The sequence below is a fragment of the Corynebacterium sp. LK2590 genome (genome assembly GCF_040946105.1).
Taxonomy (GTDB): Bacteria; Actinomycetota; Actinomycetes; order Mycobacteriales; family Mycobacteriaceae; genus Corynebacterium.
On sequence record NZ_JAYWMH010000009.1, the window covers coordinates 1 to 55975 of the forward strand.

Consider the following 55975-nt stretch of genomic DNA (forward strand, 5'->3'; position numbering starts at 1 on the left):
ACGGCTTGAGGTTTACAAGTTTACTTCAGGGTTTGGTGAAGTCAACCGTGGGGCTTGAGGTTTTCTGGTTCGCTTGTAGGTTTCTATTCTTTTGGACTTCGGTTCTTCTGGCCCTCTTTCATGGAGCCGGGTTTAGAGCGGTGCCCGCACGCCTTTTGTCCGTCGGGATTGACTACAGTCGAGACCATGACTGAGCAAAGGAAATACAGCACGGACAACCCGTTCAAGGCGGAGATGTGGGCGCCGGTTGCCGGCTTCGAGGACTTGACGGATGTGACCTACCACCGGCTGCGCGGGGAGAGCCGGGCGGATGGGATTGTGCGCGTGGCGATTGACCGGCCGGAGGTGCGCAACGCTTTCCGGCCGCACACGGTGGATGAGCTGTACCGGGTGCTGGACCACGCGCGGCGCACGCCTGATGTGGGCACGGTGCTGCTGACCGGTAACGGGCCCAGCCAGAAGGACGGCGGCTGGGCGTTTTGCTCCGGCGGCGACCAGCGTATTCGTGGTCGCTCCGGGTACCGCTACGCCACGGAGCACGCGCACGATGACGCCACGGCGGACGAGTCCACGGTGGATACCGCGCGCGAGAAGGTCGAGGGCGGGCGCCTGCACATCCTGGAGGTCCAGCGCCTGATTCGGACCATGCCGAAGGTGGTTATCGCCGTGGTCAACGGCTGGGCGGCCGGCGGCGGGCACTCGCTGCACGTGGTCTGCGATATGACGGTCGCCAGCCGCCAGGAGGCGCGCTTCAAGCAGACCGACGCGGACGTCGGATCCTTTGACGCCGGCTTTGGTTCCGCCTACCTGGCCAAGATGGTGGGCCAGAAGTACGCGCGCGAGATCTTCTTCCTGGGCCGGACCTACGACGCCCAGCGGATGTACGAGATGGGCGCGGTCAACGAGGTCGCCGATCACGGCGAGCTCGAGGACACGGCTATCCAAATGGGCCGCGAAATCAACATGAAGTCCCCCACCGCGCAGCGCATGCTGAAGTTCGCGTTTAACTTGACCGATGACGGCCTGATGGGCCAGCAGGTCTTCGCCGGGGAGGCGACCCGCTTGGCCTACATGACCGATGAGGCGGTCGAGGGCAAGGAGGCTTTCCTCGAAAAGCGCGAGCCCAACTGGGACGACTTCCCCTATTACTACTAGCCGCTACTTCTGCGGCTGGCCGTTTTCCCAGCGGTAGAAGCCCTCGCCGGACTTCAGGCCGAGCTTGCCGTCGTCGACCATCTTGTCCAGCAGCTCCAGCGGGGGGTCGGGGGTCCAGGGCAGCTCGTCGTCGTAGTGGCGCTCGATGTTGCGCACCGTGTCCAGGCCGACGCGGTCCATCATCTCCACCGGGCCGACGGTGCCCTGGGTCAGTTCCTTGAAGGCGGCATCGATAGCCTCCGGATCGGAGACGCCCTCGCCCAGGACGGTGAGGACCTCACGCTTGATGGCGGCCCAGACGCGGTTGATGGCAAAGCCGGTGGATTCCTTGTACACCGGCACGACCTGCAGGCCGTAGGTGGCCATGTGCTCCAGCATGAAGTCGAAGAGCTCCTGGTCGGTCTGGCCGGAGCCCATGATCTCGATGAAGTTCTGCACCGGCGGCATGGCGAAGTGCAGGTTCAAAAAGCGGGTCGGATCCTTGACGTGGTCCACGAAGGTGCTCGACGCGTAGGACGAGGAGTTGGTAGCCAACACGGCATCGTCGTCGAGGGCGTCCTTAAGACCCTCGTAGGTGTCGTTCTTGATATCGACGACCTCGGGGACGGCCTCGATGACCAGCCAGGCGCCACGGGCGGCCTCGTTGTTGTCGTTGAAGTACTTGACCTCGCCGGCGGAAAAGCCGCCGCCCTTGGTCTCGTTGAAGTTGGCCACGTGCTCTTCCAGGTTGGCGTCGATATAGGCCTTGGCCCTATCGAGGGCCTCCGGGGAGACGGGGTCGGGCAAGTGCACTACTCCGCCGCGGACGGAAAGCATCAAAGAGGTGCGCTGGCCCAAACGCCAGCGCCGATGACTACAACGGGACGGTTGTCAGCATTCTTCGGAAGTGCCAAAAGCCCAACCGTACGCTTAATAAATTCTGATGTGTCTGCGATAATTTTTGCGGACTTTTCAACAAGTTTTCTCTCTGGAATGGACAGCACATTAGTTAAAATGTAAAGTGTTGGCCATGAGAATCAGCAGCTCTATTACCCTCCTTGTTTCCCGTATTGCCCTCGGCATTATCCTCATGGGCCACGGCTGGCAGAAGTTCAGCGAGTGGGGAATTGCCGGAACCACCGACTCCTTCGACGCCATGGGCGTGCCGGCCGCCAGCCTGGCCGCCGTCGTGGCAGCCGTCATCGAATTCGTGGGCGGCATCCTCATCATCGCCGGCCTGTTCACCCGCTGGGTCAGCGGCCTAGTCGTCCTGCAGATGATCGGCGCCGGCGTCTTCGCCAACCACTTCTCCTCCGGCCTGTTCATCGACGGTGGCGGCTGGGAGCTCGTCGGCGCAATCGCCGCGGCCGCCCTCACCTTCGTCGCCGTTGGCGCCGGCCAGATTTCCCTGGACCGCATCTTCTTCGGCAAACGCGCCGCCCGCGGCTAAACTATGTGACCGTGACTCATCTCCTCGCCCCGCTAGCCGTCCACCCCGACCGGCCCGCCGCCATCCTCCCCGACCTGGAGGCGGCGATAGCGGGGCATAAGTCTTTTCTGCCCGTGCCCGCCACGGACCGCGCCAAGACCACCGTGCTGACCAATTCCCAGCGCTGCGGCCAGCCCATCGACGCCGACATCGCCCTGGTGGTACCCACCTCCGGGTCCACGGGCACCCCGAAGGGCGCGCAGCTAACCGCGGTCAACCTGGTCGCCAGCGCGGACGCCACCCACCAGCGCCTGGGCGGGCCCGGCCAGTGGCTGCTGGCGATGCCCGCCCACCACATCGCCGGCCTCCAAGTCTTGGTCCGATCGCTCGTCGCCGGCGTGGATCCCTGGTGCCTGGATCTGACGGAAGGCTTCAACGTGGACGCCTTCGCCCACGCCGCCGCAGAACTTAACCGCACCGGGGATCGCCTCTACACCGGCCTGACCCCCATGCAGCTGGGCAAGGCGCTAGACTCCCTGGCCGGCATCGAGGCGCTGCGCGCCTTCGACGCCATCCTGGTCGGCGGCGCGGCCCTGCACCCGCAGCTCGCCGAGTCCGCGGCCAAGCTGGACATCGCCGTCGTGACCACCTACGGCTCCTCCGAGACCGCCGGCGGCTGCGTCTACGACGGCCAGGCCCTGCCCGGCACCCAGGTCGCCGTGGACAACGGCCGCATCTACCTGGGCGGGCCCACCATCGCCCAGGGCTACCGCAACGTGCCGGATCACCCGGCCTTCGCCCGGCCCGGCTGGTTCGCCACCTCCGACGGCGGTCTCCTCCACGGCCAGGGCGAGACCGCCCGGCTGGAGGTCACCGGCCGCCTGGACAACATCATCGACTCGGGCGGGCTGAAGCTGCACCCCGAGGTGCTCGAGCGCGCCATCCAGTCCGTGCCCGGCGTCAACGACGTCTGCGTGGTCGGTGTCCCCCACCCGCGGCTGGGCCAGGCCATCGTGGCCGCCTACACCGGCTGGGCCTCCCGCGGGGACATCATCGACGCGCTCGAGGAAACCGATACCCCACGCTGGCAGCTGCCCAAGGATCTGCGCCGGATGGACGAGCTTCCCACCACCGGCCCGGGCAAGGTCAACCGCCAAGCAATCATCCAGCTTTTCCAGGGCTAGTTAGCGGCATCTTCGGGGCCAGCGCGCATGCTAGCCCCAGTAACTTTCCACCCGTCGCGTTTAGAGTTTCTGCTCAGTCAATTCGAAGCAGAAAGAAGGCTCTACATGAATAAAGGACACGGGGCGTTGCCGGCGTCTCGCATTGTGGCTCTGGACGTCCTGCGCGGCGTCGCCATCCTGGGCACCTTGCTCACCAATATCTGGATCTTCGCCAACCTGGCGCGGGACTTCGACACCGTGCTCTCCACCTCCACCATGGCGCAGGAGGTCACGAATTGGTTCACCGGCACCGCCACCGGACCGAAAGACGAGCTGCTCGTCGACTTCCTCCTCTACCTGGTCAGCGACGGCAAATTCCTCGGCCTGCTGACCATCATGTTCGGCATCGGCATGGAGATCCAGCGCCAGTCCGCGCTGCGCCGCGGCCTCCCCTGGCCCGGCGGCTACCGCTGGCGGGCGGGCCTTCTGGTCCTCGAAGGCCTGCTGCACTACATCTTCATCTTCTCCTACGACGTGCTCATGGGCTACGGCCTCATCGCGCTGGTCGTAGCCGGGCTGCTCGCCCGCAGCGAGAAGGTCCAGAACTGGGCCATCGGCCTCTCGCTGAGCGTCCACCTGGTGGTCCTGGGACTTATCACCGTGAGCAACTGGCAGGGCAAGCACGCGGCCCAAATGGATCTCAACGCGATGGGCGATGACGCAAACATCTGGGAGGAGCTCTTCCCCGACACCTCGCACTACTGGCCGATGGTCCAGGACCGCCTCGCGGGCTTCTGGAGCGGGCGCTACGAGGTAGCCATCATGTTTGCCATGGGCATTGCCCTCTTCCTCATCGGCGCGCGCCTCTACCGCGCCGGCCTCTTCCTCCCCGCGCAATCTCGCCTGCGCCGCCGGGTGCTCCTGCTCGCCTTCGGCGTCGGCCTACCCCTGGACTGGGCCCTGCGCGCCTTTGCCACCATGGACGCCAGCGCGATTACCCGCTACCTGACCTCCTCGTTCGCGGCCTTCGGGATCCTGGCCGCCGTGGCGGAGTTCTACGTGCGCAAGAACAACCACGCCGGCGTTATCGGCCGCTGCCTCCAAGCCGTCGGCCGGATGGCCCTGAGCTGCTATATCCTGCAGAACATCCTGGCGTCCCTGATCTTCTATGACTTCGGCCTGGGGATGACCCAGCGCATCTCCGGGCGGGGGCAGACCTGGTGGGTGCTGGGCATCTACCTGGGCATCTGCGCCTTCCTGGTGGTCTTTAGCCGCCTGTGGCTGTCCAAGTTCTCCCGCGGGCCAATCGAGCTGGTCTTGGCCGCCGCGCTGCGGCGCCTCAGCCCGCCCAAGGCGACGCCCGTCCCAGTCCGCGAGCCGGCCGTCGCCGGCTAGGCCGATAGCGCCGGCTAGGGCTGTGCCGCCGGCCTAGTTTTCCAGGCCAGCATCCATAAACGACAGGTGCTTGTCCGTGTAGCGCGCGCCGGCCACGGGGTGGGCGGCCACGGCGGCATCGACGGCCTCGACCTGGGCCGGGTCCAGCGGCTGTGCCGCGGCGTTGGCGCGGATGCGCTCCAGGTTGGTGCTGCCGGCCACCGGGTAGATATCCGTGCCCTGGGCCAGCAGCCAGCCCAGCGCGAGCTGCGCCGGGGTCATCCCCCACTCCTCGGCCAGCGCGAAGAGGGCCTGAGCCAGCTGCCTATTCGCCGCGAAGTTCTCCGCGTGCAGGCGCGGCGACGAGGAGTCATCGTTCGGCTGGGCCGAGCCGGCCAAAAAGCCCTTGCCCAGCGGGGAATAGGCCATGAAATCCAGGCCCAGCTCGCGGGCGACCGGCAGGACGGTGGCCTCCGGGCCACGGGTCCACAGGGAATATTCGTGCTGGATAACGCTGAGCGGGCATTCCGCATGCGCGCGACGGATGGTATCCGGGGCGGCCTCGCACAGGCCGAAACGGGCGACCTTGCCCTCCTGGATGAGCTCGCCGACAGTACCCGCAAACTCCTCGATGGGCACCTGCGGGTCCACGCGGTGCTGGAGGTAGACGTCCAATTGGTCCCTCCCTAGGCGCCGCAGCGAGCCCTCAGCGCTGGCCCGGATAACCTCCGGGCGGGAGTTGAGCCGGCCGGTCGGGGTGCCGCCTTCTATCTCCCAGCCGAATTTGGTGACCACGGTGCCGCGACCGCCCAGGGCCTCGCCCAGCAGTTCCTCGCCGGTAAACGGGCCCTGGATCTCCGAGGTGTCAAAGGTATCCACCCCGGCCTCCAGCGCGCCGCGCAGGACGTCGACCATCTCCGCTCGGCGCGGGGAATCCGGGTAGGAGTGCGGGGTCATGGAGGTACAGCCTAAAACTACGCGGGAAGTCATACCTGCCCAGTCTAGCCGTCGTTACCTGCCGGCCGGACGACCATTTCCTGGGCCACGCCCTCGGCCACGGTGAAGGTGGCCCCAGCGGAGGTTGCCACCTCTAACAGCCCGGCCATGGGGGCGGCGACCACGCGCAAGGCCGATCCCGGGTGCACGGAAAAGCGGTCGAGGTAGCGCAGCAGCTCCGGGTCGGAGTCGTTGACCTGCTCGAGGAGCACCTCTGCCCCGGGTTCTGCCTGGGCGAGGCGTTGCGGCGACAGCGGCTCCGAACTGCCGTCCGCGCGCGGGATGGGATCGCCGTGCGGGTCGCGGACCGGGTGCCCCAGGTGGGCATCGATAGCGTCGACGAAGCGATCGGAGGTGGCGTGTTCCAGGGCGTCCGCTTCGGCGTGGACCTCGTCCCAGCTATAGCCGAGGGTGCACACCAGGAAGGTCTCTAGCAGGCGGTGGCGCCGCGCCATCACCACGGCCAGCTCGCGGCCGGTCGGGGTCAGACCCACGCCGAAGTAGCGCTCGTGGACCACGAGCTCCTGCTTAGCCAGGCGCTTGACCGCCTCGGAGGCCGTGGGCAGCTTCTGCTGCAGCGCGGTGGCGAGCTCACCTAGCGCCATGGGGGTGCCCTCGCCGTGGCGTTCCTCATAGTCCCACAGGACCTTCAGGTAGTCCTGCGTGCGTTCGGGCAGATCGCTGACATGCATGGGGGCTATTTTAGCTAGCTCGTTGCAGAGCGCGGGGTTCACTGTGTACGGTCTTAGTTATTCAACCCATTGAACTTCGACATTCATTTCCATATTCTTGAAAGGAGGTGGCACCCACGGTGAAACGTCGCACTTCCCTGGCCGCTACGGCCCTGACGTTGGCTACCCTGACTGCCACCCTGACCGCCTGCTCGTCCGACTCCGCGGAATCCACCGGATCGGCGGGCAGCGCGGGCACACCCCTGACCGTCTTCGCCACCACCGGCTACCTAGCCGACGCCGTACACAACATCGCCCCGGACGCCGAGGTCACCACCATGGTCGGCCCGGGCGGCGACCCGCACACCTACCAGCCCACCACCCAGGACATGGAGGCCATGCGCGACGCCGACCTGGTCCTGTGGAACGGCCTGCACCTCGAGGCCCAGATGATCGACCAGCTCGAGTCCCTGGGCGACAAACAGCTGGGCGTCGGCGAGAAGCTCGACAAGCGCGACCTGTTGCCCTGGCCGGAACAGGGCCCGGAGGGCGAAAAACTCTACGACCCGCACATCTGGAACAGCCCGCAGCTGTGGTCCCAAGTGGTCGACGAAATCGGCGACAAGCTCGGCGAGATCGATGCGGACAACGCCGCGGATTACGAAAAGGCCGCCGACTCTTACGAAGAAAAGATCGCCGACGCCCACTCGAAGGCCGAAAAGGCGCTAGAAGGCGCCGACCCGCGCGTGCTGATCACCGGCCACGACGCCTTCAACTACTTCGGCAAGACCTTCAACTTCGAGGTCCACGCCACGGACTTCGTCACCACCGAGGCCGCGCTGTCACCGACGCAGATCTCCGAGCTGGCCGACACCATCGCCAAGGAGAAGGTGCCGGTCATCTTCCAGGACAACCAGGCCAATCCGCAGGCCATTACCTCCCTGAAGGAGGCGGTCCACTCCCGCGGCTGGGACGTTCACGTCTCCGACCAGGAGCTTTTCGCCGATACCCTGGGCCCGACCGCGCCGACGGATACCTACCTGGGCGCCTTCCAGCACAACGCCGAGGCCGTTGCGGAGGCGCTGTCCTAGAATGTCCACGCTTCACCAGGTGCCACGGGCACGCAGCAACGGCGATTGCGAGCGGGCGATGCTCCGCGTCAGCCACCTGACCGCCGGCTACGGCAGGCACGCAATTCTTAAAGACGCCTCCTTCGCGCTGCGCCGCGGGGCGATTACGGGGCTGGTCGGCGCCAACGGCGCGGGCAAGTCCACGCTGGTCAAGACCCTCACCGGGCTGATCAAGCCGCTGGCGGCGGAGGAGCTGTCCTTCGACGGACAGTCCCTCGACCGCTTCCGCCAACGGCTGGGCTATATGCCCCAGCACACGGACGTCGACTGGCAGTTCCCCGCCACCGTGGCTGATGTCGTGCGCATGGGCCGGCTGCCGCGCTTGCGCTGGTGGCAGTGGCCCAGCCGCGCGGACCGCGCGGCCGTGACGAAGGCCCTGCACGAAACCGGGATGGATAGTCATGCGCGCATGCCCATCGGGCAGCTGTCCGGCGGGCAGCGCCAGCGCACGCTTCTGGCGCGCACCCTGGTGAATGAACCCGACCTGCTCATCCTGGACGAGCCCTTCGCCGGCGTGGACGCCGCCAGCCAGGACGCCATCATGGCCATCATCCGCGCCCGGCGCGACGACGGCGCCGCGGTCCTGCTGGTCCACCACAACCTCGCGGAGGTCACCCACTACTGCGACGACGTGGTAGCCCTCGGCCACGGCCGCGTGCTGGCCACCGGGCCGGTGGCTGAGGCTCTGCAGGATTCCGTGGTCAATGAGATGTTCGGGTTGCCTGCATGAACCCGCTCGATCTCTTAGACAACTACACCTACACGCAGGCCCTCGTTGGCACCGTGGGCCTGGGCGTGTGCGCCGGGGCGCTGGGGCCGCTGATTTACCTGCGGCGCCAGTCGCTGCTGGCGGATGCGATCTCGCACTCCGCCCTGCCCGGCCTGCTCGTCGCCTTCCTCGCCGCCACCATGCTGGGGCTAAACGGCCGTAACCCGCTGGCGCTCGTCGTCGGCTCGGTGCTTTCCGGGGTGCTCGCCGTGGCGATCATCAACGCCCTGGTACGCCACACCCCGCTGCGCCCGGACGCGGCCATGGCGGCCACCTTAACCACATTCTTCTCACTCGGCATGCTGTTGATGCAGTACATTTCCCGCCACCCCCTGCCCGGCAAGGCCGGCATCCAGGACTACCTGCTGGGGAATGCCTCCACCCTCACGCGCGCCGATGTGAGCCTCATACTCGTCATTGGCGTCGGCACATTGTTGATTCTTTCTTGGGTACACGATAAACAGTCTGCCGTCGTCTTTGACGTCTCCTTTGCACAGGTGGCCGGCCTGGCTGTCCGGGTGCTGGACTGGTTAAGCTTCCTCGCGCTCACGGTGGTCACGGTCTCCGGGGTCAAGGTCTCCGGCGTGGTGTTGATGGTGGCCGTGGTCATCGCCCCGGCTGCCGCCGCCCGGCAGTGGACCACCCGCCTGCTCCCCTTCATTGCCCTGTCTGCCGCCTTCGGCGGGCTGGCCGCCGCGGTCGGGTGCTATATCTCCATTGCCTACGGACCGCTGCCCACCGGCCCGGTCATCGTCCTCGTCCAGGCCGCCCTCGTGGCCGTATCCTTCGCCCGCACAGGCTTAAGCCGCCGCCAGGAGGTGCGCGCATGAGTCTCGCTTTTTCCGCCTGTTTGCTGGCCATCCTCACTTCGCTGGCCTGCGCTATCCCCGGCATTTTTGTCGTGCTGAAGGGCGAGTCCATGGTCATCGACGGCATCGGCCACGCGGTCCTGCCCGGCATCGCCGTGGGCTACCTGTTCACCGCGGATATCGGCTCACCCTGGCTCCTGCTGACCGCCGCGCTCGGCGGGCTGGCCGTCGCCCTGCTCACCGAGTGGCTCGGCCGCGCCAAGCTAGTCACCGGCGATGCCTCCTTGGGCCTGGTATTCCCCGCCCTCTTTGCCTTCGGCACCATCCTGATTTCGACCAAGATGTCCCACGTCCACTTGGACGTGCACACCGTGCTGGTCGGTGATCTCAACCTGGCGGTTTTCGCCAACCCGAACTACCTCTGGGTCATGCTGACCGTGCTTATCATCAACGCCGCCTTTGTCGCCGTGGCTTTCCCGCGGCTGACGGCCAGCTCCTTCGATGCCGAGTTCTGCCGCATCCAGGCAATAGGCGGCCGCGGCCTGCACACCGCGTTCATGGCCCTGGTGGCGTTCAGCGCCACCGCGGCCTTCCACGCCGCCGGCGCCATGCTGGTCATCGCGCTCATGGTCTTCCCCGCCATCACCGCCCGGCTGCTGGCCCACCGCGTGCTGCCCATGCTGGGGCTCGCCTGCCTGGTAGCAACCGGCACGGCGATCGCCGGCTTCTGGGCCGCCTACCACCTCCAGGCTGCCACCTCCGCCGCCATGACCGTAGCCAACGCCGTGGTTTTCGCCGCCGCCCTCGGTGTCTATGCGTGGCGCAGCCGCCAGAACACCCGACGCCACATCTGAGCACAATAGAACATGGCTACTACACCAGCTTCCCACTCAACTTCCCACTTAACATAACACTGTGGGAAGTTAAGTGGGAAGCTGAGTGGGAAGTAGTAAACCCGGCTAATCTCCGACTAACGGCGCACAAGCCGATAACGTTGACGCGGGCTCCTCGTCGGCTCGGTCCGCTCCACCTTGCCTTCAGCAATTAATTCATTTAGCGCCTTCTGGACTGCAGTTCTACTCAACCCCGTAGCATGTACAGTCTCAGTCGTTGAAGCCGATACATAGCTTTCCAGGTGTGCGAGAACCTGATCACGGGCGGTCCCGTAGCTTTCAGTAGAGGCCACTCGCCGCCGGTGGAAGGTGATCGTAAAACTGTCGATTCGGTTGAGATAAGTCGGCGGGGGCATCAGCGCATCCGCTAGCGAACGTTGAATAGTGGGGATTCCTGTCCCCCGGTTTTCCGCCACAGCCCCGCCTCCCGGCAGTGGGATGTCTTCGAGGAAGGTAGTAATACGCTGATTTCTTGTGGAGCTAACTCCTGGTGCACCGAGCGTGCGCACCGATACCCCGCCGTAGAGACCACCTGGACTGGTAATTTCCAGCCGGTCGACGAACATATTGATCTGGACCGGCGCGCCCAGGCTGGCCGGCGAGTAGTCGCGGTGCATCAACGCGTTGACGAGTGCCTCTCGTACCGCAACAGGCGGATAGTCCGGGACATCGGTGCGGAAGACATCTCCAATTAGCGCCCCTGTACGCATGTTCCGCTCTACAGCCGCCACGCCTGCCTGAACAATTTCTGGAATACTTCCCGTGATGGTCTGGCTGTCGAGCAGCCGGTGGCCAGTGGCCACTTCTGCCTTGTCTGTACCAGGAAAAAGAGCAAAGGTGGCCGTCAGCCGGGGGTAGAACTCCTGCGGGTATTCGCCCATGACAAGCAGCGCAGCCAAAGTAGGATTGCTGCCCTTCGTAATGCGCAACCTCTTCAGCGCTAGATCACGCCCCTCAGCGAAGGTTTTAGGGCGGCGTTTCTCCTGCAAGGCAAGGAAACTGGACAACTGGGCATCACCCAGATCATCTACGCCTGCCTCGACAACGGCTTCTTCATCCCACTTTGGCTGCGCATGCTCTTCCACAAGACGATCGATTTCGTAGTTCGTCAAGCGTAAGTCACCGTCGCCAGTGCGCACATAACTCCCGCCGTATTTGCCTTGGTCCGTTACGTAACAAGGCTTATCGCGGCTAGGAAGGGCCTCGATCTTAGCGGCCAGGATTACCTCTCCCTCGAAGGGAATCAGATCGATTGTGGGGCGCACAGGTGGAGTTAGCTGCTGGCAGCGCTGTTCAAGCTGGTCTTGAGCTCTTCGCGCATCGAACCCCTCAATCGGCTGGAAGGCCAAGTCTTCAGTAAGTCCGACAAGCAATAGCCCGCCGTCGCCGTTAGAAAACGCGCTTAAAGACTCGCGGACGCTCTTACCCACGCCAGATTTAACTTCAACCGATTGCTCATCAGTGCCTATGAGGCGCAGATTCGCGACTAAAGTCGCCAGCTCGTTCTCGTTCATCCTATCCCGCTTCCGCCAGCTTCCCACTTAGCTTCCCATTTAACATAACACTGTGGGAAGTTAAGTGGGAAGTTAAGTGGGGAAGTTGACTTCGCCGGGTCGGAACTAGTGCTTTCGGGTGGGTAAGTTGGGATTCCGGCTGGCTCTGGGACGGCAGTTAGTTAAAGCGCTAACCGAGCGCGTGGCACAATGGGCTGTATGTCAGCTGCTGGAAAGAAGTACTCCGCCACCCGCGCGGATTGGATTGAAGGGGCCCGGCCGCACACCTGGGCCAACGCTTTCGCCCCGGTCGTCGCCGGCACCGGCGCGGCCGCCTCGCTGGGCCAGGCCCACCTCGGGCGGGCCCTGCTCGCGCTCATCGTGGCCTGGGCGCTCATCATCGGCGTCAACTTTGCCAACGACTATTCCGACGGCATTCGCGGCACTGACGATGACCGCTCCGGCCCGCAGCGGCTCACCGGCGGCGGGCTCGCCAAGCCCGCCCACGTCAAGTACGCCGCCTTCGGCTGCTTCGCCGTGGCCGGCATCGCCGGCATCATCCTGTCCCTGTGGGCGGGTGCCTGGTGGTTCATCCTCGTCGGCGCGCTGTGCATCGCCGGCGCATGGTTTTATACCGGCGGCAAGAACCCCTACGGCTACCGCGGACTCGGCGAGGTCGCCGTCTTCATCTTCTTCGGGCTGGTGGCCGTGCTGGGCACCGAGTTCACCCAGGCCGGCCGCATCTCCTGGACCGGCCTCGCGCTGGCCGTGGGCGTGGGCGCGATGAGCTCCGCGGTCAACCTGGCCAACAACATCCGCGATATCCCCTCGGACGCCGCCACCGGCAAGATCACCTTGGCCGTCACCCTGGACAACGAGCGCGCCCGCCTGCTGTTTACCGTGCTCCTGCTGTTGCCGGTGCTGCTGACCATCGGCATCGCCTTCGACTCCTGGCTGGCGCTGCTGGGCCTGGTCTACTTCCCGTTCGCGCTCGGCGCGGTGCGCACCGTCAACCGCGGCGCCCAGGGCCGGGAGCTCATCCCGATCCTCGGCATGGCCGGCCGGGCCATGCTCATCTGGGCCGTGGTCGTAGCCATCGCGCTGATCATCGTCTAGGCAGGATCCACCGACTGCAGGAAAGGTGCGCTAGATGCTAGGGGTTATCACCGGGTTCGCCATCATCCTGGCCGTCATCTTCGTCGGCTGGCTGCTCGCCGTGCGCGGGGTCATCGGCTCCGACCGCGAGCGCCTGATGTTCAACCGGGTGGCCTTCTACGCCGCGACGCCGGCTTTGCTCTTCCACTCCGTGGCGCGCTCGGATCCCGGGGTGGTCTTCTCCCCGGTCATCCTGGTAGTCATCGGGGCGACCGTCGTGGTCGCTGCCGTCTACGCGGCCCTGCACTTCCGCCAGTCCCTGCCGGATATCGCCTCCGGCGCGGCCGCGGCCAGCTACTTCAACTCCGTCAACATCGGCCTGCCGGTGAGCACCTACGTGCTGGGCGATTCCACGTATGCCATCCCCGTCGTCTTCATCCAGATGGTTCTGTTCACCCCGCTCATCCTGGGCGCGCTGGGCGGCAAGTCCCTGCTGGGTGGGATCAAGACCGGGCTGCTCTCCCCCATGGTGGTGGCCAGCTTCCTGGGCTTTATCGTGGCCTGGCGCGGCTGGGAAATCCCGGCGCCCATCATGGAGCCCATCGGCCTGCTGGGCGGGGCGTCCATCCCCATGATCCTGATGAGCTTCGGCGCCTCCCTGAAGACCTCCGCGGTGCTTTCCGATCCCTCCGCGCGCCGCCCCACCGCGACGGCAACGCTGCTGAAACTGGTGGGCATGCCGCTGGCGGCCTTCGGCCTGGCGAGCATTTTCGGCCTGAGCGCCGACGCCACCTACGCCGCGGTTATCCTCTGCGCGCTGCCCACGGCCCAGCAGGTCTACAACTACGCGGCCACCTTCCAGCGCGGCCAGACCGTCGCCCGCGACGTGGTCTTCCTGACCACCTTCGCCGCGCTGCCGGTGATGCTGGTGGTAGCCTTCCTCTTCGGCCGCTAGTTACGGCCGGCCAGCTCGCGCTGGACCCAGGCCTTGTGGGCCTTGCGCTGGCGGGAGTACTCGGCCAGCGAATTCGTGGCCTCGAGCCGCCACTTGGTGAAGATGAGCATAGACAGCGGCAGCGCCAGGAACAGGGCCAACAGCGCGGAGAGGATCAGCGGCACCGGGGCGCCAATGAGCATGGCCAGGCCCTGGATGACCGCCGTCAGGACCAGGAAGAGAACCAGGCGGGCCAGGCCGTACTTGGCCATCGCCTTGCGCGAGGCAGAGCGCAGCTCCGGGTCGGGCTTGGGCGGCTCGTGCTCGCCCCGCTCCCCCGCGGCGGCAGTAGCCGCATCGGCAGCCTGCGCCGCACCCGCCTGGCCGGCCGGCCGGGCGGCGCCCGCCGGGGTTGCCGGGGCAGCCGGGGTGGCCGGGGTGGCATCGTGAGCCGGGGCCGACGTGGGAGTCGATTCCGGGGTCGCCGCGGGGCGGTTCTGGGCTTCGTTATCGTGGGCTGACACGTCAGACATTTTACCTTCGCCTAAGCTAGTCGGTTAATTTTTGGTTAAGTACTATGGAGGGCATGGGACGCCTCATCCTTCTCCTCCTCATCGTTGCCGCCGTCATCCTAGTCTGGAAGGCCTTCGGCCCCGGCACGTGGGGCAAGCGGACCGAAATCCAGGCGGATAACCGCGCCCCAAGCCCCAAGCAGATCAAGGGCCCGGATGATGACGAAGAGTTCCTGTGGAACATTGAGAAGCAGCGCTTCAAGGAGCGCCGCGCGCGGGAGGCGCGGGAGGCCGAGCAGCGCCGCCAGCAGGAACGCCAGCGCCGGCAGCAGCCCCCGCAGGACGAGACCTAAGCCCCGCGGGCATGTGGGTGCGGCCTACTCGGACGCGTCCTTAAACGTGAGCTCCAGGCCCAGCGCCTGGGCCACGGCCGCGACCTTTTCCCACCGCACGCCCGTGCCGCCGTGCTCGATGGTGTGCAGCGTCGAGCGGGACACGCCCGCGTCCTCGGCGAGCTTTTGCTGCAGGATGCCGCGCTCCCGGCGGCACCGGGCCAGGTACTCGCCCAAGTGCAGCAACTGCGGATTGTCCCCGGCCGGCTTGCCGGGCTTGTTACGAGTGCGGTTTTCCATTCGGTAGACCTCCCGCCACCAATCGCGGCAGTAATGAGCTAGTGGGAGTGAGCTAGTGGGAAGCTCGCGGCTAGTTCAGGCCCGCGTAGGAGTGCAGGCCGGAGACCACCATGTTAATGAAGAACAGGTTGAAGATCATGGTGGCCAGCGCCAGGATGTTGACCCAGGGGGCGTACTTGCGGGCCGAGGGGGTCGCGCGCATGTGCAGGTAGGCCGCGTAGAGGATCCAGGTGGCAAAGGAGACGGTCTCCTTCGGGTCCCAGCCCCAGAAACGGCCCCAGGCGGACTCCGCCCAGATAGCGCCCAGGACAATGCCTAAGCCAAGGGTGGGCAGGGTGATGACCGCCAAGCGGTAGGCCAGCTGGTCCAGCTTCTTCGCCGAGGGCAAAATCATCGTGATGGTGCCCAGGAAGCCATGCTCCTCGCCCTTGGGCTGCGCGCGGCGCAGCAGATACAGAATCGAGGCGATGCCGGAGACAATACCGATGGACGCGCCCACGGAGACCGTGGTGACGTGGATGGGCAGCCAGTGCGACTGCAGCGCCGGGACGACCGGGGCGGACTCCGCGTACAGCTTGGTGGAGCCGTAGAACAGGAGGGCCAACATCGGGGTCAGCAGCCACGGCCACAGCGGGCGCCACTGCTTGCGTTGCAGGGAGATCGCGGCGACGACCATGGTGCCGGCGGTGACCATCAGGACGTACTCGTAGAGGTTGCCGAACGGGAAACGGCCGGTGGCCAGGCCGCGCAGGACAATCGCCACCAGGTGCAGGACCACGGCCAGCCAGATGAGCGACTGGGTCATGTTGCCAATCTTGTCGGCGCGGCGCTCACGGTGTGCAACCTCGTCCGCGGTCGGGGCGGGCTCGGCGCCCGAGGCCCCGACGGGGGTGGCGGCGGCGTCGCTAGACCCGGCGCCCACCGCGGCGAGCTCCTTGTTTTCCTTGCGACCCTTCGCCTTTTCTTCCTGGGCCGCGCGGCGGGTCTCCAAGAGGCTCTTCATGCGCCCGTAGTACATCAGGGACATGAAAAGGGCGACGATATAGATGACAAACGCGGTCTGTACCGCGATGTCCGAAAAGTTCGACAGGTTCTGATCGACCGGCATACACACCTACTCTGACAGATTGCGTTCGCAGATTAGACTACCCCTGGCCAGCACGGGAATCCAACTTTAGATGGAGAGGATTATCTGTCTTCGTAATCGTAGAGCTCGTCCTCTTCCGTCTCCTCCGGATCGGGCAGCTCCAGCAGCTCACGGTAGAGCACGTGGAACTCTTCCGACCAGCCGGCCCGGTCCGTGCGCGACAGGCCCGCCATCTCAATGGCGGTGGTGCCGTCGGCGTTCGGGCGCAGGCGCACCCACACGCGGCGGCGCTTGATGACCAGCGAGCCGACCAGGGAGGCCAGCATGACCAGTGCGGAGACGAGCACCCAGAACTGCATCGGGTCGTAGGAGACCTGGTAGTTGGCGAACTCGTTGGCGCCGTCGAAGGTGACCTTGGTGCCGTCGTCGAGCGTGACCGACTCGCCCATCCCCAGGTTGACGCGCTCCAGCTTCTGCAGGGCGCCCGAGTGCATCAGCGTCGAGTCCAGGGAGAAGATGGACTGCGCCGTGCCGGTGTCCAGGCCCGCGTCGCCGCGGTAGATGTCGATGGCCAGCGCCGGGTCCATCATGGACGGGAAGGACGAGGACAGCAGCTCGCCGTTCTCGCCGGACCAGCTGGCCGTCGGCGCGAACAGGCCCTGGATGGCCAGCTGGTTCTGGCGGCGCTCGTAGAGGTCCGGGTACACGCCGGCCGGCGGGTCGAAGCGCATGGCGCCCGAGGACAGGAAGTTCGTCAGATCGTCCGGGCGGAACTGCATGGTCTGCGTGCGCTTCTCCCCGTCCGGCCACTCTACCGTCACGGTGGGCGCGAAGCCGTGGCCCTGCAGGTAGACGCGGTTATTGGCCAGGCGCAGCGGGTGGTTGACCTTGAGCTCGTAGTCGTCCCAGGCTTCTTCGCTGGCGTAGATGTCCTCGCCCTCGGCGTAGGAGACGTTCGAGGTAAACATCTCCGCCTGTCCGTTCGGCAGGTAGTCCGCGGTGAAATCGTGCGCGACCAGGCAGAAGGGGTGCAGCCCCGTGCCGTCGAAGAGCGGGCCGGCGCGGAAGGAGTCGTAGTTCGACGTCGAGGTGTTGCAGAACTCGGTGGATTGCTCGGCATCGGAGGCAGAAACGTGCTTGCCGGACTCGGTGACCACGATGACCTGGCCCTCGTAGTAGACCATGCGGCCCACGGCGATGGTGACCAGCATGGCCACGAGCGCGACGTGGAAAATCAGGTTGGCCAGCTCGCGGGAGTAGCCGCGCTCGGCCGAAAAGGCCAGCGCCCCGGCGCGATCCTCGCCCGGCTCGTAGCGGGCCACGCGCCAGCGCTTGAACATCGCCTGGGTCTTGTCGCTGAGCTCCTCGATGCCGCGCTCCGAGGTGCCCTCGGCGTGCAGCGGCATGCGGGTCAGGAACTTGGGCGGGCGGGTCGGCTGAGTCTTCCACGCCTTGTAGTGATTCCACGAGCGCGGCAGGATGCAGCCGATGAGCGAGATGGTCAGCAGCACGAAGATGGCGATGAACCACGTGGAGGAGAAGACGTCGAAAAGCTGCAGCTTGTCGTAGATCTCGGCGATGGTGCCGTTGGTCTCGATGAACTCGTTGACGTTGGCCTCGTTGAGGTCACGCTGCGGCAGCAGGGAGCCAGGGATCGCGGCGACCGCCAGCAAAAACAGCAGCGCCAAGGCGGTGCGCATACTGGTCAGCCAGTTCCAGCCCCGCTTGAGCCAGGTGCCGATCTGTTTCACGAATGCTCCTTAACTAAATGAGGGTCGCGCCGTATTCCACGGTCCACTGCCGGATCCAGTTGATGAATTCTCCCCAGAGGCCCGTCAGCAGTGCCAGGCCCACCAGGACCATGGCCACGCCACCGATTAACTGCACGGTACGCGAGTGCTTACCCAGCCAGGAAATCGTGCGCATGGCCCGGGCCGAGCCCAGCGCCACGAGCAGGAAGGGCAGGCCCAGGCCGAGGCAGTAGCCGATGATGAGGATGGTGCCGCGCAGCGCCGTCATCCCCTCGGTGCCCGCGGACACGGAGATGATGGCGGCCAGGGTCGGGCCCAGGCACGGGGTCCAGCCCAGGGCGAAAACGCCGCCCAACAGCGGCGCGCCCAGCCAGGTGGTCCAGCGCTTGGGCGACAAGCGGGTGTCTTTTTGCAGCGCGGGCACCAGGCCCATAAAGACCACGCCCATGAGGATGGTGACCACGCCGCCGATACGCATGAGCGTGTCAGCGTTTAAGGTCAGCACGGAGATCGCGCCGAAGACGGAGACCGTCGCCAGCACGAAGACCACGCTGAAGCCGAGGATAAACAGCAGCGCCGCGCCGACCACCGCCCACTGGCGGCGCTTGCCCACGCGGGCGCCGTACTCCGCGTCGTAAGTCACCTCCCCGCCGACCACGCTGGCCAGGTAGGAGATATACCCGGGCACCAGCGGGACCACGCACGGGGAGGCGAAAGAGACCAGGCCGGCGGCGGCCGCGGCGATGATTCCTAACAGGATGGGCCCGGCCGCGGCGGTGTCCGCGAAGGTCTGCCCCAGGCCCGACTGGGCCACGATTAGCTGTGTCTCCATACGCTAGGCGGACTCCTGCTCTAGTTCCTCGACGACCTCCAGCAGGTCTTGGTCCGTGATTTCGCGCAGGAAGACGGCGGCCGGGCGGTGCTGCTTGTCCAGCACGATGGTGGTGGGCACGACCGCGGTGGGCACGCCACCCAGCGCCGCCGCTGTCTTGAACGGCGGGTCATAGATGGACGGGTACTCCAGGCCGTTGTCTTCTTTGAAGTCGCGCGAAATCTGCGGGTTGTAGTCGCGCACGTTGATGCCGAAGACGGTACCGGCCTTGTCTTCCTGGAGCTTTTCGTGCACCCGCTGCAGGTCGTCCGACTCGGAGCGGCACGGCGCGCACCACTGGCCCCAGGAGTTGAGCACCACGATCTGGTCGTCGAAGTCCGACAGGGAGATGGTCTCCCCCTCGTTCATCAGGTCCTCGCCGCTGAACTCCTGCAGCGGCTTGCGCTCCTCGGGCGCGTAGCGGATCTCCGTCTGCCCGCCCGGGGTGATGAACTCGAAGGTCTCCCCCGTGGCGACGGCGTTCTTGGAGTTTTCCTCCGACTGCTGGCAGGCGGGCAGGGTCAGCGCCGCCGCGATCAGCGCGGCAGCGGCGGCAACAAACTTGGAAGACATATACACCTGAAAATCTAGGCCGGGAAAATAGACCGTTGAATTAATAATGGGCAGCTAAAGAACTTAAAGACGAGGCCAGAAGGCTAGATCTGGTGGGCCGGGGACGAGTAATAGATGTCAGTGATCTCCTCGTTCTGGAAAACCAGGGAGGTCACGGACGCCAGATCGCATTCCCGCGCCCACGGGGCGTGCGGCAGGCGCAGGCCCAGCACGGTGCGCTGGACCATCACGATGGGCAGCTGGTGGGAGACCAGCACCGCCTCGTGGCCGGCGGCCTTGTCGCGGGCGCGCTCGACCGCGTTAATCATCCGATCCGCGATCTGGGTATAAGGCTCGCCCCAGGACGGCTCGAGCGGGTTGCGCATCAGCGGCCAGCGGCGCGGGTTCCACAGCTGGGAGCGCAGGCCCTTGGTCCGCAGGCCCTCGAAGCGGTTGCCCGACTCGATGATGGTCTTGTCCAGCTCCACGTCCAGGCCGGTGACCTTGGAGATGGGCTGGGCGGTTTCCTGGGTGCGCTGCAGCGGCGAGGCCGCCAGGTACGTCACGTCATGGCCGCGGAAGACTTCGGCCGTGCGCGCCGCCATGGAGTGCCCGCGGGACGACAGGTGGTAGCCCGGGATCCGGCCGTAGAGGATCTTGCCCGGGTTGTAGACCTCGCCGTGGCGGACCAGGTGGACGATGGTGGCAGTCACTAGTTCTCCTTTGTTGCGGCGGCAGCGACCTTCGCTGCCGTGGCAAGTGCGTTTTCAATCCTCTCGAAATCATTGTCGCTAAGCGCGTCAGATACAAACCAGGTCTCGAAAGCGCTCGGCGGAACCATGACGCCGCCTTCCAGCAGGGCGTGGAAGAAGGGGGTGAAACGCCAGGTCTCGGCCGTCTGCATGTCGGCGAAGTTGCGGCCCTCGCCCTCGGCGAAGCGGATGGAGAGCATCGACTCGGCGCGCTGGACGTGGTGGGCCACGCCCTCGCGCTCCAAGGCGCGGTGGATGAGCTTTTCCAGGCGGTCGGCCTGCTGCTGCAGGCGCGGGTAGAGCTCTTCGTCCGCCAGCTCCAGCGAGGCCAGGCCCGCGGCCATGGCCACCGGGTTACCGGACAGCGTGCCGGCCTGGTAAACCGGCCCGACCGGGGCGAGGTAGTCCATCACGTCGGCGCGGCCACCAAAGGCTGCGGCGGGCAGCCCGCCGGAGACCACTTTGCCGAAGGTCACCAGGTCGCCGGCGACGTGGTCGACGCCGTACCAGCCCTGGTGGGAGGTGCGGAAGCCCGTCATGACCTCGTCCAGGATGAGCAGCGCGCCGTCGGCGTGCGCGATCTCCTTGAGCGCGGCGTTGTAGCCCTCGTCCGGGGCGACGGTGCCCATGTTGCCGGCCGCCGCCTCGGCGATGATGCAGGCGATCTGGCCGGGGTTCTCGGCAAAAGCCTGGCGGACGGCCTCCAGGTCGTTGTAGGGCACGACGATGGTGTCCTGGGCCTGCGCGCCGGTCACGCCCGGGCTATCGGGCAGCCCCAGCGTCGCCACGCCGGAGCCGGCCGCGGCCAACAGAGCGTCCACGTGGCCGTGGTAGCAGCCCTCGAACTTTAAGACCTTCGGGCGGCCGGTGAAACCGCGGGCCAGGCGCACCGCGGACATGGTGGCCTCCGTGCCGGAGTTGACCAGGCGCACCTTGTCGACGGCAGTGCGGCCCACGATGGTCTCGGCCAGCTGCACCTCGGCCTCAGCGGTCGCGCCGAAGCTCAGGCCCTTTTCCACCGCGTACTGCACGGCTTCGACGATCTTCGGGTGCGCGTTGCCGTGAATCATCGGCCCGTAGGAGCTGACCAGGTCCACATAGGTGTTGCCGTCCACGTCCCACAGCTGCGAGCCCTTGCCCTGCGCAATAGCGCGGGCCTGCCCGCCGACGGAACCGTACGCCCGAACCGGGGAATCCACCCCGCCGGGGATCACTTTCTCCGCTCGTGCGAAAAGCTCGGCGGACTTGGACGTTGTCATGGCGCTAGAAGTAGGCATAGCCCACATTCTACGGGTTTTCGCGCTATACAAAAGTTGTAGCCGCCCGCACCCGCCCTGCGTGCTCCGCCGCCCTGCGCTAGGGTGGCGGCTGGAGCGAACTGGGTGGCCCGGACCTGCCACCTGCTCGGGGAAAACACACGCACACAGCACGCTCAGCCAACGCACTGAATCACCGACTACGCACACAAAGTAATCGAGAAACATTCGGGGGAATCTTTCATGCTGCCGCGCTACCGCACAGCCGCCTTTGCCATCGCCGCTACCCTTTGCCTGTCCGCCTGCCAGACCGCCGAACCCGCGCGGGAGGAAACCCGCCCCACGTCGGCGGCGGACTCCAACCCGCGCCCCTGGTCGCCGGGCTCCGACTCCGCGCTCAGCGGCTCCAATTCCACCGCGCCCGACGCGACAACCCTCGATGGGGAAGTCTCCCCAGTGCGCGCGCCGCAGCTGCCCGGCGCTAACGATGCCGCCGCGGCCGACGATGCCGAGACCCCCACCGGCCCCACAGAGCCCGACCGCCCCGACGAGTCCTCCACTAAGCCGCACCCGGGCAACCCCGGCGCGCCGCACTCACGCCACCAGCGCGGGCCCGCCGGGCCGGCTGGCGCCCCGCCCCGGCCAGCACCGCGGCCCGGGATCAGCTTCTCCGAGCCGGGCCTGCCCAAAATCCCCAACATCCCGCCGGAAAAACTCCGCGCCCCCGACCTCCCGAAGCCGCGCGTGCCCGATCTCCCGGAACCGGATCTCCCCTCCCCCGATATCCCGGCTCCCGACGTCCCTTCGCCCGGGCAGGTAGAACGCGACGTCAAACGCTCCGTGGGCCTCTAGGCAGCAGCTAGCTGATGGCTTTCAGCCCGATGATGCCGCCGACGATCATCGCCAGGAACAGCAATTTCAGCATGGAGAAGGGCTCTTGCCCCGTCACGAGGGAATACACCACGGTCAGGCCGGCGCCCACGCCTACCCAGACCGCGTAGCCGGTGCCCACCGGCAGGGTCTTTAAGGCCCAAGCCAGCCCGCCCATGGAAATGGCGCAGGCGACAAAGAAGACCAGGGTGGGCACCAGTTTGCTAAACCCCTCCGAGCGGTCGAGCGCCACCGCCCACACCGCTTCAAAGGCACCGGAGACAACAAGGATTAACCAAGCCATGATTCTTTCTGGCCGTCTTGTCGCCTTCCCGGGTACGGCTCCCTCGTCCGGGGCCCGCAGTGAGCGAGCCTCCACCCAGTCCTAGCACAACTGCTGTGCAAAGGCCTACTGGCTTCTAATCCAACCTCTAACACCAGTCCGGGCTTCAGTTCCTAGCTCGGTGGACCGGAGAAAAAGAATCCAAACGAGATACTGATGACGACTGCCGGTGCCAGAACGGCCAGTAGCGCCGCCGCGTACAAGTCGTATTTCTTGGTTTTAAACGCCAAGTAACAATCAACCGCGAAGATGGCCAGCAAAACAATGCCGGCGACGATCACCGACGGCCACCACCACGTCCGGCCGACTATCCACATCAGATACCCAACAACAAAAGCAACCACGACCAGCCCCCAGCCGATAAGCCGGGGAGAACGCAACATCGCCGAATCTGAAGGTTTACTACTCTGCGCTTTCAAGGCCTTTTCCTCTACCGGAACGCTCTCTTAAGATGCCCACCTATGAAACCAACTTCGCTCTTGCTCAGCCCGCCCGCAACGAGTTTAGGGTGCGCCTGTTAGTCAGAACCACGCTCGATGAGTGTGTTCAGGGCCTTTAGTACTTTGACCCCAACACGATGAGGAACGCAAGCAGGGATATCACGATAAGCGCGAAAACTGAAATGATCAGCATCTGGATAGGTCCCAAAGTCATCTAATTCTTTCCCTCCGGCACGCTGTTTTTAAAGTGGATTGACAAGGGCAAATATCGGACGGATTCCTAGGGGGAACCCCTATTAAATTCATCCAATGCGAACAAAGTAACCCACTTTTAGAGGGTAGGCAACCCTTCGGATACTTTTTACACAGATAATTCGGCATCTCCCTCCCACCGGTGATTCCGTCCGCTGAGTGTTGACCTTCCAGTATTGGAATGCGCGCGCGGCAATCAGCGGTGTCCCACGCGGGAGCGCTAAAACTGGCATGCTGGAGGGCATGAAGATTGCATTTCTAGGAACTGGACGTATGGGCTCGGAGCTGGCCCGCCACCTGCTGAAGGACCACGAGGTCACGGTGTGGAACCGCACCGCTGAGAAGGCGCAGCCGCTCGTTGACGAGGGCGCGCAGCTGGCCGCCAGCCCGGAAGAGGCTGTGGCCGGCGCGGAGGTTGTCTTCACTTCCCTGTTCGGGCCGGACAATATTCGCGAGGTCGTCGTGGAGGCGGACCTCATCCCGGAGGGGATCACCTGGGTGGATACCACGACGGTCTCCCCGGACGCCGCACGGGAATTCGCCGCGGCGGTGGAGACCTACGTCGCCGCGCCGGTGGTGGGCACCCTGGGCCCGGCCCGCGAGGGCACGCTGGGCGTGTACGTGGGCACCCCGGACGACGAGCGCCGCGAGCTGGTCATGGACCTGGTCACCCCGTGGGCTGGCGAGAACAAGCTCATCGGCGTGGAGTCCGCCCCCATCGCCGCGGTCGGCAAGCTGCTGGCCAACCTGGCGCTGGCCGTGACCGCCGAGGGCGTGCTCGAGGCCCTGCACCTGGGCGAGTCCGAGGGGCTAAACCCCGAGGTCATTTTGGAGATGCTCGACATCACGGGCCTGGCGTTCATGAAGAACATGAAGGCCCCGTTCATCCTCGGCGAGCGCAACCCGGAGCCGGGCGACTTTACCGTCGACGCCCTGTGCAAGGACGCCAAGCTGATGGAGCAGACCTCCAACAAGCCGCTGCCGGCGGTCGCCGCGGCCATCGCCAACTTCGAGGAGCAGCAGGCCATGGGTCACGGCAACAAGGACTTCTCCTCGATTTTCGTCTTCCGCGACGTGAACTAAATCGTTGCCTAGGCCAACTTAAACCAAGCGGGCGGCGGCCGCGCGGGCATCCGCGATAACGGCCGGCACGCCTACGCCGCCGGCCCAAGCGCCGGTGACCTCTAGGCCCGCGACGTCGGCGAGTTCCTCGCGCACGGCTTCCACGGTGGCCAGGTGCGTGGCATCGAAGCGCGGCAGGCCGCCGAACCAGCGCTGGGTGAAGATCTCCCCCACGCCGGCCGCGCGCCCGTCGAAGCCCGTGATCGACTGCAAGTCATCGAGGGCGTAGTCCACCAGCTGGTCTTCCTCAGCGCGGACCAGGGAGTCGTCGCCGAAGCGGGCGAAGCTGGCGCGCACCAGGGCCCCGCCGTGCAGGCGCTCGGCCAGGTGCGGCCACTTGTTAGAAGACAGGGTAAACGCCTTGGCGTGCACGCCCGGCTGGTCCGCGGCGACCAGGATGCCGGAGTTGTCCGGCAGCGAGTTGCCCTCCGGGTCGGTGATGGAGTCGAACTTCAGGCCCACCACGACGGAGCTGGCCAGCTTGACGGGGCTTAGGGCCTCGGAAGCGGCCGGGGCGACCTTGGCAAGCAGGCGGGCCGTGGTCGGCGCCGGGGTGGCGATGACCACGCGGTCGTAAGGCTTCTGCGCCGGTTCCCCGCCGCCGGTGAGCCAAAAACCGTCGTCTTTCTTCTCCACGGCGCTGATGAAGGTGTCGACGTAGATGTCCGCGCCGGACTTTTCCGCCAGCGTGTCGTAGACCTGCGCGTAGCCGCCGCGGAAGGTGTTGAAGACCGCCTTCGGCTTGGCGTCGTTTTCCGCCCCGGCGGGCTGGTTCTTCTCCGCCTGGGCCTTCATGCGCTGGAAGTACTCGGCAACCGCGCCGGTCAGCGTGACCTTGCCGGCGGCGGCCTGGTCGTCCAGCACGGCGGCGAGCTTCGGGATGGTCGCGCGCAGGCCGAGGTCCTCGGCCGCGCAGGAGTAGACCCCGCCCAGCAGGGCGGAGACGACCCGGTCGACCAGGTCCTGGCCGAACTGCTGGGCCACCAGCTGGCCCACGGAAACATCGCCGCCGATTTCCCACTCGAAGGGCTCCTCGTTGTCGATGTTGCGGCAGGTCTCCTCCGAGACCAGGTGCGCGACGACCTCCGAGTTGCCCGGGATGCCCATCACGCTGGGGGCGGGCAGGTTGGTCAGCTCGCCCTGCGAATAGACCAGGGAGCGCTTGCCCGACGGGGTGACCAGCTGGTCGGCCAGGCCCAGCGAGTGGAAGAACTCCACCGCGTCCTCCCGCCGCGCCAGGAACGCCTCCGCGCCCATGTCCGTGGGCCCGTCGTTAAACGGCACGGTGTAGAGCTTGCCGCCGATGCGCCCGGCGGCCTCGAAGACGTCGACCTGGCGGTCCTCGCCGCGAAGCTCGTAGGCGGCGGTCAGCCCGGCCAGCCCGGCACCGATGATTGCAATGCGCATAAAAATTCCTAGCCTTCCTCGTGAATGATGGCCACGGCGCGAGTGATGGCGTCTGCCTCGGTGGTCGGTAGCACCCCGTGGCCCAAGTTCCAGATATGGCCGGTCGCGTGCCCGGCCGCTTGCGCGCTTTTGACTTCGTCCCGGATGCGGCGAACGGCCGCGCGCACGGCGTCGTCGCCGGCGAACAGCAGCGCCGGGTCCAGGTTGCCCTGCAGGGAGTGCGCGCCGTGGGCGGCGTGCACGCGGGCGGCCGCCGCATCCATGGACACGCGGTAGTCCACGCCGACGACCTCCGGTCCGGCCTCGGCCATGGCGGGCAGCAGCTCGCCGGTGCCCACACCGAAGTGGATGCGCGGGATGACCCCTTCCACGCCGGCGAGGATCTCCTGCGAATACGGCAGGACGAATTCCCGGTAGTCGGCCTCGTTGAGGTAGCCCGCCCAGGAGTCGAAGAGCTGCATGGCGTCGATGCCGGCCTCGACCTGGGTGTGCAGGAAGGTCTGCACCGTGGGGACGATCCGGTGCATGAGCGCGTGCCAGGTCTCCGGCTCGGCGTGCATGAGCGCCTTGGTGCGCTCGTGGTTCTTCGACGGCCCGCCCTCGATCAGGTAGCTGGCCAGGGTGAACGGGGCGCCCACGAAGCCGATGAGCGCCTGCGAGTCGGTCAGCTCCTCCAGGATGTGGGCGATGCCCTGCTGCACCTGCTCCACGTCGTGGTCCAGGATGGGCAGGTTGTCGATGTCCGCGCGGGTGCGCACCGGGTGGTCCATGACGGGCCCGCGGCCCGGCACGATGTCCACGCCCACGCCCGCGGCCTTGAGCGGGACCACGATGTCGGAGAACAGGATGGCTGCGTCCACGTCGTGGCGGCGGACCGGCTGCAGGGTGATCTCGGCCAGCAGTTCCGGCATGAAGCAGGAGTCGAGCATGTCGATGCCCTCCCGCACCTTCCGGTATTCCGGCAGCGAGCGCCCGGCTTGGCGCATGAACCAGACCGGGGGTCGCGAAGGGCTGCGTCCCCAGGCAGCGTCGAGGATGGGGGCATCAGTCAGGGTACGGCGCATCATAATCCCCCATTATGGTTCATCTTTGCGCCCAACGGCTAATCCGCCCGGTCCGGAGAAAGCTAGTTCTGCTCCCGGATGAATTCATTGGCGGTCGGGCGGAACATCAACAGGATCGCCACGGCCAGCAGGATGGGGATGAGCAGCAGGGCGATCCCGCCCACGCCAAGGGCCAGGGCGGCGACGTTGAAGAAGATGCACAGCGCGGCCACCGTGGTGCACACCCGGCGGGCCCACTTGTTGCCGCCGCTCAGCTGCGCGGCGGCCACGGAAAGAACCAGCGCGCCGACCACGTTGGATACGGCCACAAAGAGCTGGTCCCCGGCCGGCATCCCGGCGGACTGGCCGCCGAAGAAGGCGACGAGGCCGGAGGTGAGCATGACCACCGCGGCGGCGACTAAGACCCAGTAGGCCCAGCGCAGCGAGGGCGGGCAGACCGTGCCGTCCCAGCGCGAATCCTTCCGGGAGGCCCGGTTGTAGTCGAATGGTCCGGGGCTATATCCAGGGGTCCCGTAGGTCATGAGCTCTGGTTTTCCTTCTCGCGCTGTTTGTCTTTCCGATCCTTTTTGGCCTGCTTTTCTTCCTGCTTTTCCTTCTGCTTTAGCTCCGCTTTCTCACGGCGCTTTTCCTGCTCTTCCTTGAGCTCCTGCTCCATCTGGCGCAGCTGCTCCAGCTCCCCGGTGTAGTCCAGGGTCTCGTTGCGCAGGCTGAAGATGAGGCCCAGCACGGCGGCGACCCCGACCACGATCTGCACGGAGCCGTCCACCACGTACAACCAGTCTGGCACATCGGTGGCCGTCGGGCGCGCCAGGAAGACCAGCAGCACGCGTACGCCGAAGTACAGGGAGAAGGCGAACCAGATGCGGCGGGCCAGCCCGGAGCGCTTGGTGTTCTTGGCCAGCATGACCAGCAGGCTGATCAGCAGGGCGAGGATGGCGACTGAGAACAGCGCCGAGAGCCCCACGGCCAGGAAGGTGGCCATGGTCACCGCGCCCTCGCCCAGGGCTTCCAGCTGTGCGAGCTGGTCGCCGGCCGCCTGCCGGGCGTTGGCCTTGATGACGTCCACGTTCACCACGGACATCACCACGTTGAGCACCTGGTGGATGGCCTCGCCGGCCACGGCCACGCTCCACGTCAGAAGCATCAACCCGACCGCCTCCGGGCGGGCGGCCAGGAATTTCTCGAAGCGTCCGCCCGGCTCCTCGGAGCGGTGCGGGTGGGCCTTGCCCGGAGTCCGGGGCTGGCCGGCCGGGCGCTGCGGGCCCCGGTTGTGCTCAGCGGGCGGGCGGTGCGGTTCAGTCACTAAAAACCTGTGCTTTCGGGTGAGTGGTTGGGGCGGGGCGGGAACGGAAAGGGCGCGGGGATGCGCGGGTTAAGCGCTCCCCGCCGCGGTCTTAGCCGCGCAGGGCGCGGGCGGCCTCGACGGCGTAGTAGGTGAAGATCTGGTCGGCGCCGGCGCGCTTGATGGAGGTCAACGCCTCCATCATCACGGCGTGCTCGTCCAGCCAGCCGTTCTGGCCGGCGGCCTTAATCATCGCGAACTCGCCGGAGACCTGGTAGGCCGCCACCGGCACGGGCGAGCGCTCCGCGATGGCGGACAGCACGTCCAGGTACGGCAGGGCGGGCTTGACCATGACGAAGTCGGCGCCCTCGTCGATGTCGAGCTCGGCCTCCAGCAGAGACTCGCGGAAGTTGGTCGGGTCCTGCTGGTAGGTGCGACGGTCGCCCTCCAGTGAAGAGCCGACCGCGTCGCGGAAGGGGCCGAAGAAGGCGGAGGCGTACTTGGCGGAGTAGGCCATGATCGCCACGTCCTGGTGGCCGGCCTCGTCGAGCTCCTCGCGGATCTGGCAGATCTGGCCGTCCATCATGCCAGACGGGCTGACGATGTGGGCGCCGGCGCGGGCCTGGGCGCGGGCCATGTCGCGGTAGAGCTCGATGGTCGCGTCGTTGTCTACGCGGCCCTTATCATCCAGCACGCCACAGTGGCCGTGGCTGGTGAACTCGTCCAGGCAGGTATCCGCCATAATCAGCAGGTCGTCGCCGAATTCCTTGCGCAGGGCAGCCACGCCGCGGTTGAGGATGCCTTCCGGATCCCAGGCCTGGGAGCCGGTGGCGTCCTTGTCCTCGGGCTTCGGGACGCCGAAGAGGTCCACGCACTTGACGCCGGCATCCAGCGCCTCGTGGGCGGCCTTGAGCAGGGAGTCCTCGGTGTGCTGGTAGACCCCGGGCATGGAGGGGATTTCCCGCGGGCTATCGATACCGTCCGCGATGAACATCGGCAGGATGAAATCCGCCGGCTGCAGGTGAGTTTCTGCCACCATCTCGCGCATCGCAGGCGACTGGCGGAGACGGCGGGGACGTCGGGAAAAATCGTAAGTCATGCCCACAATCATAGATCCCCGCCCCCGGCCGCGGCAGCACCGGCGAGGGCCTGCCCCGGCCGGCCTACCTAGCTGGCGGACTTGCGGCGCGCGCGGCGCTTCTTCTTCGGCGGTGGCAGCTGGCCGGCGGCGCGCAGGTTGGCCACGTGGGCGGCCAGGGCATCGATAAGCGAGGGCACGTCGGCGACCTCGGGGACCACGTCCACGCGCAGCCCCATCTCCTCGGCGGCGGCCTTGGTGGACGGTCCAATGCAGGCGATGATGGTGCGCTGGTGCGGCTTGCCGGCGATGCCGACCAGGTTGCGCACCGTCGAGCCGGAGGTGAACGCGACGGCGTCGAAGCCGCCGGTCTTGATCATGTCGCGGACCTCCGCCGACGGCGGGGCGGCGCGCACGGTGCGGTAGGCGACCACGTCGTCGACCTCCCAGCCCAGGTCCTCCAGGCCGGTGACCAGGGCATCGCCGGCGATGTCGGCGCGCGGCAGCAGCACGCGGCCCACGGCGTCGATGTCCTCGACGTAGTTCGGGAAGACGGAAACCAGCCCCTCCGCGTTCTGCGCGTTGGGCTTGGGCTGGAGCTCCGGCACCATGCCCTTGGCCCGGATGGCGTCGGCGGTCTTTTGCCCCACGGCCGCCAGGTGCACGCCGGCGAAATCGCGGGCGTCCAGGCCCAGCTGGGCGATCTTGTCCCAGACGGCCTTGACGGCGTTGACCGAGGTGAAGACCACCCACTTGTAGCGGCCTTCCACGATCCCCTTGATGGCGCGGTCCATCTGCGCCGGGTTGCGCGGCGGCTCCACGGAGATGGTCGGCACCGACTGCGGGATGGCGCCGTAGGAGGCCAGGCGGGCGCTCATGGGGCCGGCCTGGGCCTTGGTGCGCGGCACCAGCACGCGCCAGCCGTAGAGGGAGCGGTTTTCCCACCAGGAGTACTTGGAGCGGTCGTCGAAGCTGCGGCCCAGGGTGACCACCAGCTGGCCGGGCAGCTCGGCGTCGAGCTTGGCCAGCATGCCCAGGGAGGTCTCAAAGGTCCGCTGCAGGCGGGTCGTGCCGTGCACGGTCACGTAGGCCTCGGTTTCCTTGGGCAGGCCGCGGTCGGTCAGCTGCGCGGCGATGACCGGTAGGTCCTCGGCCGTGGCCTGCAGGACCAGCGGCTGGGCGGCGGCGGCCAGCTTGTCCCAGTCGATCTCCCCGGCGGTGAGATCCGCCTCGGTGTAGGTCGAGCCCAGCGCCAGGCCGGCGAACGAGGGCACGGTCGACGGCAGGGACATGCCGGGCACGACCTGGAATTCCAGGCCGGCCGCCGCCACGGCGGTGATTTCGGCCTTGATGGCCTCGCGGTTGAGCGGGTTGCCCGCCACCAGGCGCACCACGTCGCCGGGCTCCGGCAGGGACTTTTCCCGGCTGACCTCGGCGGCCTCCTCCAGCGCGGCGCGCAGCACCTGCGCGTTGGTCTCGGCGGCGCCGGAAACGCCCGGCTTGCCGTCCTCCGGGATTTCGCGGATATCGGCGGCGGTCGGCGGGGCCGGGCGCGGCGGCTTGCGGCGCGCGCCCGCGGCCTTCGCGTCCGCGCACATCTGCGCGTATTCTTCCTCGGCCGCCTCGAGCTTTTCCGGCGGGACCGGCAGTGCCGTGCCCACGATGTCACGGACCCCACCGAGCACGTCCGGATCGGTGATGGTAATCGAGTTGTGCGCCAGCACTTCCCTGGCGCGCACGGTCAGCAGATCCGGGTTCCCGGGGCCAGCGCCGACAAAGATGATCTTGCCCAGCGCTTCTACCTGGCTCGTGCCCACAGCGTTGCTCATAAGGTTCTTTTCTAAAATCTCGGGGCGGCGAAAAACTGGCCCCATGCCACCTTTCCAATCCCCGTCGGTGCCGGGGTGGTGGCAGGACCAGTCCGTTATTTCGCTGCGCCGTGTCGTTGGGATGGCGGAGGATAACTTACTTCGTCGAAAGGCTATTTAACGGCCAAAAATCCCAGGACACAGGTCCCGGGACGCCTTTTCGAGGGGCCGGATCATCAGTGCATAATGATCATGTGCTAGATACACCTTAAATTAATCAGCGCCCGCAATCAAAAACTCGCGGGCGCCGAAATCCCTAGCTCATCCCTAGCTCTCGCCGAGAATCTCGGCCGCCCCTTGGGCAAAGAGCGAGTCGGAGACCTCGGTTCCCAGCTGCGCGGCGCGCTCGACCTCGCCGGTGGCCTCGGCCAGGATCTGGCGGGTCCCGTCCAGGGCGAAGACCCCGCCGCGGACGGTGATCTGCCCGTCGGCCAGGTGGGAGGTAGCCGCCACCGGGGCGGTGCAGCCGGCCTCCAGGCGGGCGAGCACGGTGCGCTCCCCGGCGGCCTGGGCCATGGCCTCGGCGTCCAGGAGCGTGTTGATAGCGGCGACGGCCTCCTCGTCGTCGACGCGGGCCTCCACGGCCAGGGCGCCCTGGGCCGGGGCCGGCATGATGGTCTCCGGGTCGAAGACCTCGGTGGCGCGCTCGCCGTAGCCGGCGCGCACCAGGCCGGCATACGCCAACATGACCGCGTCCAGCTCGCCGGAGGTCACCTTGCCCATGCGGGTTTCGATGTTGCCGCGCAGCGGGCGGATGTCCAGGTCCGGGCGCAGGGCCTTCAGCTGGGAGATGCGCCGCGGCGCGGAGGTGCCCACGCGCGCGCCTTCCGGCAGGTCGGCCAGGGCCAGGCCGTCGCGGGCGATGAGCGCCTCGCGGTGGTCCTCGCGCTGGGGCACGACCAGGCGGAAGCGCTCGTCCGGGGCGGTGGGCAGGTCCTTGAAGGAGTGCACGGCGATGTCGCACTCGCCGGCCTGCAGCGCCTCGCGCAGCGCCTGGGTGAACACGCCGACGCCGATGCGCTCAACCGGGGCCATGTTCACGTCGCCGGCGGTGGTCACGATGTGCAGCTCGGCCGGGTAGCCGTTCGCAGTTAACCAATCGCGCACGTGGCCGGCCTGGGTGGTGGCCAGCTGGGAGCCGCGGGTGCCAATCTTGAGGGTCACTTAAACGTCCTTTCGCGAGTTAACAATGGTCTCCGCCGCCGGCAGGTCGTCCACGTCGACGGAGACACCGGTGCCTTCCAGCTGCAGGCCGAACAGCTCCTGCAGCGCGGTCTCGTGGCTGACGGTACCGGACTGGGCGGCCAGCTTCTTGGCGCGCACGGTCGGCTCGTGCAGCAGCTTGTCCACCACGCGCTTGAGCGAATAGCGCACGTCTTTCATCTGGTCCTCGTTGAGGTCCGGGGATTTCTGCTCCAGCCGGGCCAGCTCGCATTCGACCAGGTTGGCGGCGCGGCGACGCAGGGCGGACACGGCCGGGACCACGTCGCGCACGCGCTGCGCCGAGGAGTACTCCGCCAGCTCCTGGTCCACGATCTGGCGGGCCTGCACGTGCGGGTCCCGGGCGGCGCCGACCTCGGTGCCGGCGGCCTGCAGCGACTTGCTCAGCCGCTCGATGTTGACCAGGTTGACGTTGTCATCCTCGGTCACTGCGTCGTCAATATCGCGCGGCAGGGACAGGTCCACGAGCATCATCTCGCGCCCGGCGGGCAGGTCGTCGGCCGTGATGGTGAAGTTGTCGGCGCCGGTGGCAGAGACCGCCAGATCGACGTGGTCCAGGGCCCCGGCCCGGTCGGCGAAGTCGACGACCTCGGCGTGGACGCCGGCCTGCTCCGCGTGCCCGGCCAGGCGCTCGGCGCGCTCCCGGGTGCGGTTGGCAATGATGAGCTTGTCGATACCCAGGCGGCCGGCGTGCGTGGCGGCCAGGGAGGCCATGGCGCCCGCGCCCAGCACGAGGGCGGTCTTGCCCTGGAGATCGCTGACCCCCATGGCCGTGAGCGCCTGGTCGAAGGCGAAGGAGACCATGGACGCGCCCGCGTCATCAATATCGGTCTCCGAGTGCACGCGCTTTCCGGCGTGCAGCGCCGACTGCGCCAGGGCGTGGATGCGCGGGCCCACGGTGCCTTGCTCGGCGGCGTGCTGGTAGGCGGTGCGCACCTGGCCGATGATCTGCTGCTCCCCCATCACCATGGAGTCGAGCCCGCAGGCCACCAGCATGAGGTGCTCCGCGGCGGCGTCGGCGTAGCGGACGTAGAGGTAGCTGCGCAGGCGCTCCACATCGACGCCGGAGACCGCGTGCAGCGTCCCGATGACGTCTTCGACCCCGGTGTGAAAGGAGTTGGTGACGGTGTAGACCTCCAGCCGGTTACAGGTGGAGATGATCATCGCCTCGGACAGCGAACTGGCCTCCACCAACTTCGCACACGCGCTGTGTTGCACCTGTTCATCCATGCTTAGCTGCTCCAGCAGCGCCACGGGCGCCGACTGGTGGGACATTCCCACGACGAGCACGCTCATGCAGCATTCCTCCACTCCACTAGACTTGCCAGCAGGCAGGCGACCTGCGCCTTAACCCCGCTCAGTGATGAATCCTCACCACGATCAACCAAATTATTGATTCAAATCAACCAAAAGGATACCTGTTGGGCGCGGAATTCACGAACCGCGCGTCCTGTTAGACGCCGCCCCACCGCGCACCACGGGCCCATCCGCTCGGTGCAACCCGCGAACTAGCGCGCCAATTCCTGGGCCAGCTCCGCGTTGTCGACTTCCCAGCAGGAAAACTCCTCCTCGTCGACCACGACCACGGGCACGCGGTCCCCGAATTCGACGGCCAGCTCCGGGGCGCTATCCACGTCCACCACGCGCAGCTCCGCGCCCGCGGCCGCAACCACCGGGGCGATCTGCTCGCGCACCCGCGCGCACGAACCGCAGGTGCTGCGCACCATCAGCTCCACCACGTGCCGGCCAGAGCCACCGGCCCCTTCCGTCTTTACAGCCACTGCCGCGCCCACTCCTTGCACCAATCCTTGACCTAAATTTTTTAGGGCAATCCCTGCCCGGGGGCGGTCGAAGGGTTAACTAAGACAAGCTCCGGGCTAGCGTTTACTATAGATACGTTACCCGCCCCATCCCCTACGCGATCACATCCCGTCTAGGAAGCTTGACCCTGCCACAGTGAATCACCCGACCGACCCCGCCAACGGCTTGCCGTTGAACCCGCGCGACTTTCTGGCCAACTGGACGGCCAGCCGCGGAAACCTGCGTAACTTCCTGGAAAACTCCGCGCTTGCCCCGCTGGACGACGCCTCCCAGCGCGCCGCCGGCGAGGCCGCGGCTTCCCAGGCGGTCGAGATGTTCTTCGACATCGACCTGGATTCCTATCATTCCGGGGTCGACTCGGTCAGCGGCTCGCTCAACGCCGCGGGCGGGCTGCGTCTTACCACCCCAGACCCGGACATCCCCCAGGACGCCGGGGCGGCCGCCTTCTTCGACGTGGACAACACGCTCATCCAGGGCTCGTCCCTGGTGCTTTTCGCCCTCGGCCTGGCCCGCCGGCGCTTCTTCAAGTTCCGGGAGATCGCCCCTATCGCCTGGAAGCAGCTGAAGTTTCGGATTTCCGGGGCGGAAAACGCCGCCGATGTCGCCGCCGGCCGCAGCCAGGCCCTGGAGTTTATCAAGGGCCGCTCCGTCGACGAGCTAACCCAGCTCTGCGAGGAGATTGTCGACCACTCCCTGCTACGCAAGGCCTACCCGGGCACGACTGAGCTGGCCCAGATGCACATCAACGCCGGCCAGCAGGTCTGGCTGGTCACCGCCACCCCGGTCCAGCTGGCCCAGATCCTGGCCAAGCGCTACGGCTTCACCGGGGCACTGGGCACCGTCGCGGAGGTCGAGGACGGCAAGTTCACCGGCCGTCTGGTGGGCGATATCCTCCACGGGCCCGGCAAGAAGCACGCCGTGGCCGCCCTCGCCACGCTGGAGGGCCTAGAGCTCAAGCGCTGCACGGCCTACTCGGACTCGGCCAACGACGTGCCCATGCTGTCCATGGTGGGCACCGCGGTGGCCATCAACCCGGACAATAAGCTGCGCAACCTGGCCGTGGACCGCGGCTGGCTCATCCGCGACTACCGCTCCGTGCGCCGGGCCATCCGCACCTACGGCCTGCCCGCGCTGATCACCGCCGCCTTCTCCCTGGGCGGCTGGCGCGGGTGGCGCGGCTGGAAGGCCTCCCGCAGCTAGCCACCGGCGCGCAACGGCCCGCGGACACAGCACGACCTCAAGACACACCAAGACCCCGCGACCCGGGGAACCCGGGTGGCGGGGCCAAAGCGGCAAGAAGTTTTACTTGCCCAGCTTACGACGCTGGACGCGGGTGCGGCGCAGCATCTTGCGGTGCTTCTTCTTGGACATGCGCTTGCGGCGCTTCTTGATAACAGAACCCATTGCTGGTTTCCTCACTTTCGCGGATAGTACGTACTAAACCTGCCGGCGGTCTAACGCTCGCCTGCCATACCCCGCAGGTGCACTCTGCCCGGGCTGCCCTACCGAACCGACCGGGACGAGCCCGGGCAGCCGGCGCGGCGGCGGCGAGAATAAGCCGACACGAATGGTGCTTATATTACTGGTTGTGCGCCGGTGACCCAAAACCGCCCGCTCGTCCCCGCAGCCTGACCTCTAAAAATGACAGCGCCCTCCACCTCCTGCCCGCTGGCAGGAAGAGGAGGGTGCTGCGCTTGGTAGAAAGCAACCGGCCCGCCGGGTGGCGGGAGGAGCAACCTTTAGCCGACTCCGTAGGTGGAGGACTTCAGGTACTCGCTCACGGCGGTCTCGTGGACGCGGAAGGAGCGCCCGACGCGGACTGCCGGCAGGTCGCCAGCGTGAACCAGACGGTAAACGGTCATCTTGGAGACTCGCATGATCTCTGCGACCTCAGCGACCGTCAGAAAGGTTCCCTTTTCTTCATTAACCATATTTATCTAACCCTTCAGCCCGTGGCGCGCTGTAGGCTTCCCCTCCCACAGGACGAACACGCACGTGCTTGAACCAGCCTATCGTGAAACTTGTGACTAGTACGACTTGAGTGGAAAAGTTTTCCCAGAAATCTATTTCTCGCCCAGAAAAACTCCGGCACAACAGGGTTCACTACTGTCCCGACTAGTCACGAGCGTTACATATATACCCCCACATCGGGGGAGGTAAAGGGACGCCTGTAATTCCCTGGGAATAGTCGCAGAGATAGGAGCGGCCCTCTACCCGGGCCTTTACTCGGCCCGTGGCCCGCCGCCTTAGCCCAGCTCCTGGGAGCGGGTGGCACAGGCCTCGGCCGCGCGGAAGAAGGCGCCACGCAGGCCGGACTCCTCCAGCTCACGCAGGGCGGCCACCGTCGTGCCGCCCGGCGAGGAGACGTTGATGCGCAGCTGGGAGGCCGAGTCGCCGGACTCGGCGAGCATCGCCCCGGCGCCGGCAGCGGCCTGGCCCGCCAGCTTCTCCGCCACGTCGCGCTTGAGCCCCAGCTGCACGCCGGCGTCCACGAGCGCCTCCGTGACCAAGAAGTAGTAGGCCGGCGCGGAGCCGGCCAGGGCGGTCACCGCGTCCATGTCGGCCTCGCCCACCGTTACAACCTCGCCAACCGCGCTAAGGAGCTCCTGCACGCCCTCCAGCTGCTCCTCCGTGACGCTGCGGCCCGGCGCGCAGGCGCACATGCCCTTGCCCACCAGCATGGGCGTATTGGGCATCACGCGCACCACCGGGGTCTTAGACCCCGCGGCCGTCTCCATGGCCTCCAGGGTCACGCCGGCGGCCATGGAGGCCACCACGGCACCCTCCGGCAGGCTGTCTGCCACTTCCTCCAGCACCGAGACGATCCCGTAGGGCTTCAAGCACGCGAAGACGTAGTCCGCGTCCTTGACGGCCGCGGAGTTGTCCGCCGTGGTGGTGACCCCGTAGGTGGTTTCCAGGTACTCGCTGCGGTCCTTGCTGCGGTTGGTCGCGGTGATATCGGCGCCTTCGTAGCCCTTAGCTACCAGCCCCGCAATGAGGGCCTCGCCGATATTTCCGCCGCCTAAAACTGTAATTTTCGTCATGTCCCCAGCCTGCCACAGCCGCCGCGGCCGCGGCCACCTTCCCTACCCTGCCGCGAGCCCAATCCCGCCGCGGGACCAACCCTGCCGCGGGCCCGATCCTGCCGCGGGACCGCCCCTGTCCCGGATAGACCAACACCCCGGGGCCGCCGGAGAATCGAACCGGCGCCCCGGGGTGCGGGAGCGAAAAGCTAGAAGCGTGCTCTAGAGGACCAAGATGAGCAGCGGGCCGAAGGTGAGCAGCAGGCCCACCACGGCGGCCAGGCCCATGGAGAAGCCGTCACGGGCGGTGCGCAGGGCGTGGACCACGCCGACCATGATGACGGTGACCAGCACGGCCAGGATGGAGACCAGGACGCCGTTGAAGCGGTCCCAGAGGATCTCGAAGCCCTTGAAGACCACCGCGCCCAGCACGATGCCGATTACGGCCAGCAGCACCACGGCCACCGGGTTGAGCTTCTCGTCCTCGCCGTCGGCGTCCGCGGCCACCTCGTCGGAAGCGTCCTGGCGGGCCAGCTCCTTGTCGGCCGCGCTGTCCTGCGCGGAGGTCGCGCTAAAGGCGGTCGCCCCGCCGGTGGCCGCAGCCGTAGCGGCCGGCTTGGCCGGGTCCTCGACGACCGGGATCTCGCCGGTCTCGTCCGCGCTAGCGGCCGCGATCCGCGGGTCCTTCGGCTCCTTGGCCGCAGCGGGCTGGGACTTGTCGGCCTTGGCAGTCTTGGCGGCCGGCTTCTTCGCCGCCGGGGCCGGCTCGTCGGTCACCTTCTGGATGACGGCGGTCGCGTCATCGGAGGGCTGGTGGGCCGCCTCGGTGCCGGCCTTGGCTTCCGCCTTCTTCGCGTCAGCCTTGGTCTCGGACGTCTTAACGTCGGCCTTGGCAGCGGCCTTGGTCTGAGACTTCGCAGCCGGTGCGTCGGCAGCGGTGGAGTGCTTGGACTCGTGCGGGGCGGAGTCCACCTTGCTCAGGTTGCCGGTCAGCTCGGCCACGGAGACGCCGCCCTCGTCGAGGCTGCGGCGCCGGCGGCGGCGCTTCGGTTCCTCGCCCGCGGCGGAGTCGGCACCCTTGCTCGCCTTGTTGCGGGCCAGGAGCTCCGCCACGGTCAACTGTTTATCGTCAGCCATGTCTGTGTTGTCTTCCTATCCTTGACCCTTGTCCAGCCGGCGCAAGATGACACCCTCGCGCAGGGCCCACGGACAAATTTCCATTTTCTCTAAGCCTAATGCCCGCATCGAGGCTTCGGCCACTAAGGCACCCGCCACGATCTGGTGGGACCGGTCTGAACTTACCCCTTCCAGGTCCGCCCTGTCAGCCGCAGTCATGCGGGAGATGAAGCTAATCAGCTGGCGCAGGCCCGGCGCGGTCAGCGTGCGCTTAACAAACGGGCCTTCCGAGGACGGGGCCGCGCCGGTCAGGCGGGCCAGGGTACGCAGGGTCTTCGAGGTGCCCACGGCCATGCCAGCTGGGCCCTGGTCGCGCATGCGCTTGGTGGCGTCGACCAGCTCGGCGTCGATGTAGTCGCGCAGCATGCTGACCTTCTTCTTGGCCGGCGGATCGGTATCAAACCAGTTGTGGGTCAGGCGGCCCGCGCCCAGGTCCAGGGAGAAGGCCAGGTCCGGGAATTCTTCGGTGCCGGTGGTGAGCTCCAGGGAGCCGCCGCCAATGTCCATATTGGTGATGCGGCCGGCGGACCAGCCGTACCAGCGGCGCACCGCCAGGTAGGTCAGGCGCGCCTCATCCTCGCCGGAGAGGATCTCCAGCCGGACGCCGGTCTCCTTCTCCACCTCCTTGAGGACCTGCTCGGAGTTCTTCGCCGAACGCACCGCAGAGGTCGCGATCGGAATGAACTCGTCGCAGTTGAGCTTGTTGCCCAACTCGGCAGCCTCCTTGACGGCAGCCACCAGCTTCTTCACGCCCTTGGAGTGGATGTTGCCGTCCTTGTCCAGCTGCTCCACCAACCGCAGGGGAGTTTTCCAGTCACTCATGGGAGTGGGCCGCCCGCCGGTCTGGGCATCGACCGCCACGAGATGGACCGTGTTGCTCCCCACGTCTAATACACCTAATCGCACACGTCTAGCGTAGTAGGTCTACGGTATTAAAGTGTGAATCGCCCGAAGTCTAGTGAAGTTTATCTTGGTTTTCCGGCCTCCTCACCAGCCGGTAAATCGATCGCAGCCGGGACCGAATTGGCTCCAGATTTCCCCCGGGAGTGGTTCGAATTTACCGACGTCGATGACCCCTACCACGTCTTTTCCATCGACTTGACCTGGGTGGAGTCCTTCTACTCCTGTCAGTTCGGCACCGCAGCCTGCCCCGGTATCGACAGCAACCAGCCAGACGTCGGCTGCTGCGTACACGGCGCCTACATGGCCGACGAACAGGACCGCGATCAGCTCTACGATGCCGTGGCGAACATGCCGGCCAAGTACTGGCAGCACCGCCCCGCGGACACCGACGCCTACTTGGAGCGCCAGGAGCGCGCGGCCGACGACGAGCTCGAGCCCTGGCTGGTCTGGGACGAACTCGACGGCGACGACGGCGAGCCGGAGCCGGCGCTGAAGACCCCGCTGGTGGGCGGGGCGTGCATCTTCGCCAACCGCGCCGGCTGGGCCACGGGCGCCGGCTGCGCGCTGCACCAGTGGGCTATCGATGCCGACCAGGAGCTCACCGTGGTCAAACCGGAGGTCTGCTGGCAGCTGCCCCTGCGCCGCTACGAGGACTTCGAGGACCGCCCCGACGGGCAGGAGATCCTGCGCACCACCATCGGCGAATACGACCGCCGCGGCTGGGGCGACGGCGGCGAGGACTTCGACTGGTACTGCTCGTCCAACCCGTCCTGCCACACCAGCGCGGAGCCGATGTGGCGCTCCCAGCGCACCGAGCTCATCGCGCTCATGGGCGCCGAAAACTACCAGGTCCTCGCCGAGCACTGCACCGCCCGCGAGCAGGCCGCCCGCGCCGGCGTGCCGCTGCTCCAGCACCCGGCCAGCGCCGCGCGCAAGCAGTAGGAACACCCCCGCGCCTAAGGCCCCAAGAAAGGCGAAAGACCCGCGGCGCGCGGCCGCGGGGCGGGGCCCAAGCAAGGCTCGGGAAAGCCCGGAAAGGTTCGGCTAGAGGTCGAATTTGTAGCCCAGGCCGCGCACGGTCACCAGGTGCTTGGGCTGGGAGGGCTCGGCCTCAATCTTGGAGCGCAGGCGCTTGACGTGCACGTCCAGGGTCTTGGTGTCGCCGACGTAATCGGCGCCCCAGATGCGGTCGATGAGCTGACCGCGGGTCAGCACGCGGCCGGCGTTGCGCAGCAGGTATTCCAGCAGGTCGAATTCCTTCAGCGGCATGGGCACCGGGTCGCCGTCCACGCAGACGGTGTGGCGCTCGACGTCCATGCGCACACGGCCGCCTTCCAGGATCTGCTCGTCGAAGTCCTGCTCCTCGGCCGCCGGGGCGGCCTCGTGGCCGCGGCGCAGGACCGCGCGGATGCGGGCGATGAGCTCGCGGGAGGAGTACGGCTTGGTCACGTAGTCGTCAGCACCCAGCTCCAGGCCGACGACCTTGTCGATCTCGGAGTCGCGGGCGGTGACCATGATGACGGGCACGGAGGAGATGACGCGCAGTTGCTTGCAGACGTCGGTGCCGGACATGCCGGGCAGCATCAGGTCGAGCAGGACGATGTCAACGCTGTTGTTGGCGAACTTGTCCAGCGCGGTCTGGCCGTCGTGGGCCACGATCGGGCTAAAGCCCTCCTTCCGCAGTAGGAACGCCAGTGGATCAGCCAAGGACTCCTCGTCTTCCACGATGAGGATGGTCGTCATGATGCTTTATCCTTTCGCCTTGCTGCCACCCGGGCGACTGCGTTGTGCAGACCCGACGTAGCTTTATTCTCACTCTTGTTGTCCGTGTCCGGGGGACCTTCCGCCGGGGCTGGTTCGTGATAAATAGGAAGCTCGATGGTGAACGTGGACCCGGTGCCGGGCCGCGACCATAGCTTAATATTGCCACCATGGTTGGCCACCACGTGCTTCACTATGGCTAATCCTAAGCCAGTGCCGCCCGTTTGCCGGGATCGGGCCTTGTCTACCCGGTAAAAGCGCTCAAAGACGCGCTTTTGGTTCTCCGGGGCGATGCCGATGCCGCGGTCGGTGACCCGGATGTGCACGATGTCGGTGCCCACCACCTTCTGCGAGATGGACACCGGCAGCGCCTCCGGCGAGTAGTTGATGGCATTCGTAATCAGGTTGGACACCGCGGTGACCAGCAGCGGCTTGTCGCCCCAGATGAGCACCCCGCTGTTGCTGCCACGGATGAGGTCGATGTTATGGTTGTCGGCGGCCAGCTGGTTGCGCTGGATCGCCTCGTCGATAACGTCGTCGATGCGCAGCGGCTCCATCTCCGGCAGCGCCTCCGCGCCCTGCAGCTTGGACAGGGAAATCAGCTCGGTGACCATCTCCGCCATGCGGTTGGCCTCCTGGTGGGCCTTGGCCCCGAAGTACTTGACGTGCTCCGGGTCCTCCGGGTCCTCCAGCAGTGCCTCGGTGAGCAGGGCGATGCCCCCGACCGGGGTCTTGAGCTCGTGGGAGACGTTGGCCACGAAGTCGCGGCGGGCGTTTTCCATGCGCACGTGCTCGGACTCGTCCGTGCCGAAGACGGTGATAAACCGGTTGTCGTTCAGGGTCAGCGGCTTAATCAGCGCGTGCACCTGGGTCACGCGGTTGCCGGTGCGCCGCTTCGGGATGGACAGGTCGAGGCCGCGTTCCTCGTGGTCCTCGTAGACCTCCTGGGCGACCTGCCACACGTCCGGGCGCACCGCGCGGTCGTGGACCAGGGACATGGTGTGCGCGGCCGGGTTCGACAAGATGACCTCGCCGCCGCGGTCGACCACCACCACGCCAGTGTTCGCGCCCTGGATGGTCAGGTGCAGCACCTGGCTGACGGTGGTGACCTGGTTCGAGTCCGCGGTCGCCGTCGTGCGGAAACGCTGGATCCGCCCGCGCACCCAGCGCACCAAGGGCAGGACCAGTGCGCAGACCACTGCACCGGCCACAAATGCCAGAACGTTTCCCACGCTCGCGCCTTCCTCGGTTGTCAACGCGCCCGGGGACCCCGCAGATCACCGACTTGTCCGATCCTGGCCCCTCGGGCGCGGCTAGATAGTTTTCGTACCTACCTAAATGCTACTTGCCGCCCTGGGCCGCCACGGCGGCAGCCCCGGCTTCAGCGGCTTCCGGATCCAGGTAGGTACCGCCCGGGTTGACCACCTTGCCGGAGGCGTCCACCTCGTAGACCAGCGGGATGCCGGTCGGGATGTTCAGGCCGGCGATGTCCTCGTCCGAAATCTGATCCAGGTGCTTGACCAGCGCGCGCAGGGAGTTGCCGTGCGCGGCGACCAGGACCTTCTCGCCGTTTTTCACGCGCGGCAGGATCTCTTCCTCGAAGTAGGGCACCAGGCGGGCGACGACGTCCTTGAGGCACTCGGTGCGCGGGACCTGGTCCAGGTCCGCGTAGCGCGGATCCTCCGACTGGGAGTACTCCGCGTCATCGGCCAGCTCGGGCGGCGGGGTGTCGTAGGAGCGGCGCCACGCCATGAACTGCTCTTCGCCGAACTTGTCCTTGGTCTCGGCCTTGTTCAGGCCCTGCAGAGCGCCGTAGTGGCGCTCGTTGAGGCGCCAGTCGCGGGTGACCGGGATCCAGTGGCGGTTGGCCGCGTTCAGCGCGATGTTCGCCGTGCGGATAGCGCGGCGCAGCAGCGAGGTGTACAGCACGTCGGGCAGGAGGTTTTCGGAAGCCAGCAGCTCGCCGCCGCGCTTGGCCTCGGCCTCCCCCTTCTCGGTCAGGTCGACATCCACCCAGCCGGTGAACTGGTTGGACTCGTTCCATTGGGATTGTCCGTGACGCAATAGGATGAGTTTTCCGTTAGTCATGCCTCCAGCATGCCACGAAACGGGCTGCACCGCCGCGAAATTCTAGCCCCCGGTGGCATGACGCGGATGACAGTTGGGGATCTCCGCGGTCAGCGCGCGCTGGTAGACCGCGACTAGCTCGGTGGCGGCGGCCTCCCAGCTAAAGCGCTCGGCGTGCGGCACGGCCGCCTCCCCCATCGCGATGCGCCGCTCGTCATCATCGAGCAGCTCCTCCAGCGCGTCGGCCCAGTCCTCCGGCTCGTGCGAGTCCACCAGCAGGCCGGTCACGCCGTCCTCGACGGCGATCGGCAGGCCGCCGACGCGGGCGGCCACCACCGGGGTGCCGGAGGCCTGGGCCTCCACGGCCACCAGCCCGAAGGACTCGTTGTAGCTGGGCACGGCCACGATATCCGCGGCCTGGTAGAGCGCCACCAGCTCCTCCGGCGGGCGCGGGCTTAAAAAACGCACGCGGCGGTCCACTCCCAGCTCGCGCGCCAGGTCCGCGTAGGCCTGCGGGCTAGCTCCGGCCCCGGAGGGCCCGCCGCAGATGACCACGCGGAGGTTGCGCAGCGGTTCCCGGCGGAAGATCTCCGCGGTGGCGCGGATGAGTACCTCCGGGCCCTTGAATTTCTGCAGGCGCCCCACGAACGCGATGACCTTGCTGTGCAGCGGCAGGCCCAGCTCGCGGCGGGCGCGTTCGGTGTTGCGGTCGCTGCCCGGGGTAAACAGCTTGGTGTCCGCGCCCGGCGCGACGGTGACGATCCGCTCGGCCGGGGCGTCGTAGTGCTCGGCCAGCTCGCGGGCCTCGTCGACGGTGTTGACCACCAGCAGGTCGGCGTTGTCCACCAGCTGCTGCTCGCAGATGCGCCGGGCCTCAGATTCGCGGGCGTCGTCGTCGCTGCGGTAGGCGTTTTTCACCGCGGCGAGGGTGTGCGCGGTGTGCACCAGCGGCACGCCCCACAGGTCCCGCAGCAGCCAGCCCACCTGGCCGGAGAGCCAGTAGTGGGAGTGGATGATGTCGTAGTGCAGGCCGTGGCACTTGACGTATTCGACCATCCCGCCGGCAAAGGCGGCCAGCTGCGTGGGCAGGTCTTCCTTCTCCAGCCCCTCGTAAGGCCCGGCCACCACGTTGATGACCCGCAGGTGCTCGCTAACTTCTACGACCTCGCCCTGGCTGGGCCGGGTCGCCCGGGTATATACGTCTACTTCAACGCCCTGCAGCGCCAGTTCCTTGGCGGTGTTGAGCACGTAAACGTTCATTCCCCCGGCATCGCCCGTCCCGGGCTGCTCGATGGGGGAAGTGTGCATTGAAATCATCGCCACGCGCATGGCGCCCCAGTCTAATACCGCCGGGGCTCTCGCCGCCGCGGTGTTGCCTGCGTCACCGCTTCCCGGAGTGCCGCCTGATGCCGGGGCGGCGCCCGCGCCGTGCGGCCGCGCGTTGCCGCGTCGTTATACTAGGGGAAGCACAACCTACGCTTGCGAAAGTTTCCCCGATTCTTAGAGGTTAGAACCCATGTCAGCATTCGAGACCAAGGCTTGGCTCCAGCACTACCCCGAGTGGACCCCGCACTCCCTCGACTACGGCGAGACCACGCTGCTCGACATCTACGACAACAACCTGGCCATCAACGCCGAAAAGCCCGCCACCTGGTTCTTCGGCCGCACCCAGTCCTATGCGGATCTGGACCGCCAGGTCAACCGCGCCGCCGCGGGGCTCAAGGCCTTCGGCGTGCGCCCGGGCGACCGCGTCGCGCTGGTCATGCCCAACTGCCCGCAGCACGTCGCCGCCTTCTGGGCGGTGCTCAAGCTGGGCGGCATCGTGGTCGAGCACAACCCGCTGTATACCGCCCACGAGCTGGAGGGCCTGTTCCAGGACCACGGCGCGCGCATCGCCATCGCCTGGGACTCCACAGCCGGCACGCTGGAGAAGCTGCGCGGCACCACGGATCTGGAAACGGTGGTCTCGGTCAACATGATCGAGGCCATGCCGACTCTCAAGCGCGCGGCCCTGCGCCTGCCCTTCCTCAAGTCGCAGCGCGAGCAGCTGTCCCAGCCCGCCCAGAACACCGTCCCGTGGGACACCCTGATCGGCAACGCCATCGGCGGCGACGGCCAGGACCTGAAGGAGCCGGAGGGAATTGACCGCGACACCACCGCGCTCATCCTCTACACCTCCGGCACCACCGGCAAGCCCAAGGGCGCGGAGCTGACCCACGGCTCCCTGTTCGCCAACCTGCTCCAGGGCAAGGCCTGGGTGCCGGGCCTGGGCGAGCAGGAAGAGCGCATGCTGACCGCGCTGCCGATGTTCCACGCCTACGGCATGACCATGAACATCACGCTCTCCCAGCTCATCGGCGGCGAGCTGGTCATGCTGCCGGCGCCGAAGATCCCGCTGGTCATGGACGTGATGAAGAAGCACACGCCCACCTGGGTGCCGGGCGTGCCGACGCTCTACGAGAAGATCGTGGAAGCCGCCGAGGAGCAAAACATCCCGATCAAGGGCATCCGCGCCGCCTTCTCCGGTGCCGCCACCCTGCCGGTGGACACCGTGGAGAAGTGGGAGAAGTACACCGACGGCCTGCTGGTGGAAGGCTACGGCCTGACCGAGTGCTCGCCCATCATCGTGGGCAATCCGATGTCCACCGACCGCCGCCCGGGGTACGTGGGCATCCCCTTCCCGGACACCGAAATCCGGATCGCCAACCCGGAGAACCTGGACGAGACCATGCCGGACGGCCAGGAGGGCGAGATTTTGGCCCGCGGCCCGCAGGTCTTCAAGGGCTACCACAACAACCCGGAGGCCACCGCCGCCGCCTTCCACGACGGCTGGTTCCGCACCGGGGACCTGGGAGTGATGGAAGAAGACGGCTTCATCCGCCTGGTCAGCCGCATCAAGGAAGTCATCATCACCGGCGGCTTCAACGTCTACCCGGCGGAGGTCGAAGAGGCCCTGCGCGTGCACGACGCCATCAAGGACATCGCGGTCGTCGGCCGCCCGCGCCCGGACGGCTCCGAGGACGTCGTGGCCTGCGTGGAGCTCAACGACGGCGCCGCCCTGGATCCGGAAGGCCTGAAGGAATTTGCCCGCCAGCGCCTGACCCGCTACAAGGTCCCGCGCACCTTCTACCACTTCGAGTCCCTGGCCAAGGACCAGATGGGCAAGATCCGCCGCCGCGAGGTCCAGGACGACCTCCTGCAGCGCTTGGGCCAAGAGCGCAAGTAAACCCCCGCGCCGCGACCACCCCGACCCGGCGTTCGCCGAACCCCCGCCACCCCGGCGGGGGTAAATTTTTCGCCGCACCACCCAAAAACATGAGGGTTAAATCATGTTTAAGGTAGGCTTGCAGGCCGTATAGTTTTGTTCTCCTACGGAAGGTAATCGCACTCGTATGTCGGCCTATGAGACCCGAGCCTGGACCCAGCACTACGGCGACTGGACCCCTGCGGAGGTGGAAATAGGCAATGAAACCCTCGTGGACGTCTACCAGCGCAACCTCTCCGAAAACGGGGACCGACCGGCCACCTATTTCTTCGGTCGCACCCTCACCTACACCGAGCTGGACCAGCAGGTCCGCGCCGCCGCGGCCGGGCTCAAGGCCTTCGGCATCCGCCCCGGCGACCGGGTGGCCATCGTGCTGCCGAACTGCCCGCAGCACATCATCGCCTTCCACGCCATCCTGCACCTAGGCGCCACCGTGGTCGAACACAACCCGCTCTACACCAGCTACGAGCTGGAGGGCCTGTTTAGCGACCACGGCGCCCGCGTGGCCATCGCCTGGGACAAGGCCGCCGCCACCCTGGAGCCGCTGCGCTCGACCACCACTTTGGAGACCATCATCTCCGTCGACATGACTGAGGCCATGCCGCGCCTGCAGCAGCTAGCCCTCAAGCTGCCGGTGCCGCCCATCAAGGCCAAGCGGGAACAGCTCACCGCCCCGGCCCCGGGCTCGGTCCCCTGGTCCACGCTGCTCAGCTCCGCCATCGGCGGCGACGGCCGCAACCTCACCCCGGCGGATATCCGTCCGGCCGACCCGGCGCTCATCCTCTACACCTCCGGTACCACCGGTGCGCCCAAGGGCGCGGTGCTCACCCACCGCAACCTGCAGTCCAACTGCCTGATGGCCATCGCCTGGGTGCCCAACCTGGGCGAGGAACCCGAGCGCTTCCTGGCCGCCCTCCCGCTCTTCCACGCCTACGGCATGACCGCGGTGTGCACGATGTCCATCTTCGTCGGCGCTGAGGTTATCCTGCTGCCCGCCCCGAAGATGGACCTCATCCTGGGCGTGGTCAAAAAGCACATGCCTACCTGGTTCCCGGGCGTGCCGACGCTTTACGAGAAGCTCGCCGACGCCGCCAAGGACAAGGGCGTGAGCCTCAAGGGCATCAAGAAGTCCTTCTCGGGTGCGGCCACCCTGCCGGTCGCCACGGTGGAAAAGTGGGAGGCAACCACCGGCGGAATGCTGGTGGAAGGCTACGGCCTGACGGAGACCTCCCCGGTCATCTGCGGCAACCCGATGAACGAGCACCGCCGCCCCGGCTACATCGGCCTCCCCTTCCCCAATACTGAGGCCCGCGTGGCCGATCCGGACGATCCCTCGGTCACCCTGCCGGACGGCGAGGAAGGCGAGCTGCTCGTCCGCGGCCCGCAGGTCTTTTCCGGCTACCTCAACAACCCGGAAGCGACCGAGAAGTCCTTCTACAAGGACTGGTTCCGCACCGGCGATATGGCCGTCATGGAAGAAGACGGCTTCATTCGCCTGGTCGCCCGCATCAAGGAGGTCATCATCACCGGCGGCTTCAACGTCTACCCCGCGGAGGTCGAGGAAACGATCCTCTCCCACCCGGACGTCACCGACGTAGCCGTGGTGGGCCGCCCCCGCAAGGACGGCTCCGAGGACGTCGTCGCCTGCGTGACCCTCCGCGACGGCGCCGCCTTGGACCCGCAGGGCATGCAGGACTTCGCCCGACAGCGCCTGACCCGCTACAAGGTCCCGCGCACCTTCTACCACTTCGAGGAACTCGCCCGCGACCAGATGGGCAAGATCCGCCGCCGCGAGGTCCAAGCCGACCTGCTCGAGCTCCTCCAACGCTAAGACAGCGCCCCCAACCCGACGGGAACACCGACCCCACCAACCCCCGTCGGGAATTATCTACCCCTATCACTCAACGCAGCCATCCCCGCCGGCCGCACCCGCACCCCACGCACAAAAGCCGATATTTCCCCCCTAACCTTCCAAGAAATATCGACCCCGGTCACCGCGAAAAACCGTTTCCCCAGTTCACCAACCGGCGAAACGGTCAGAGGCCGATAATTTCCCACGCACTCCCACCACGCGCGCGCCCCCACGCGCGACCCTCGCGCCTAGCGCACCGGCTGCGGCTGCCGGGCCGCGCGGGCCCCGCTCAGGTCCGCAAAGACCGCGGTGTTGAAGGCGAACGCCTCTTGGGCCTCCGCAATCAGCGCCTCCCGCTCGCTAGCGCTCAGCGGCAGCTCGTCCAGCTGGCAGCGGTAGGCCGCCCGGTACGGCGGAATCTTGCCGATGGCGGCGAAATCGTAGAAGCGCAGCGCGTCCGCGTCAATGTCGTAGATGGTGCCCAGCCGCGCCGCGATGACCTGGCCGCCGGAGATATCCCCCAGGTAGCGCACGTAGTGGTGCGCGATAACCCGGGCCGCCTCATCTTCGCCCAGCGACTCCAAGCGGGCCACGTAGCGCGCGGTGGCCGGCAGAATCCGGACCTTCTCACGCCAGTCGGAACCCATCATGTTTGCCAGGTCGTTCTCCAGGGCCGGCCGGCGCTCCAGGCGCGGGTCCGCCACCGCAGACCCCAGCGCGGTGTGTGCTACCCGCCGCACGGTGGTCTCCAGCGCGTCGTAGATAAACCACAGCTGGCCGGTCAGGGCGTGCACCGCCTCCGCGTCCAGGCCGCCCCTAATCAGCGCGGTCATGAACTCCGAGCCTTCCGCGCCCTCGTGTGCCCGCGCCGTCTCGTCCCGCAACGTCTGGGACAGCGGCTGGACCACTTGAGTGCGTTCCGTCATCGTGGCAGTCGAGGCCATTGTTGTTCTCCTTCCGAGTACGCAGTGCGCAAAGCGCGCCCGCCGCCAAGGCCTCCGTGGAACTGACCTCAGCTCGTTCATTTCCTACATATTAAGGTTTGCCTTACCTGAAAGTACAGGGTGGAAGCGAAGATCAAACCAATGTATGACACCTCATACCCCACCCCCAGGCAGCGGGCAGGCCACACTCAGTCTGGGACACAAGCTCAACCCGAACCACAGCTATTCCCAGCCTTTCCCGCAACGGATATGGAAAGATAAAGAGACTTCACCGCCCCATCAAGAGGAGACAAAACCATGGAAATGTCGACGATTACCGAGTGGGTGTTCGCCGCCGAAATCCCCATCCCGGACGACATCTATGCCTGCTCATCGAGGGAGAGCAGCCCTACGCCGCCTTCAAGACCTTCCGCGACTCCGCGGTATTTACCTCCAAGCGCCTCATCGTCCGCGACGCCCAGGGCCTATCCGGCAAGAAGGTAGAAATCTATTCGCTCCCCTACAGCGCCATCAACATGTGGTCGAGCGAAAACGCCGGCAAGATGTTTGACTTCACCGCCGAGGTCGAGCTGTGGACGCGCGCCGGCCACATCAAGATCAAGCTCGGCCGGGATGTCGACGTTCGCCGCATCGACTCCCTCATCGCCCACGCCGTGCTCAGCCACTAAGCGCTGCCAAGGTCCACCCCAACAGCCGAGCACCACAAGCTAAAGACTCACCCCACCGAGCCCCTAGTTACCCAGCCGGCGGGCCAGGTAACGGCCGGTCACCGACTGCGGGGAGTCCGCCACCTGGTCGGGCGTGCCGGTGGCGAGAATCTCCCCGCCGTCCTCACCGCCGCCTGGGCCTAAGTCGATGATGTAGTCGGCATCCGCGATGAGGTTGAGGTCGTGCTCGATGACGATAACCGTCGCGCCGCGCTTGGTCAGCGCGTCGAGCACGGACACCAGCGTGCGGACATCGAGCGGGTGCAGGCCCACGCTGGGCTCGTCCAGCACGAAGACCGCGTCGCTGTGGTCGCGGTTCATCTGACTGACCAGCTTGAGGCGCTGGGCCTCCCCGCCGGACAGGGCCGGGGTCGCCTCCCCCAGCGTCAGGTAGCCCAGGCCAAGGTCATCGAGTTCCGCCAGCTTCTTGTGCACCCGCGGCAGGTCCTCCGTAAACTGCAGCGCCTCGTGGGCGGTGCGCCCGAGCAGCTCGGGCAGGCTTAGACCGTTGCGCTGGTAGCGGTTAGCCTCCGGGGCGTAGCGGCTGCCGTCGCACTCCGGGCAGACGATCTCCACGTCGGGTAGGAACTGCACGTCCAGAGTCACCTCCCCGGTCCCCTTGCACCGCGGGCACGCTAGCGAGCCGGTGTTGTAGGAATAGTCCGAGGCGCTCAGCCCGTCCTCGCGCGCTGCCTCCACCGCGGCGTAGGCCTTGCGCAGCTCGTCCAGGACGCCGGAGTAGGTAGCCACGGTCGAGCGGACGTTCTGGCCGATCGGGCTAGCGTCAATCAGCTGGACCCGCATGCCCTCCGGGGCTTTCAGGTCGCTGACGTGCGCGGGTAGCGCCGCCGACTGCGCCCGGGCTTGAAGGGCGGGTACGAGGGATTCCAGTAGCAGCGTGCTCTTTCCGGAGCCGGATACGCCGGTGATCGCGGTCAGCCGCCCCAGCGGGATATCCACGCTCAACGGCTTGACCGTGTGGATGGCGTCGGCCTCGAGGTGGATCGCCCCGAGTCCGAAGACCTCGTCCGCCGCGGCGGCGATTCGCGTCGGGGTGAAGTGATCGCCGGAGAGGAATTCACCCAGCAAGGAATGGGAGTCCTGGGCGACCGCGTCGGGGTGCCCCTCGGCGATGACGGTGCCGCCCTTGCTTCCGGAGCCCGGGCCGATTTCCACCAGCCAGTCCGCCTTATTGAGGATCTGTACGTCGTGGTCGACGAAGACCACCGAGTTGCCGTCGGTGAGCAGATCCCGCATCACGCCCAGCAGGCCGTCGACGTTGACCGGGTGCAGCCCGATAGAGGGCTCGTCCAGCACATACAGGACGCCGGTGGTGCGGTTGCGCACCGCGCGGGCGAGCTGCACGCGCTGGCGCTCCCCCATGGACAGCGTGGATCCGGCCCGGTCCAAGGAGAGATACCCCAGGCCGAGCTCAACCAGGCGGCGGGCCATACCGGTGAGAGTGTCGACCAGCGCGCCTGCCATGTCCTGCATCTCCTGCGGGACCTCGGCGGGCACGCCCTGGGCCCAGGCCAGCACGTCGTCCAGGCTCATGGCGGTGACATCAGCCAGGTTGCGCTCGCCGATGCGCGGCTGCCGCGCCGCCGGACTCAACCGGGTGCCCTGGCAGTCCGGGCAGATGTCTTCCTTCAGGAAGCGGTTGACCTTCGCCAAGCGCTTCTCGGTGTCGGCGCGCTCCAGCTCCTTCGTCACGGTCAGCCGGGCATTGCGGAACGTGAAATCTAGCTCGTGCACGCCCTTCTTACTCGTAACCGTGATGTGCTTCTTTTCCTCGGGGCCGTCGAAGACAACCTGCCGTTCCCAGTCCTCGAGCTCGCTCCACGGAACGTCGGTGCGCACGCCGAACTCCCGCGCGATGTCCGGCTGCACGTTGAAGCCGAACATCTGCCACGGAACCACCGCACCCTCGTCGATGGTTTTCGACGGATCGGGCACGAGCGCCGCGTCATCGACCGCGCGCACCAGCGCGGTGCCCTGGCACGTAGCGCACGCGCCCGTGGAGTTAAAGGACAGCTCCTCCGCGCCCGGCGCCTTGACCTGCTCGCCGCAGGTGGGGCACATAAACGGCGTCTCCGCGGCGACATCAATGGTGGGCGCTACCCGGTGCCCGCGCGGGCAGACGTGGGAGCTCAGCCGGGAGAACATCAGGCGCACCACGTTGAGCAGCTCTGTCGAGGTACCGAAGGTGGAGCGAATCCCCGGCATCGCCGGACGCTGGCGCAGGGCCAGTGCGGCCGGGATGTGCTCGACGGAGTCTACGGCCGCGCGCGGGCTCTGCGTCATCCGCCGCCGCGTATACGTCGACAGGGCCTCGATGTACCGGCGAGAGCCCTCCGCATACAGCACACCCCGCGCCAAGGAGGACTTGCCCGAGCCGGACACGCCGGCGATGCCCACCAGCGAGTACAGGGGAATATCAACGTCCACGGAGCGCAGGTTGTTCACCCGCGCGGCGCGGACCCGGATGCGGTCAGGGATAGTCATAGCTTCACCGTACCCCGGCCAGGAAAGCCCCTCCGCGTCTGTTTTCCGTCTCGGTGCTTAACGATGCCCCACAGCCGGCCACGGTTTCACCGGCGAAGCAGACCGGTCCGTCGAAACATAAAGAGCGGAATGCGTACAATTTGCAAGAACCCTACGCACCGACTGCGGAGGAGAAGCTTGGCTCACCAGCCCGTCTGTTTTAAGTTCGGCCATGATAACGTCAACCGGCTGCACGTCGAGGTGCTGCGGGTCCATGAGGGTGCAGCCTATGCGAATGTCGAACTTCTCAAACGGAACACCGTGCAACAGCATGTTCGTGCGTAACAGCGCGTGGTTGGTCGGGTTGATTTCCTGGCCGTACAGGCCGTCCTCGATGTTGTCGATACCGAGGTGTTTGGCAAACCGGAACAGCAAAGCCCCGGAACCGGTACATGAGTCGCACAAGCCTACGGATTGGATACAAGAGTGGAGCGAAGCCTGCCGTCACTTATCGGGGTTTACCAGGAGGAAAACGGCAACAAGGATACCCATCTAGCGCCGGATGGAGCTACCACGTAGCGCAGACGCTTCGGCCCCGGAAGAACTGCCGGGCATACTGAACCGTTGTGTCACCGCCGCCAAAGGATGCGCCAAAAGGTTCTGATAGCGCTAAAAACTGTCGATATTCCTCTTCTTCACTGGAGAAGTCAAAGCAAGCTGTCCTCTTAATGCCGCCGAAACGAGCAAGCATCTAGATTCAACGAGCTTGTTTCGTGATCCCTCCGCTAGAGCCTCAACGTTTGAATGAATGTCGAGATTAAGGTCAATGAGACGCAAGATTTCCTTTTGCTCTTGGATACTCGGTAGTTCATAGGGGAACGCCTTAATTACCTTTTGAGAGATATTTGGTTGAGCGCCACCTTTACCTAATGCAATGAACTTAATTCGATTTGCCCGTAGGTAAAAAAAGAGGAACCGCTCAAGTGTGTGCTCCGCACTCCTCGCGACGGCTATTGCCTGGTTGGTCGCAGCGTCCATAGCAAGAATGCCGACCTTACCGATGGTGGCGCCGTACATCGCGATGGCGACGGATCCCTTGGGGAAAACCTTCGCACTTGAGTTCTTAATAGCAAGCTCGGTGATACGCTCCTCCGTCTCGGAGATTACGCCATCCGGCAATTCTCCGGACTTTACCCATGGAATGTCCCCGGTATAGTAATCCGGGTTCTTTCGAGATGGTGTACCACCGGAAGACCATTTAAAGGATTCACCAAGGGTTGTGGATATCCAATCCTCTCGACGGACGCCGCGTTGGTTGCGCCATTCTTCAGTGAGCTGGCCCCGAATCGCCGCCTCTAAGAGGCTCTCAGTTCGACGATCAGCCCCCTCCAAGAACACTTCGATACGGTCGACTGCCTTGTCGATCCTCTGCAGGTTCTCCGCAAGCTTTTCGATGATTCCTTGTTGCTCTTCAAGCGGAGGAAGGGGAAATGGAAATTGCTCCAGAAACCACTTAGGGACTCTTTGTTGGCCTACTGCACCTGCCATAACTTCTTTTGCTTGAGCTCGAAACGTGTGTTGTCGGACAAAGGCATGTAAGAACCTAGAGTTGAGAGCAGGCGATGGCCTAAGAACGAAAAACTCTGTCGAGCCATATCCGAGCCCATTAAGCAGATCAGGGACGATTGCAGATTTACCGTTCTCCATACACGGTGTGATCTTGGCGAAAAGGACATCGCCGGTTTGAAAAGATGTATAGCCTTTAGCGACTTGTTGCAGCTTTCTAAAATCAGGGTCTTCGATCTGCCCCGTCACATCTGATACCGCGGCCATTGGTACAAAGGTTACATCTGTTTCGACAGGAACAGACGAAATATTGTCTCTAGAAGGGTTCACTTTGCAGGCCGAACCGAGCCGAACCCATTTCCAGTGTTTAGGGATCGGGTACGGTTGTTCTTCTTTGGGGATGAGCGCCTCGTCAGGGATACCGTCGAAGTCCTCGACCAGAGGGAGGGATTTCATTCGTGCCATCAGACTTCCTCACCGTCTTGGAGATCGGCAGCAAGGGAGCGGAGCAGGCCAAGAGCTTCCTCGAGGAGGTCTGCCGCTTCGTTGATCTGCTCGGCAGGGTCGTAGGAAGCCCAATCGATCTGTTCAGCTTCCTCCTGAACCAGACCAATATCGAGCGTGTCGTCCTTGTCTCGAATCTCCTCTCGGCTGAAACGAGTCCACCGTTCATCCTCAATGCTCGCCCGGTCGGGAGCGGTGTAGACGGCTTCGAAACTAGCGAAGTGCTCTGTTGCTAGCGGGTTCCGCTTACCAAATGAAGGCATGTTGGTACGCAAATCGTAGTACCAAACCTCTTTGGTATTGCCGTTATCGGTGCGACCTCGTTCGAAGAAGAGAACATTGGTTTTTACGCCTTGGGCATAGAAAATTCCTGTTGGCAGGCGCAAGATGGTGTGCAAATTGCACTTATCCATCAGGTCTTCACGAATCCTGCGGCCGTCTCCGTCAGCAAACAAAACGTTGTCCGGCAAAACGACTGCAGCGCGCCCACCTGGTTTAAGACTGCGGTAGATGTGCTGCAAAAAGTTCAGCTGCTTGTTCGACGTTGGGAAAGTAAGGTCATCGCGAGTGGCGCGTTCACCACCACGCTTCGTTCCAAACGGCGGGTTGGTAAGTACAACATCGTAGCCCTTGACATCCTTTCCCAACGGGGACAGGGTGTCGCCCAACAAAATAGGTGCTTCAATCCCGTGCAGCATCGCGTTCATCAGCGCAAGCCTATGCGTATCGCGGACGAGCTCAACTCCAGTGAAAGCTTCCTTGACCTCAAAATTGGCTTCGATTTCACTGAGGTCAAAGAAGTCGGCAGTTTGTTGTCTCACGTGCTCACTGGCCGCGATCATGAACCCAAAAGTTCCACAAGCGGGATCGTTACAGCGCTCTCCGGGCTGGGGGTTGACGAGTCGGACCATGACGTCAATGAGTACGCGGGGCGTAAAGTACTGACCAGCCCCGGATTTCTTCTCATTAGCGTTCTTCTCGAGTAGACCTTCATAGAGATTACCGAGGCCCTCCTCGCGCGCAGAAAACCAGTCGAGCTCATCAATGGACGAGATAATCTTCTCGAGGTTCTTCGGCTCGTCGATGGTCGTCGACGCCCCAGTGTAGATCTGTCGAACCGGCCCACGTGCTTCTTCGCCTAGGCGCTGGAGCAAGTCTCGGTAGTAGTGCTTCAGGTCAACACCTGATTTTGCCCGCAGCACATCCCAGCGGTATTCAACAGGAATTCCCACCTCCGCACCGGTTTCCTTCGCCATCTTCAAAAAGAGGATGTAGGTCAGCTCAGTAACGTACTCGTGGTATGTGATTCCGTCATCACGAAGCACATTCGAGAGGTTCCAGAGCTTGGCGACAATTTCTTTGTTATTCACGCGATACTCTCTTCAGTTTCGTAAAGATATTTGTTGAACTCATTGATCACGCTGTCGAGGTTACCTCCGAAAGCGATATCGACACGGGTAAAACCTCCTTGCTGCCGGAACCGAGGGTCTTCATCAAACACCTCAGGCGTAAGAAGGAGCTCGTTCTCCAGATACTGCTCAACTCGCGATAGCCACCCAAGCTCTACCTTGGAAAAGCTATGCCCAGCTTTGAGCTTGCTGACCGCGTTTCTAACGCGTTCTTCGTGGCTGACCAGTGGTGAGCCGAGTGCG

At 65.8% G+C, this 55975-nt stretch carries 54 protein-coding genes, 2 pseudogenes and 1 riboswitch (1 of these 57 cut by a window edge); of the genes and pseudogenes, 18 read left to right on the forward strand and 38 right to left on the reverse strand.

The genetic code is table 11. The annotated features are described in order from the left end of the window. Positions 1-186: 186 nt before the first annotated feature. On the forward strand, positions 187-1155 hold the full coding sequence (locus tag VVR85_RS10615) for a 1,4-dihydroxy-2-naphthoyl-CoA synthase (RefSeq protein ID WP_368520846.1): 969 nt from the start codon (positions 187-189) through the stop codon (positions 1153-1155). A gap of 3 nt (positions 1156-1158) precedes the next feature. Here VVR85_RS10615 and VVR85_RS10620 read toward each other — a convergent pair whose 3' ends face one another. After that, on the reverse strand, positions 1159-1992 hold the full coding sequence (locus VVR85_RS10620; RefSeq protein ID WP_368520847.1) for a 3-hydroxyacyl-CoA dehydrogenase family protein: 834 nt from the start codon (positions 1990-1992) through the stop codon (positions 1159-1161). A 172-nt stretch (positions 1993-2164) separates the two neighbouring features. Here VVR85_RS10620 and VVR85_RS10625 point away from each other — a divergent pair, with 172 nt between their 5' ends. From VVR85_RS10625 to VVR85_RS10635, 3 genes are all read left to right on the forward strand, one after another. Continuing rightward, a complete protein-coding gene (locus VVR85_RS10625; RefSeq protein ID WP_368520848.1) occupies positions 2165-2584 on the forward strand; it encodes a DoxX family protein in 420 nt (139 codons plus the stop codon). 11 nt (positions 2585-2595) lie between these two features. Continuing rightward, positions 2596-3747, forward strand: coding sequence for an o-succinylbenzoate--CoA ligase (menE, locus tag VVR85_RS10630; RefSeq protein ID WP_368520849.1), 1152 nt, complete (start codon positions 2596-2598; stop codon positions 3745-3747). 105 nt (positions 3748-3852) lie between these two features. Further along, positions 3853-5121 carry a DUF418 domain-containing protein gene (locus VVR85_RS10635; protein WP_368520850.1) on the forward strand — a complete coding sequence of 423 codons (1269 nt, stop codon included), beginning with the start codon at positions 3853-3855 and terminating at the stop codon, positions 5119-5121. Positions 5122-5154: 33 nt separating this feature from the next. On the opposite strand, the gene VVR85_RS10640 is transcribed toward VVR85_RS10635, so the two are convergent. Together VVR85_RS10640 and VVR85_RS10645 are read right to left on the reverse strand one after the other, a co-directional pair. Continuing rightward, positions 5155-6090 (reverse strand): aldo/keto reductase, encoded by a 936-nt coding sequence (locus tag VVR85_RS10640; protein ID WP_368520851.1) that lies wholly within the window; start codon positions 6088-6090, stop codon positions 5155-5157. Between the two features lie 11 nt (positions 6091-6101). Next, a complete protein-coding gene (locus VVR85_RS10645; RefSeq protein WP_368520852.1) occupies positions 6102-6788 on the reverse strand; it encodes a metal-dependent transcriptional regulator in 687 nt (228 codons plus the stop codon). 119 nt (positions 6789-6907) lie between these two features. Between VVR85_RS10645 and VVR85_RS10650 the strand changes: the two genes are divergently transcribed. From VVR85_RS10650 to VVR85_RS10665, 4 genes are read left to right on the forward strand one after another with little or no spacing between them, the layout of a single operon-like run. Next, the gene (locus tag VVR85_RS10650; protein ID WP_368520853.1) at positions 6908-7858 is read left to right on the forward strand and encodes a metal ABC transporter substrate-binding protein; all 951 of its coding nucleotides are present in this window, start codon (positions 6908-6910) and stop codon (positions 7856-7858) included. Between the two features lies 1 nt (position 7859). After that, positions 7860-8627 (forward strand): metal ABC transporter ATP-binding protein, encoded by a 768-nt coding sequence (locus VVR85_RS10655; protein WP_368520854.1) that lies wholly within the window; start codon positions 7860-7862, stop codon positions 8625-8627. Next, positions 8624-9496, forward strand: a complete 873-nt coding sequence (locus VVR85_RS10660; RefSeq protein ID WP_368520855.1) for a metal ABC transporter permease — start codon at positions 8624-8626, stop codon at positions 9494-9496. The genes VVR85_RS10655 and VVR85_RS10660 overlap by 4 nt, the downstream gene beginning before the upstream one ends. Next, positions 9493-10329, forward strand: coding sequence for a metal ABC transporter permease (locus VVR85_RS10665; protein WP_296202307.1), 837 nt, complete (start codon positions 9493-9495; stop codon positions 10327-10329). The genes VVR85_RS10660 and VVR85_RS10665 overlap by 4 nt, the downstream gene beginning before the upstream one ends. 116 nt (positions 10330-10445) lie before the next feature. On the opposite strand, the gene VVR85_RS10670 is transcribed toward VVR85_RS10665, so the two are convergent. Next, positions 10446-11882, reverse strand: coding sequence for an ATP-binding protein (locus VVR85_RS10670; protein ID WP_368520856.1), 1437 nt, complete (start codon positions 11880-11882; stop codon positions 10446-10448). 198 nt (positions 11883-12080) lie between these two features. On the opposite strand from VVR85_RS10670, the gene VVR85_RS10675 reads away from it, so the two are divergent. After that, positions 12081-12977: a 1,4-dihydroxy-2-naphthoate polyprenyltransferase gene (locus VVR85_RS10675; protein WP_368520857.1), complete on the forward strand. Its 897-nt coding sequence runs from the start codon at positions 12081-12083 to the stop codon at positions 12975-12977. 34 nt (positions 12978-13011) lie between these two features. Next, positions 13012-13911 (forward strand): AEC family transporter, encoded by a 900-nt coding sequence (locus VVR85_RS10680; protein ID WP_368520858.1) that lies wholly within the window; start codon positions 13012-13014, stop codon positions 13909-13911. Here VVR85_RS10680 and VVR85_RS10685 read toward each other — a convergent pair. Next, positions 13908-14162: a DUF4229 domain-containing protein gene (locus tag VVR85_RS10685; RefSeq protein ID WP_368520897.1), complete on the reverse strand. Its 255-nt coding sequence runs from the start codon at positions 14160-14162 to the stop codon at positions 13908-13910. The two genes, VVR85_RS10680 and VVR85_RS10685, sit on opposite strands and share 4 nt — an antisense overlap. 314 nt (positions 14163-14476) lie before the next feature. Here VVR85_RS10685 and VVR85_RS10690 point away from each other — a divergent pair, with 314 nt between their 5' ends. Further along, on the forward strand, positions 14477-14755 hold the full coding sequence (locus tag VVR85_RS10690; protein WP_368520859.1) for a hypothetical protein: 279 nt from the start codon (positions 14477-14479) through the stop codon (positions 14753-14755). A 24-nt stretch (positions 14756-14779) separates the two neighbouring features. Here the strand turns inward: VVR85_RS10690 and VVR85_RS10695 are convergent, their stop codons facing one another. The 7 genes from VVR85_RS10695 to hemL form a co-directional block, all read right to left on the reverse strand. Then, positions 14780-15034 carry a helix-turn-helix domain-containing protein gene (locus VVR85_RS10695; RefSeq protein WP_368520860.1) on the reverse strand — a complete coding sequence of 85 codons (255 nt, stop codon included), beginning with the start codon at positions 15032-15034 and terminating at the stop codon, positions 14780-14782. A 70-nt stretch (positions 15035-15104) separates the two neighbouring features. Then, on the reverse strand, positions 15105-16142 hold the full coding sequence (ccsB, locus tag VVR85_RS10700; protein ID WP_368520861.1) for a c-type cytochrome biogenesis protein CcsB: 1038 nt from the start codon (positions 16140-16142) through the stop codon (positions 15105-15107). 80 nt (positions 16143-16222) lie between these two features. Next, positions 16223-17821 (reverse strand): cytochrome c biogenesis protein ResB, encoded by a 1599-nt coding sequence (locus VVR85_RS10705; protein ID WP_368520898.1) that lies wholly within the window; start codon positions 17819-17821, stop codon positions 16223-16225. A gap of 64 nt (positions 17822-17885) precedes the next feature. Beyond that, a complete protein-coding gene (locus tag VVR85_RS10710) occupies positions 17886-18704 on the reverse strand; it encodes a cytochrome c biogenesis CcdA family protein (protein WP_368520862.1) in 819 nt (272 codons plus the stop codon). Positions 18705-18707: 3 nt separating this feature from the next. Beyond that, positions 18708-19316, reverse strand: a complete 609-nt coding sequence (locus VVR85_RS10715; RefSeq protein ID WP_368520863.1) for a TlpA disulfide reductase family protein — start codon at positions 19314-19316, stop codon at positions 18708-18710. Positions 19317-19399: 83 nt separating this feature from the next. Beyond that, positions 19400-20008 carry a histidine phosphatase family protein gene (locus VVR85_RS10720; RefSeq protein ID WP_368520864.1) on the reverse strand — a complete coding sequence of 203 codons (609 nt, stop codon included), beginning with the start codon at positions 20006-20008 and terminating at the stop codon, positions 19400-19402. After that, on the reverse strand, positions 20008-21333 hold the full coding sequence (hemL, locus tag VVR85_RS10725; RefSeq protein WP_368520865.1) for a glutamate-1-semialdehyde 2,1-aminomutase: 1326 nt from the start codon (positions 21331-21333) through the stop codon (positions 20008-20010). Before hemL ends, VVR85_RS10720 begins: the two co-directional genes overlap by 1 nt. Before the next feature lie 213 nt (positions 21334-21546). Here hemL and VVR85_RS10730 point away from each other — a divergent pair, with 213 nt between their 5' ends. Further along, entirely contained in the window at positions 21547-22155 is a 609-nt protein-coding gene (locus VVR85_RS10730; protein ID WP_368520866.1) for a hypothetical protein, read from the forward strand. Between the two features lie 7 nt (positions 22156-22162). Here VVR85_RS10730 and VVR85_RS10735 read toward each other — a convergent pair whose 3' ends face one another. After that, positions 22163-22477, reverse strand: a complete 315-nt coding sequence (locus VVR85_RS10735) for a multidrug efflux SMR transporter (RefSeq protein WP_368520867.1) — start codon at positions 22475-22477, stop codon at positions 22163-22165. A gap of 7 nt (positions 22478-22484) precedes the next feature. Beyond that, positions 22485-22550, reverse strand: a riboswitch (guanidine-III (ykkC-III) riboswitch). Positions 22551-22629: 79 nt separating this feature from the next. Next, a complete protein-coding gene (locus VVR85_RS10740; RefSeq protein ID WP_368520868.1) occupies positions 22630-22935 on the reverse strand; it encodes a hypothetical protein in 306 nt (101 codons plus the stop codon). A 504-nt stretch (positions 22936-23439) separates the two neighbouring features. On the opposite strand from VVR85_RS10740, the gene VVR85_RS10745 reads away from it, so the two are divergent. Next, positions 23440-24291, forward strand: a complete 852-nt coding sequence (locus VVR85_RS10745; RefSeq protein WP_368520869.1) for an NAD(P)-dependent oxidoreductase — start codon at positions 23440-23442, stop codon at positions 24289-24291. 18 nt (positions 24292-24309) lie between these two features. Here VVR85_RS10745 and VVR85_RS10750 read toward each other — a convergent pair whose 3' ends face one another. From VVR85_RS10750 to VVR85_RS10790, 9 genes are all read right to left on the reverse strand, one after another. Beyond that, complete coding sequence (locus VVR85_RS10750) at positions 24310-25737, reverse strand: protoporphyrinogen oxidase (RefSeq protein WP_368520870.1); 1428 nt, start codon at positions 25735-25737, stop codon at positions 24310-24312. 8 nt (positions 25738-25745) lie between these two features. Next, positions 25746-26804, reverse strand: a complete 1059-nt coding sequence (hemE, locus tag VVR85_RS10755; RefSeq protein WP_368520871.1) for a uroporphyrinogen decarboxylase — start codon at positions 26802-26804, stop codon at positions 25746-25748. A gap of 59 nt (positions 26805-26863) precedes the next feature. Beyond that, positions 26864-27322 (reverse strand): tellurium resistance protein TerC, encoded by a 459-nt coding sequence (locus VVR85_RS10760; protein ID WP_368520872.1) that lies wholly within the window; start codon positions 27320-27322, stop codon positions 26864-26866. After that, complete coding sequence (locus tag VVR85_RS10765; protein WP_368520873.1) at positions 27319-28104, reverse strand: hypothetical protein; 786 nt, start codon at positions 28102-28104, stop codon at positions 27319-27321. Before VVR85_RS10765 ends, VVR85_RS10760 begins: the two co-directional genes overlap by 4 nt. 91 nt (positions 28105-28195) lie before the next feature. Further along, entirely contained in the window at positions 28196-29182 is a 987-nt protein-coding gene (hemB, locus tag VVR85_RS10770) for a porphobilinogen synthase (protein ID WP_368520874.1), read from the reverse strand. A gap of 68 nt (positions 29183-29250) precedes the next feature. Further along, positions 29251-30990 carry a uroporphyrinogen-III synthase gene (locus tag VVR85_RS10775; protein WP_368520875.1) on the reverse strand — a complete coding sequence of 580 codons (1740 nt, stop codon included), beginning with the start codon at positions 30988-30990 and terminating at the stop codon, positions 29251-29253. Between the two features lie 306 nt (positions 30991-31296). Then, positions 31297-32193, reverse strand: coding sequence for a hydroxymethylbilane synthase (gene hemC / locus VVR85_RS10780; RefSeq protein WP_368520876.1), 897 nt, complete (start codon positions 32191-32193; stop codon positions 31297-31299). Continuing rightward, positions 32194-33546, reverse strand: coding sequence for a glutamyl-tRNA reductase (locus VVR85_RS10785; RefSeq protein ID WP_368520877.1), 1353 nt, complete (start codon positions 33544-33546; stop codon positions 32194-32196). 212 nt (positions 33547-33758) lie between these two features. Then, entirely contained in the window at positions 33759-33977 is a 219-nt protein-coding gene (locus VVR85_RS10790; RefSeq protein WP_368520899.1) for a glutaredoxin family protein, read from the reverse strand. Positions 33978-34206: 229 nt separating this feature from the next. Here VVR85_RS10790 and VVR85_RS10795 point away from each other — a divergent pair, with 229 nt between their 5' ends. Further along, the gene (locus VVR85_RS10795; protein WP_368520878.1) at positions 34207-35271 is read left to right on the forward strand and encodes an HAD family hydrolase; all 1065 of its coding nucleotides are present in this window, start codon (positions 34207-34209) and stop codon (positions 35269-35271) included. A 102-nt stretch (positions 35272-35373) separates the two neighbouring features. Here VVR85_RS10795 and VVR85_RS10800 read toward each other — a convergent pair whose 3' ends face one another. The 5 genes from VVR85_RS10800 to VVR85_RS10820 form a co-directional block, all read right to left on the reverse strand. Next, positions 35374-35475, reverse strand: a complete 102-nt coding sequence (locus VVR85_RS10800; RefSeq protein ID WP_003855542.1) for a 30S ribosomal protein bS22 — start codon at positions 35473-35475, stop codon at positions 35374-35376. A gap of 335 nt (positions 35476-35810) precedes the next feature. After that, entirely contained in the window at positions 35811-36002 is a 192-nt protein-coding gene (locus tag VVR85_RS10805; protein ID WP_070768923.1) for a helix-turn-helix domain-containing protein, read from the reverse strand. A 315-nt stretch (positions 36003-36317) separates the two neighbouring features. Further along, the gene (gene proC / locus VVR85_RS10810; RefSeq protein WP_368520879.1) at positions 36318-37115 is read right to left on the reverse strand and encodes a pyrroline-5-carboxylate reductase; all 798 of its coding nucleotides are present in this window, start codon (positions 37113-37115) and stop codon (positions 36318-36320) included. A 201-nt stretch (positions 37116-37316) separates the two neighbouring features. Continuing rightward, positions 37317-38231 carry a hypothetical protein gene (locus tag VVR85_RS10815; RefSeq protein WP_368520880.1) on the reverse strand — a complete coding sequence of 305 codons (915 nt, stop codon included), beginning with the start codon at positions 38229-38231 and terminating at the stop codon, positions 37317-37319. 15 nt (positions 38232-38246) lie between these two features. Then, complete coding sequence (locus tag VVR85_RS10820; protein ID WP_368520881.1) at positions 38247-39176, reverse strand: hypothetical protein; 930 nt, start codon at positions 39174-39176, stop codon at positions 38247-38249. Positions 39177-39209: 33 nt separating this feature from the next. Here VVR85_RS10820 and VVR85_RS10825 point away from each other — a divergent pair, with 33 nt between their 5' ends. Next, positions 39210-40115, forward strand: coding sequence for a hypothetical protein (locus tag VVR85_RS10825; RefSeq protein WP_368520882.1), 906 nt, complete (start codon positions 39210-39212; stop codon positions 40113-40115). Positions 40116-40217: 102 nt separating this feature from the next. On the opposite strand, the gene VVR85_RS10830 is transcribed toward VVR85_RS10825, so the two are convergent. From VVR85_RS10830 to mshA, 4 genes are all read right to left on the reverse strand, one after another. Next, complete coding sequence (locus VVR85_RS10830) at positions 40218-40916, reverse strand: response regulator transcription factor (RefSeq protein WP_368520883.1); 699 nt, start codon at positions 40914-40916, stop codon at positions 40218-40220. After that, positions 40913-42166 (reverse strand): sensor histidine kinase, encoded by a 1254-nt coding sequence (locus VVR85_RS10835; RefSeq protein WP_368520884.1) that lies wholly within the window; start codon positions 42164-42166, stop codon positions 40913-40915. The genes VVR85_RS10830 and VVR85_RS10835 overlap by 4 nt, the downstream gene beginning before the upstream one ends. 109 nt (positions 42167-42275) lie before the next feature. Beyond that, positions 42276-43022: a phosphoglyceromutase gene (locus VVR85_RS10840; RefSeq protein ID WP_368520885.1), complete on the reverse strand. Its 747-nt coding sequence runs from the start codon at positions 43020-43022 to the stop codon at positions 42276-42278. A 42-nt stretch (positions 43023-43064) separates the two neighbouring features. Beyond that, positions 43065-44330, reverse strand: a complete 1266-nt coding sequence (gene mshA / locus VVR85_RS10845; RefSeq protein WP_368520886.1) for a D-inositol-3-phosphate glycosyltransferase — start codon at positions 44328-44330, stop codon at positions 43065-43067. A gap of 187 nt (positions 44331-44517) precedes the next feature. On the opposite strand from mshA, the gene VVR85_RS10850 reads away from it, so the two are divergent. Both VVR85_RS10850 and VVR85_RS10855 read left to right on the forward strand, forming a co-directional pair. After that, entirely contained in the window at positions 44518-46227 is a 1710-nt protein-coding gene (locus VVR85_RS10850; protein ID WP_368520887.1) for a long-chain-fatty-acid--CoA ligase, read from the forward strand. 163 nt (positions 46228-46390) lie between these two features. Then, positions 46391-48097 (forward strand): annotated as a pseudogene (locus VVR85_RS10855) (long-chain-fatty-acid--CoA ligase); the annotation flags it as partial. Between the two features lie 269 nt (positions 48098-48366). Here VVR85_RS10855 and VVR85_RS10860 read toward each other — a convergent pair. Beyond that, the gene (locus VVR85_RS10860; protein ID WP_368520888.1) at positions 48367-49062 is read right to left on the reverse strand and encodes a heme oxygenase (biliverdin-producing); all 696 of its coding nucleotides are present in this window, start codon (positions 49060-49062) and stop codon (positions 48367-48369) included. A gap of 297 nt (positions 49063-49359) precedes the next feature. Between VVR85_RS10860 and VVR85_RS10865 the strand changes: the two are divergent. Next, positions 49360-49730, forward strand: a pseudogene (locus VVR85_RS10865) (PH domain-containing protein). Positions 49731-49793: 63 nt separating this feature from the next. Here VVR85_RS10865 and VVR85_RS10870 read toward each other — a convergent pair. The 5 genes from VVR85_RS10870 to hsdR all read right to left on the reverse strand — a co-directional run. Continuing rightward, complete coding sequence (locus VVR85_RS10870; protein ID WP_368520889.1) at positions 49794-52274, reverse strand: excinuclease ABC subunit UvrA; 2481 nt, start codon at positions 52272-52274, stop codon at positions 49794-49796. Positions 52275-52331: 57 nt separating this feature from the next. Next, positions 52332-52718, reverse strand: coding sequence for an N-6 DNA methylase (locus VVR85_RS10875; protein ID WP_368520890.1), 387 nt, complete (start codon positions 52716-52718; stop codon positions 52332-52334). Positions 52719-52922: 204 nt separating this feature from the next. Next, positions 52923-54284, reverse strand: coding sequence for a restriction endonuclease subunit S (locus VVR85_RS10880; RefSeq protein ID WP_368520891.1), 1362 nt, complete (start codon positions 54282-54284; stop codon positions 52923-52925). After that, entirely contained in the window at positions 54284-55693 is a 1410-nt protein-coding gene (locus VVR85_RS10885) for an N-6 DNA methylase (protein ID WP_368520892.1), read from the reverse strand. The genes VVR85_RS10880 and VVR85_RS10885 overlap by 1 nt, the downstream gene beginning before the upstream one ends. Continuing rightward, positions 55690-55975 carry the 3' end of a type I restriction-modification system endonuclease gene (gene hsdR, locus VVR85_RS10890; protein ID WP_368520893.1) on the reverse strand. It continues 2966 nt past the right edge of the window, so the window shows 286 of its 3252 coding nt (coding positions 2967-3252); its start codon lies off the right edge, out of view — the gene reads right to left on this strand; it ends in the stop codon at positions 55690-55692. Before hsdR ends, VVR85_RS10885 begins: the two co-directional genes overlap by 4 nt.

What these genes read in the sequence shown, in the direction of transcription:
- proC (WP_368520879.1), bottom strand. Translation starts at nt 37,115, where the DNA reads ATGACGAAAATTACAGTTTTAGGCGGCGGAAATATCGGCGAGGCCCTC.
- VVR85_RS10665 (WP_296202307.1), top strand. Translation starts at nt 9,493, where the DNA reads ATGAGTCTCGCTTTTTCCGCCTGTTTGCTGGCCATCCTCACTTCGCTG.
- VVR85_RS10685 (WP_368520897.1), bottom strand. Translation starts at nt 14,162, where the DNA reads ATGGCCAAGTACGGCCTGGCCCGCCTGGTTCTCTTCCTGGTCCTGACG.
- VVR85_RS10715 (WP_368520863.1), bottom strand. Translation starts at nt 19,316, where the DNA reads ATGTCTTCCAAGTTTGTTGCCGCCGCTGCCGCGCTGATCGCGGCGGCG.
- VVR85_RS10805 (WP_070768923.1), bottom strand. Translation starts at nt 36,002, where the DNA reads ATGGTTAATGAAGAAAAGGGAACCTTTCTGACGGTCGCTGAGGTCGCA.
- VVR85_RS10785 (WP_368520877.1), bottom strand. Translation starts at nt 33,546, where the DNA reads ATGAGCGTGCTCGTCGTGGGAATGTCCCACCAGTCGGCGCCCGTGGCG.
- VVR85_RS10750 (WP_368520870.1), bottom strand. Translation starts at nt 25,737, where the DNA reads ATGCGCATTGCAATCATCGGTGCCGGGCTGGCCGGGCTGACCGCCGCC.
- VVR85_RS10815 (WP_368520880.1), bottom strand. Translation starts at nt 38,231, where the DNA reads ATGGCTGACGATAAACAGTTGACCGTGGCGGAGCTCCTGGCCCGCAAC.
- VVR85_RS10645 (WP_368520852.1), bottom strand. Translation starts at nt 6,788, where the DNA reads ATGCATGTCAGCGATCTGCCCGAACGCACGCAGGACTACCTGAAGGTC.
- VVR85_RS10675 (WP_368520857.1), top strand. Translation starts at nt 12,081, where the DNA reads ATGTCAGCTGCTGGAAAGAAGTACTCCGCCACCCGCGCGGATTGGATT.
- hemE (WP_368520871.1), bottom strand. Translation starts at nt 26,804, where the DNA reads ATGATGCGCCGTACCCTGACTGATGCCCCCATCCTCGACGCTGCCTGG.
- VVR85_RS10830 (WP_368520883.1), bottom strand. Translation starts at nt 40,916, where the DNA reads ATGACGACCATCCTCATCGTGGAAGACGAGGAGTCCTTGGCTGATCCA.
- VVR85_RS10695 (WP_368520860.1), bottom strand. Translation starts at nt 15,034, where the DNA reads ATGGAAAACCGCACTCGTAACAAGCCCGGCAAGCCGGCCGGGGACAAT.
- VVR85_RS10745 (WP_368520869.1), top strand. Translation starts at nt 23,440, where the DNA reads ATGCTGGAGGGCATGAAGATTGCATTTCTAGGAACTGGACGTATGGGC.
- VVR85_RS10850 (WP_368520887.1), top strand. Translation starts at nt 44,518, where the DNA reads ATGTCAGCATTCGAGACCAAGGCTTGGCTCCAGCACTACCCCGAGTGG.
- VVR85_RS10800 (WP_003855542.1), bottom strand. Translation starts at nt 35,475, where the DNA reads ATGGGTTCTGTTATCAAGAAGCGCCGCAAGCGCATGTCCAAGAAGAAG.
- VVR85_RS10790 (WP_368520899.1), bottom strand. Translation starts at nt 33,977, where the DNA reads ATGGTGCGCAGCACCTGCGGTTCGTGCGCGCGGGTGCGCGAGCAGATC.
- VVR85_RS10870 (WP_368520889.1), bottom strand. Translation starts at nt 52,274, where the DNA reads ATGACTATCCCTGACCGCATCCGGGTCCGCGCCGCGCGGGTGAACAAC.
- VVR85_RS10615 (WP_368520846.1), top strand. Translation starts at nt 187, where the DNA reads ATGACTGAGCAAAGGAAATACAGCACGGACAACCCGTTCAAGGCGGAG.
- VVR85_RS10680 (WP_368520858.1), top strand. Translation starts at nt 13,012, where the DNA reads ATGCTAGGGGTTATCACCGGGTTCGCCATCATCCTGGCCGTCATCTTC.
- hemB (WP_368520874.1), bottom strand. Translation starts at nt 29,182, where the DNA reads ATGACTTACGATTTTTCCCGACGTCCCCGCCGTCTCCGCCAGTCGCCT.
- hemL (WP_368520865.1), bottom strand. Translation starts at nt 21,333, where the DNA reads ATGTGGGCTATGCCTACTTCTAGCGCCATGACAACGTCCAAGTCCGCC.
- VVR85_RS10635 (WP_368520850.1), top strand. Translation starts at nt 3,853, where the DNA reads ATGAATAAAGGACACGGGGCGTTGCCGGCGTCTCGCATTGTGGCTCTG.
- VVR85_RS10670 (WP_368520856.1), bottom strand. Translation starts at nt 11,882, where the DNA reads ATGAACGAGAACGAGCTGGCGACTTTAGTCGCGAATCTGCGCCTCATA.
- VVR85_RS10640 (WP_368520851.1), bottom strand. Translation starts at nt 6,090, where the DNA reads ATGACTTCCCGCGTAGTTTTAGGCTGTACCTCCATGACCCCGCACTCC.
- VVR85_RS10760 (WP_368520872.1), bottom strand. Translation starts at nt 27,322, where the DNA reads ATGACCTACGGGACCCCTGGATATAGCCCCGGACCATTCGACTACAAC.
- VVR85_RS10860 (WP_368520888.1), bottom strand. Translation starts at nt 49,062, where the DNA reads ATGGCCTCGACTGCCACGATGACGGAACGCACTCAAGTGGTCCAGCCG.
- VVR85_RS10660 (WP_368520855.1), top strand. Translation starts at nt 8,624, where the DNA reads ATGAACCCGCTCGATCTCTTAGACAACTACACCTACACGCAGGCCCTC.
- mshA (WP_368520886.1), bottom strand. Translation starts at nt 44,330, where the DNA reads ATGCGCGTGGCGATGATTTCAATGCACACTTCCCCCATCGAGCAGCCC.
- VVR85_RS10705 (WP_368520898.1), bottom strand. Translation starts at nt 17,821, where the DNA reads ATGCGCACCGCCTTGGCGCTGCTGTTTTTGCTGGCGGTCGCCGCGATC.
- VVR85_RS10710 (WP_368520862.1), bottom strand. Translation starts at nt 18,704, where the DNA reads ATGGAGACACAGCTAATCGTGGCCCAGTCGGGCCTGGGGCAGACCTTC.
- VVR85_RS10655 (WP_368520854.1), top strand. Translation starts at nt 7,860, where the DNA reads ATGTCCACGCTTCACCAGGTGCCACGGGCACGCAGCAACGGCGATTGC.
- VVR85_RS10880 (WP_368520891.1), bottom strand. Translation starts at nt 54,284, where the DNA reads ATGGCACGAATGAAATCCCTCCCTCTGGTCGAGGACTTCGACGGTATC.
- VVR85_RS10625 (WP_368520848.1), top strand. Translation starts at nt 2,165, where the DNA reads ATGAGAATCAGCAGCTCTATTACCCTCCTTGTTTCCCGTATTGCCCTC.
- VVR85_RS10775 (WP_368520875.1), bottom strand. Translation starts at nt 30,990, where the DNA reads ATGAGCAACGCTGTGGGCACGAGCCAGGTAGAAGCGCTGGGCAAGATC.
- VVR85_RS10840 (WP_368520885.1), bottom strand. Translation starts at nt 43,022, where the DNA reads ATGACTAACGGAAAACTCATCCTATTGCGTCACGGACAATCCCAATGG.
- ccsB (WP_368520861.1), bottom strand. Translation starts at nt 16,142, where the DNA reads ATGCCGGTCGATCAGAACCTGTCGAACTTTTCGGACATCGCGGTACAG.
- VVR85_RS10690 (WP_368520859.1), top strand. Translation starts at nt 14,477, where the DNA reads ATGGGACGCCTCATCCTTCTCCTCCTCATCGTTGCCGCCGTCATCCTA.
- VVR85_RS10735 (WP_368520867.1), bottom strand. Translation starts at nt 22,477, where the DNA reads ATGGCTTGGTTAATCCTTGTTGTCTCCGGTGCCTTTGAAGCGGTGTGG.
- VVR85_RS10730 (WP_368520866.1), top strand. Translation starts at nt 21,547, where the DNA reads ATGCTGCCGCGCTACCGCACAGCCGCCTTTGCCATCGCCGCTACCCTT.